The sequence below is a fragment of the Clostridium mediterraneense genome (genome assembly GCF_900091705.1).
Taxonomy (GTDB): domain Bacteria; phylum Bacillota; class Clostridia; order Clostridiales; family Clostridiaceae; genus Sarcina; species Sarcina mediterraneense.
The window spans coordinates 57,672-115,342 of the sequence record NZ_LT594783.1 but is presented as its reverse complement, the minus strand read 5'-3'; the positions used below and the strand labels follow the sequence as shown (position 1 = coordinate 115,342).

Annotated in this window: 52 protein-coding genes and 1 pseudogene (2 of these 53 cut by a window edge); 22 read left to right on the top strand and 31 right to left on the bottom strand. The window is 24.9% G+C overall.

Features of this window, described 5'->3' with window-relative positions:
- From BN8917_RS01110 to BN8917_RS01070, 9 genes are all read right to left on the bottom strand, one after another.
- Nucleotides 1-526, bottom strand: the 5' end (the start) of a protein-coding gene (locus tag BN8917_RS01110; RefSeq protein ID WP_066869403.1) for a CRISPR-associated helicase/endonuclease Cas3. It extends 1,949 nt beyond the left edge of the window; the window shows 526 of its 2,475 coding nt (coding positions 1-526); it begins with the start codon at nt 524-526; its stop codon lies beyond the left edge, outside the window.
- A gap of 66 nt (nt 527-592) precedes the next feature.
- Nucleotides 593-1,324, bottom strand: a complete 732-nt coding sequence (cas5, locus tag BN8917_RS01105; RefSeq protein ID WP_066869400.1) for a CRISPR-associated protein Cas5 — start codon at nt 1,322-1,324, stop codon at nt 593-595.
- A 3-nt stretch (nt 1,325-1,327) separates the two neighbouring features.
- Complete coding sequence (locus BN8917_RS01100) at nt 1,328-2,275, bottom strand: type I CRISPR-associated protein Cas7 (RefSeq protein ID WP_066869398.1); 948 nt, start codon at nt 2,273-2,275, stop codon at nt 1,328-1,330.
- A gap of 28 nt (nt 2,276-2,303) precedes the next feature.
- Complete coding sequence (locus BN8917_RS01095) at nt 2,304-3,977, bottom strand: hypothetical protein (RefSeq protein ID WP_207644753.1); 1,674 nt, start codon at nt 3,975-3,977, stop codon at nt 2,304-2,306.
- The gene (locus tag BN8917_RS01090; protein ID WP_066869393.1) at nt 3,978-4,706 is read right to left on the bottom strand and encodes a CRISPR-associated endoribonuclease Cas6; all 729 of its coding nucleotides are present in this window, start codon (nt 4,704-4,706) and stop codon (nt 3,978-3,980) included.
- A gap of 218 nt (nt 4,707-4,924) precedes the next feature.
- Nucleotides 4,925-5,860 (bottom strand): HD domain-containing protein, encoded by a 936-nt coding sequence (locus tag BN8917_RS01085; protein WP_066869390.1) that lies wholly within the window; start codon nt 5,858-5,860, stop codon nt 4,925-4,927.
- Nucleotides 5,861-6,029: 169 nt separating this feature from the next.
- Nucleotides 6,030-6,503, bottom strand: coding sequence for a peptide-methionine (S)-S-oxide reductase MsrA (gene msrA / locus BN8917_RS01080; protein ID WP_066869387.1), 474 nt, complete (start codon nt 6,501-6,503; stop codon nt 6,030-6,032).
- Between the two features lie 394 nt (nt 6,504-6,897).
- Nucleotides 6,898-8,322 carry a cation:proton antiporter gene (locus BN8917_RS01075; RefSeq protein ID WP_066869384.1) on the bottom strand — a complete coding sequence of 475 codons (1,425 nt, stop codon included), beginning with the start codon at nt 8,320-8,322 and terminating at the stop codon, nt 6,898-6,900.
- Nucleotides 8,323-8,706: 384 nt separating this feature from the next.
- A complete protein-coding gene (locus BN8917_RS01070; RefSeq protein ID WP_066869381.1) occupies nt 8,707-10,422 on the bottom strand; it encodes a transglutaminase domain-containing protein in 1,716 nt (571 codons plus the stop codon).
- Nucleotides 10,423-11,041: 619 nt separating this feature from the next.
- Here BN8917_RS01070 and BN8917_RS01065 point away from each other — a divergent pair.
- Nucleotides 11,042-12,919 carry an SH3 domain-containing protein gene (locus BN8917_RS01065; RefSeq protein ID WP_066869378.1) on the top strand — a complete coding sequence of 626 codons (1,878 nt, stop codon included), beginning with the start codon at nt 11,042-11,044 and terminating at the stop codon, nt 12,917-12,919.
- A gap of 175 nt (nt 12,920-13,094) precedes the next feature.
- Nucleotides 13,095-13,964: a hypothetical protein gene (locus BN8917_RS01060; protein WP_066869375.1), complete on the top strand. Its 870-nt coding sequence runs from the start codon at nt 13,095-13,097 to the stop codon at nt 13,962-13,964.
- A 152-nt stretch (nt 13,965-14,116) separates the two neighbouring features.
- Here BN8917_RS01060 and BN8917_RS01055 read toward each other — a convergent pair whose 3' ends face one another.
- Nucleotides 14,117-14,413 carry a hypothetical protein gene (locus BN8917_RS01055; RefSeq protein ID WP_066869372.1) on the bottom strand — a complete coding sequence of 99 codons (297 nt, stop codon included), beginning with the start codon at nt 14,411-14,413 and terminating at the stop codon, nt 14,117-14,119.
- A gap of 194 nt (nt 14,414-14,607) precedes the next feature.
- Between BN8917_RS01055 and BN8917_RS01050 the strand changes: the two genes are divergently transcribed.
- Nucleotides 14,608-15,132: a hypothetical protein gene (locus tag BN8917_RS01050; protein ID WP_066869369.1), complete on the top strand. Its 525-nt coding sequence runs from the start codon at nt 14,608-14,610 to the stop codon at nt 15,130-15,132.
- Between the two features lie 68 nt (nt 15,133-15,200).
- On the opposite strand, the gene BN8917_RS01045 is transcribed toward BN8917_RS01050, so the two are convergent.
- From BN8917_RS01045 to BN8917_RS01020, 7 genes are all read right to left on the bottom strand, one after another.
- Entirely contained in the window at nt 15,201-15,533 is a 333-nt protein-coding gene (locus BN8917_RS01045; protein WP_066869366.1) for a hypothetical protein, read from the bottom strand.
- Nucleotides 15,534-15,774: 241 nt separating this feature from the next.
- Entirely contained in the window at nt 15,775-16,152 is a 378-nt protein-coding gene (locus tag BN8917_RS01040; RefSeq protein ID WP_066869363.1) for a hypothetical protein, read from the bottom strand.
- Nucleotides 16,153-16,444: 292 nt separating this feature from the next.
- A complete protein-coding gene (locus tag BN8917_RS14265) occupies nt 16,445-16,600 on the bottom strand; it encodes a hypothetical protein (RefSeq protein WP_159426714.1) in 156 nt (51 codons plus the stop codon).
- A 125-nt stretch (nt 16,601-16,725) separates the two neighbouring features.
- On the bottom strand, nt 16,726-17,700 hold the full coding sequence (locus BN8917_RS01035; protein WP_066869361.1) for an ROK family protein: 975 nt from the start codon (nt 17,698-17,700) through the stop codon (nt 16,726-16,728).
- 35 nt (nt 17,701-17,735) lie between these two features.
- Nucleotides 17,736-18,932: an MFS transporter gene (locus BN8917_RS01030; RefSeq protein ID WP_066869358.1), complete on the bottom strand. Its 1,197-nt coding sequence runs from the start codon at nt 18,930-18,932 to the stop codon at nt 17,736-17,738.
- A gap of 364 nt (nt 18,933-19,296) precedes the next feature.
- A complete protein-coding gene (locus tag BN8917_RS01025; RefSeq protein WP_066869355.1) occupies nt 19,297-20,124 on the bottom strand; it encodes a CPBP family intramembrane glutamic endopeptidase in 828 nt (275 codons plus the stop codon).
- Nucleotides 20,125-20,263: 139 nt separating this feature from the next.
- The gene (locus tag BN8917_RS01020) at nt 20,264-21,508 is read right to left on the bottom strand and encodes a glycosyltransferase family 2 protein (RefSeq protein WP_066869353.1); all 1,245 of its coding nucleotides are present in this window, start codon (nt 21,506-21,508) and stop codon (nt 20,264-20,266) included.
- A 472-nt stretch (nt 21,509-21,980) separates the two neighbouring features.
- On the opposite strand from BN8917_RS01020, the gene BN8917_RS01015 reads away from it, so the two are divergent.
- Both BN8917_RS01015 and BN8917_RS01010 read left to right on the top strand, forming a co-directional pair.
- On the top strand, nt 21,981-22,400 hold the full coding sequence (locus BN8917_RS01015; protein WP_066869350.1) for a hypothetical protein: 420 nt from the start codon (nt 21,981-21,983) through the stop codon (nt 22,398-22,400).
- A gap of 349 nt (nt 22,401-22,749) precedes the next feature.
- Nucleotides 22,750-23,664, top strand: coding sequence for a metallophosphoesterase (locus BN8917_RS01010; RefSeq protein WP_207644752.1), 915 nt, complete (start codon nt 22,750-22,752; stop codon nt 23,662-23,664).
- 40 nt (nt 23,665-23,704) lie between these two features.
- Here BN8917_RS01010 and BN8917_RS01005 read toward each other — a convergent pair whose 3' ends face one another.
- The 3 genes from BN8917_RS01005 to BN8917_RS00995 form a co-directional block, all read right to left on the bottom strand.
- Nucleotides 23,705-23,935 (bottom strand): TIGR04540 family protein, encoded by a 231-nt coding sequence (locus BN8917_RS01005; RefSeq protein WP_066869347.1) that lies wholly within the window; start codon nt 23,933-23,935, stop codon nt 23,705-23,707.
- A gap of 366 nt (nt 23,936-24,301) precedes the next feature.
- Nucleotides 24,302-24,928, bottom strand: a complete 627-nt coding sequence (locus BN8917_RS01000) for an HD domain-containing protein (protein WP_066869344.1) — start codon at nt 24,926-24,928, stop codon at nt 24,302-24,304.
- A gap of 60 nt (nt 24,929-24,988) precedes the next feature.
- Entirely contained in the window at nt 24,989-25,813 is an 825-nt protein-coding gene (locus BN8917_RS00995) for a L,D-transpeptidase (RefSeq protein ID WP_084748417.1), read from the bottom strand.
- Nucleotides 25,814-26,022: 209 nt separating this feature from the next.
- On the opposite strand from BN8917_RS00995, the gene BN8917_RS00990 reads away from it, so the two are divergent.
- Nucleotides 26,023-26,883, top strand: coding sequence for a hypothetical protein (locus tag BN8917_RS00990; protein WP_066869338.1), 861 nt, complete (start codon nt 26,023-26,025; stop codon nt 26,881-26,883).
- A gap of 51 nt (nt 26,884-26,934) precedes the next feature.
- Here BN8917_RS00990 and BN8917_RS00985 read toward each other — a convergent pair whose 3' ends face one another.
- A complete protein-coding gene (locus BN8917_RS00985; protein ID WP_066869335.1) occupies nt 26,935-27,537 on the bottom strand; it encodes a GGDEF domain-containing protein in 603 nt (200 codons plus the stop codon).
- Between the two features lie 172 nt (nt 27,538-27,709).
- Nucleotides 27,710-29,494: a M3 family oligoendopeptidase gene (locus BN8917_RS00980; RefSeq protein ID WP_066869332.1), complete on the bottom strand. Its 1,785-nt coding sequence runs from the start codon at nt 29,492-29,494 to the stop codon at nt 27,710-27,712.
- A 360-nt stretch (nt 29,495-29,854) separates the two neighbouring features.
- On the opposite strand from BN8917_RS00980, the gene BN8917_RS00975 reads away from it, so the two are divergent.
- The 3 genes from BN8917_RS00975 (at nt 29,855) to BN8917_RS00965 (ending at nt 32,377) form a co-directional block, all read left to right on the top strand.
- Nucleotides 29,855-30,805 carry a type II toxin-antitoxin system HicA family toxin gene (locus BN8917_RS00975; protein ID WP_066869329.1) on the top strand — a complete coding sequence of 317 codons (951 nt, stop codon included), beginning with the start codon at nt 29,855-29,857 and terminating at the stop codon, nt 30,803-30,805.
- A gap of 96 nt (nt 30,806-30,901) precedes the next feature.
- Nucleotides 30,902-31,219, top strand: coding sequence for a (2Fe-2S)-binding protein (locus BN8917_RS00970; RefSeq protein ID WP_066869326.1), 318 nt, complete (start codon nt 30,902-30,904; stop codon nt 31,217-31,219).
- 237 nt (nt 31,220-31,456) lie between these two features.
- The gene (locus BN8917_RS00965; RefSeq protein WP_066869323.1) at nt 31,457-32,377 is read left to right on the top strand and encodes a kinetochore Spc7 family protein; all 921 of its coding nucleotides are present in this window, start codon (nt 31,457-31,459) and stop codon (nt 32,375-32,377) included.
- Nucleotides 32,378-32,485: 108 nt separating this feature from the next.
- Here the strand turns inward: BN8917_RS00965 and BN8917_RS00960 are convergent, their stop codons facing one another.
- Together BN8917_RS00960 and BN8917_RS00955 are read right to left on the bottom strand one after the other, a co-directional pair.
- Nucleotides 32,486-33,811 (bottom strand): hypothetical protein, encoded by a 1,326-nt coding sequence (locus tag BN8917_RS00960; protein ID WP_066869320.1) that lies wholly within the window; start codon nt 33,809-33,811, stop codon nt 32,486-32,488.
- Between the two features lie 330 nt (nt 33,812-34,141).
- Nucleotides 34,142-34,444: a DUF3784 domain-containing protein gene (locus BN8917_RS00955; RefSeq protein WP_066869317.1), complete on the bottom strand. Its 303-nt coding sequence runs from the start codon at nt 34,442-34,444 to the stop codon at nt 34,142-34,144.
- A 346-nt stretch (nt 34,445-34,790) separates the two neighbouring features.
- Between BN8917_RS00955 and BN8917_RS00950 the strand changes: the two genes are divergently transcribed.
- Entirely contained in the window at nt 34,791-35,363 is a 573-nt protein-coding gene (locus tag BN8917_RS00950) for an NUDIX hydrolase (RefSeq protein WP_066869314.1), read from the top strand.
- A 21-nt stretch (nt 35,364-35,384) separates the two neighbouring features.
- Here BN8917_RS00950 and BN8917_RS00945 read toward each other — a convergent pair whose 3' ends face one another.
- Nucleotides 35,385-36,749: a hypothetical protein gene (locus BN8917_RS00945; protein ID WP_066869311.1), complete on the bottom strand. Its 1,365-nt coding sequence runs from the start codon at nt 36,747-36,749 to the stop codon at nt 35,385-35,387.
- A 179-nt stretch (nt 36,750-36,928) separates the two neighbouring features.
- On the opposite strand from BN8917_RS00945, the gene BN8917_RS00940 reads away from it, so the two are divergent.
- A complete protein-coding gene (locus BN8917_RS00940; RefSeq protein ID WP_066869308.1) occupies nt 36,929-37,387 on the top strand; it encodes a GNAT family N-acetyltransferase in 459 nt (152 codons plus the stop codon).
- A 229-nt stretch (nt 37,388-37,616) separates the two neighbouring features.
- On the opposite strand, the gene BN8917_RS00935 is transcribed toward BN8917_RS00940, so the two are convergent.
- The 5 genes from BN8917_RS00935 to BN8917_RS00920 form a co-directional block, all read right to left on the bottom strand.
- The gene (locus BN8917_RS00935; RefSeq protein WP_066869306.1) at nt 37,617-40,076 is read right to left on the bottom strand and encodes an SH3 domain-containing protein; all 2,460 of its coding nucleotides are present in this window, start codon (nt 40,074-40,076) and stop codon (nt 37,617-37,619) included.
- A gap of 566 nt (nt 40,077-40,642) precedes the next feature.
- Complete coding sequence (locus BN8917_RS00930) at nt 40,643-41,272, bottom strand: SH3 domain-containing protein (RefSeq protein WP_066869304.1); 630 nt, start codon at nt 41,270-41,272, stop codon at nt 40,643-40,645.
- 760 nt (nt 41,273-42,032) lie between these two features.
- Complete coding sequence (locus BN8917_RS14260) at nt 42,033-42,200, bottom strand: hypothetical protein (protein WP_159426713.1); 168 nt, start codon at nt 42,198-42,200, stop codon at nt 42,033-42,035.
- Nucleotides 42,201-42,213: 13 nt separating this feature from the next.
- The gene (gene trfA / locus BN8917_RS00925) at nt 42,214-43,920 is read right to left on the bottom strand and encodes a plasmid replication initiator TrfA (protein ID WP_066869303.1); all 1,707 of its coding nucleotides are present in this window, start codon (nt 43,918-43,920) and stop codon (nt 42,214-42,216) included.
- Between the two features lie 532 nt (nt 43,921-44,452).
- Nucleotides 44,453-45,154, bottom strand: a complete 702-nt coding sequence (locus BN8917_RS00920; protein ID WP_066869301.1) for a hypothetical protein — start codon at nt 45,152-45,154, stop codon at nt 44,453-44,455.
- Between the two features lie 215 nt (nt 45,155-45,369).
- On the opposite strand from BN8917_RS00920, the gene BN8917_RS00915 reads away from it, so the two are divergent.
- The 4 genes and pseudogenes from BN8917_RS00915 to recA form a co-directional block, all read left to right on the top strand.
- Nucleotides 45,370-46,185: a mechanosensitive ion channel family protein gene (locus BN8917_RS00915; protein WP_066869515.1), complete on the top strand. Its 816-nt coding sequence runs from the start codon at nt 45,370-45,372 to the stop codon at nt 46,183-46,185.
- 175 nt (nt 46,186-46,360) lie between these two features.
- A complete protein-coding gene (locus BN8917_RS00910; protein ID WP_341472948.1) occupies nt 46,361-47,197 on the top strand; it encodes a mechanosensitive ion channel family protein in 837 nt (278 codons plus the stop codon).
- 791 nt (nt 47,198-47,988) lie between these two features.
- A complete protein-coding gene (locus BN8917_RS00905; RefSeq protein ID WP_066869299.1) occupies nt 47,989-48,576 on the top strand; it encodes a hypothetical protein in 588 nt (195 codons plus the stop codon).
- 197 nt (nt 48,577-48,773) lie between these two features.
- Nucleotides 48,774-49,751 (top strand): annotated as a pseudogene (recA, locus tag BN8917_RS00900) (recombinase RecA); the annotation flags it as partial.
- Between the two features lie 59 nt (nt 49,752-49,810).
- Here recA and BN8917_RS00895 read toward each other — a convergent pair.
- Nucleotides 49,811-50,353 carry a flavodoxin domain-containing protein gene (locus BN8917_RS00895; RefSeq protein WP_066869293.1) on the bottom strand — a complete coding sequence of 181 codons (543 nt, stop codon included), beginning with the start codon at nt 50,351-50,353 and terminating at the stop codon, nt 49,811-49,813.
- A 413-nt stretch (nt 50,354-50,766) separates the two neighbouring features.
- Between BN8917_RS00895 and sufC the strand changes: the two genes are divergently transcribed.
- From sufC to BN8917_RS00860, 7 genes are all read left to right on the top strand, one after another.
- Nucleotides 50,767-51,504: a Fe-S cluster assembly ATPase SufC gene (gene sufC / locus BN8917_RS00890; protein ID WP_066869290.1), complete on the top strand. Its 738-nt coding sequence runs from the start codon at nt 50,767-50,769 to the stop codon at nt 51,502-51,504.
- Nucleotides 51,505-51,533: 29 nt separating this feature from the next.
- Nucleotides 51,534-52,943 carry a Fe-S cluster assembly protein SufB gene (sufB, locus tag BN8917_RS00885; RefSeq protein ID WP_066869287.1) on the top strand — a complete coding sequence of 470 codons (1,410 nt, stop codon included), beginning with the start codon at nt 51,534-51,536 and terminating at the stop codon, nt 52,941-52,943.
- Nucleotides 52,943-54,043, top strand: coding sequence for a Fe-S cluster assembly protein SufD (sufD, locus tag BN8917_RS00880; protein ID WP_066869284.1), 1,101 nt, complete (start codon nt 52,943-52,945; stop codon nt 54,041-54,043). The genes sufB and sufD overlap by 1 nt, the downstream gene beginning before the upstream one ends.
- Nucleotides 54,033-55,262: a cysteine desulfurase gene (locus tag BN8917_RS00875; protein WP_066869281.1), complete on the top strand. Its 1,230-nt coding sequence runs from the start codon at nt 54,033-54,035 to the stop codon at nt 55,260-55,262. The genes sufD and BN8917_RS00875 overlap by 11 nt, the downstream gene beginning before the upstream one ends.
- A 10-nt stretch (nt 55,263-55,272) precedes the next feature.
- Entirely contained in the window at nt 55,273-55,698 is a 426-nt protein-coding gene (gene sufU / locus BN8917_RS00870) for a Fe-S cluster assembly sulfur transfer protein SufU (protein ID WP_066869509.1), read from the top strand.
- A gap of 172 nt (nt 55,699-55,870) precedes the next feature.
- On the top strand, nt 55,871-56,839 hold the full coding sequence (locus tag BN8917_RS00865; protein WP_066869278.1) for an alpha/beta fold hydrolase: 969 nt from the start codon (nt 55,871-55,873) through the stop codon (nt 56,837-56,839).
- Between the two features lie 311 nt (nt 56,840-57,150).
- On the top strand, nt 57,151-57,671 hold the beginning of the coding sequence (locus BN8917_RS00860; protein WP_066869275.1) for a DUF1002 domain-containing protein. 775 nt of this gene lie beyond the right edge of the window; only the first 521 of its 1,296 coding nucleotides appear in the window; its start codon is at nt 57,151-57,153; the stop codon falls past the right edge of the window.

Genomic DNA, 57,671 nt, shown 5'->3' with positions numbered 1-57,671 from the left:
TAAATCCTAAATAAAAAGCTTTTTCATATTCTATATTAAGATTTTCAATTTTTTCAAATAACTCTTTAACATTACATTTATCAATAGCTCCATGATGTTTAGCTATAATAAATGAAGATATACAAATTAATTTTTTATATGCTGCTCTTATTTCTCTTTTATTTTTATTTAATGTTTTTTTGAAATGTTCATCAATTAAAGCTTTATATTTTTCTAAAAAATAATAGGCTGATATAATTGAATGTTGTTCATTCACTTTATTATAATCATAACTTTTAAATTCCTCATTTCCTAAGTAAGCTTGAAAATAAGGATTTCTTTTTCCATAATCATGCATAGATATAATATCTTCTATTAAATTCTGCACTATACTATAATATTCTTGCATTTTATTTTCTTCTAAAATCCTATTTAATAAGTTTTTTAGTATAGTTTTACTTTCTTTTTTAGATTCTAAAATAGAAAAATTTTTTATTACTCTATTTTCATGATCCTCTAATTTTTCACCTGGTCTACTTAAATACATTTACTATATCTCCTTTATATTTATCTATAAATTAAATATCATATATTAATTATTGACACTAAAACTCTATATAAAGCTTATAATTAAATCTTTGTATCTGCAAAAGATACCATTATTCACTGAAATATAGCAATTTGTTAATACAAACTTTTCTATCTTATACATACTTAATTCATTTAAAGCAATAGGCATATAATCTATTCTTTTAAAAATCCTATCTTTAGCTTCATCATATTTCTCATTTTCAACTTCATATATATCAGAGTACTTAAGTATACTCTCACAATGCTCTATTTCTTCATAGTTATCTATCATATCAATATCTATAAACTCTACATTTTCTATGATAGCTCTATGTGATGTTTGCCCTAAATATATAGGATATTCACTAGTATACTCTTTTAAATTTGAAACTAATTTATCCCATAATTCTTTTTTAATATTTTGTGACTGTATAAAAATAGTCCATTTAGGGTTCTCTAAATATTGTCTTGTTATTATTTGATTCATACCATCCTTATTTGCAAATCCTGTAGCATTAGTACTTTTATCAATAAACTTTCTAAATTTAGATTGAAAAGGTACTATTGCAACTTTTACATCTTTTAGCTCTTTCCACCACTCTATATATCCAAGCTCTCTTTCTTGCATTCTTCCTTTTAATCCTATAATCGCTCCAAGTATCCCTAAAATTGTTGTCTTAGGAATATGTTCATAAGTGACTTCTAAAGCTATATTAAGCTCTGGATTTTTAAAAAATGCATTTTGTCCTCCAATATCAAATTTTAATACTTTCATATTTTATAATTCCTTTTTAGTTATTATATTAAATAGCTTAACATCTTCTATATTATGTTTCAGCTCTACAATATAAGGGTTATAATAAAGCTCTACACTCTTAATACTTTCTTTAAGATCATTTACTATTGCAGATAAATCTCCAATATCATATATTATTTTTTCTTCCTTATATACCTTTACATATCTATCTAGAGCATTTAAATTAATTTTATTTTTTATATCATCTTTAGTTTCTATATATAAGGCAAATGAATTTTGACAACCAGTTTTAGATTTTGAATTATAATTTGAAACTGCAATCATTGAAGCATCTTTAAACGCTTTATAATCTTCTTGCGTATATCCCTCAAAGCCATCAATAACACCAACATATTGTTCATATTCATATGGATTTATAACAATACTGTGAAAATAATGTGCTTCATCTACTAAAACTTGTTCTCCTAAAGTATTATTTTTTAGTTTTTCATCATCTTCGTTAGATTTTTCTTTTTTCTTATTATTATCTGCTGAAAAAGGAGCTAAAAGTTCACTTATTATTTCTTCTGTCTCTGCATATTTATTATGACCAAAGCCTATTTGATTTGCTCCCATTATTCCAAAGTTTGGCGATAAGGCAAAAGTACATCCAAATTGTCTTATATCCATAAATTCTTTAAATAATATTGATTTAACTTCATTTTCTGTTATTTTATTTTTTAATTCTTGTCCTGTCTTAGATTCAAATGATTCTTTTAAATTTCTAACTCCTTCTTCTCCAACACTTCTCTTATATAATATTTTATATCCATCTTTTTCAAGTTGATGTTTTATAGCAAAACCTAAAGATTGAGGTGATGCATATATTTCACCTAGTGAATTTTGCTTTGGCGATTTATCAAAAGATGCATTGTAATTTCCATTCTTAACACTTATTCCTATAAGCCCATAAACCATATTTTTTTTCATTTATAATTTCTCCTTTACCCTTTAAATCTTATTTATTATTTTCTTTTAGTTTTATATAAAATATATTTTTATCATATAAACCAATTAAGAAATACTTTTTATCTTCATTTGTAAGCATACCTGAAGACTTCATATTTAATAATAACTGTGCAAAAATTATATTTTCTCTTCCATTAAGATTAATATCATACCCATACTTATCCATAGAATTTTTAAGTAAAGTTATTATTCTCTCATAACTATTAGCCTTATGGTAAGCTCCTATAAGCTTATTAGTTTTTGTTGTAGCCTTACTTTTACTAACTAAGTAATTTGCAAGTTGTCCTGCTAAATACATAATTTCATTATTATTTTCAAACTCTAATCCATCTTTATAATTTTTAATCTTTTCTTTGATTACTTTTTGTATATTTTTCACCCTTTCTCTCCCTCCATCATTATAAAAATAATCTTCTATACATATTTTAAAGTTTATAATTTTTTTCATCTTAAAAAATGCATATTCATCATTTGATTTTTCTAAGCTGTTATAATCAATAATACTATCTATAATTTTGTCTAAATTATATTTAAAAGCCTCTTTATCTACTATATAAAACTTTGGCTTTTTCTCTATTTCGTCAAATATAGATTCTTTAATTACTTTATTAAATCTATAATATATAAGCTTCTTTTTTGTATTATTTTTATCTAATACAGTTAAACTAAAATCTACGTAAGCATTTATACTTTCTATTAACTTTGAATAATTAGTAAGTTGCTCTGCTTTTATTCCACTAGATAAAATATCCTCTATTAATATATATCTATTTAAATTAATCTCGTCTTTTAAATTATAATTTTCACTATCAAATCTATAAGGATCTTGTTCATAATTAAGTACTTCCTTATCTTTAGGGTTAAACTCTAGAAAGATATTATTATATTTATTTTTTGTTTTTGCAGCAATTTGAAGATATCTTTTTAAATTAAAAATATTTATAACATCTTCTTTTGTATATAGATCTATTTCCTTAACTCTTCCACCTATATTATTAAGCAATGGCTTATCATCATTTACAGTAGTAAAGCCACTATATCTTCCAACTAAACCTTTAAAAGTCTCATCTATTATTTTTTTTGCTGGTTTATCTCTTATATCATCAAATAATCTTTTTTCTAAATATTTTTCATATTCTATTTTATATTCTTCTACACTCTTATCTAAAAAAATAATAATTTTCTTCTTCTTGCAATCGTATTTAGAAAGAACATCTAAAATAGAATCTATATTTTTATTTAAATATTCATTCTCAGCCTCTAATTTTTGCATATAATCTAAAACTGAAAGTTTTAAGATTTCATTTATACTTAATTCATCAAGACCTTTCTTTTTTCTATCATCTATCTTTTTAATAAATGCATCATAATTAAAAATTATAGAATATTTAGATACACTTGTTATTCCTCTTGCTCCTATCCCTCTAGGACAAATAGCTTTATTTTTATCTATCCATTCCACATATGCTAATCTTCTTTTAACCCAATCTATTAATTCTAAATTTTTAATTGTTTCTTTTTTATCTACTTGTAAAACATCTATTTCACCTTTTTCTGATACTTTTAAACAGATGCTATTTTTTATAACCATCTCCTCTTCTATAGTTTTATTGATGATATCTATTCCTATATTATCTATAAGTTCTCTTAACAACAGCTTCACCTACCTTATATAATTTGCTTTAACAAATCCTGCTCCTAAACTACTCCCCTTTTCTAAAATACCTAAAACACTAGCAAAGTTCCCAATATCTTGAGCTAATACATTATCTTTTATACCTACCTCAAATTTATATCCAAGCAGTTTAATCCCCTTGTAATTAATAATCATAGCCACATCATTCTTTCTTTTTATATAAGAAATAACATCATTTTTTTCTATATTTGAATCAAGATTATTAAAATACTTATACTTCTTAATTAAATTATTCCATATAGCATCATTTATAATATCATCACTATAATTATTTGCACTCCAGCTTATAGATTTATTATTTTTATCTCTTATAGTTGCTACTGCTGGGGTTATATTAAATAATTTATCTATTTTTCTATGTGTATATATTTTTATATCAATTCCTACTACAGCAAATTCTTCAGTTTCTGTTTTAATTAGAGCTACTTTAAATGTATCTACCATTTTTTTATCATATGTTCTAATCATTATTCTGTAAATATCATTTTGTTTATAAATTCCATCTTGCTCAATAGGGTATAAATGTGAAAAACTGTATCCTTTAAAGGAATTCTTCCTTATATGAATTTCTTTTAAATATTTATCTTTTTCCATTGAAAAATTTATAAGTTTACTTAATTTTTCTCCACAATCAGTTCTATGGATATCTTCCTTAACAAATAAATTTACAATTAATTCATAATACTTTTTTTGCAATATATTTCCTCCTAAAAAATTAAACTAGCATAGTTTCAATACATTAACATCTTCTTAATTTTAACATAATATGTAATAATAGTATATCGTTAGATTATTAATTATTTCTTTAGACACAATAATTAATTTACAAATAAAAAAATCTTATATTATAATCAAAATTTTACTTTTAATCATAATATAAGATAATTAATACTTTCTAAACCATATACCTATATCTATTTTGCCTTCGTATCAGCACTATATAATAATTCTAATTTTCTAAATCTATCTATCCCTATATTTTTAATTAACTTCTCTTTACCTTTTTCACTACCTCTTAAATTAAGCATTCTCATATGCAATTGAACTAAAGTAGCTATATCTAAAATTCTTTCTTTTTCAAAGTTTAAATCCATTAAATAATTAATTACTAATTGAGCAGATACATTTTCATGTCCTATATATCTAGCATATTTACCATTGAATTCCTTACAATAAGGCTTTCCTGTATCATGGAACATAGCAGCTATAATTAAATCTTCATCATCCGCAATTTCACTTACATATTTATATACATAATACATATGTGTTCCAACATCATGGCTATGATAAGGATTATCCTGATTAAAGCCTATTGCTTTTGAAAAACTTTCATTTTTCTTTAATTCATTTATATAATCATCATAGGTTAAGTTACTAGTTTTAATTTCTTTATTTTCTCTTTCTTTAATATCTCTTATAATTTTTATTTCATCCCAGCCTTCATGGTACATTGGTATTTGTAGATTTTTAAAAATTTTGCTCATAGAATCTCTTGAAAACTTCTTTTCACTATTACTATTAAAAGCTAAACTATCATCTATATCACATGCAAAATAAATACATATCTTTTCTACATCATTAAAATCACTTAAAAACTTTTGTCTTTTCTTAGAATTTATATCTCCATACTCATATAATACATCCATGCCATCTTCTAGATATAATTTAGATTTCTTTGCCATCTCCTCAATTATTTTTTCTCTATCTATTTTTCTTTTTTCATCACCATATAATTCTTTCTTTATATTATTAAATGATATTAAAACACTTTTATCTGAATTTTCTTTTATATAATCATCTTTCTCTTTACATGGTAATCCAACTAAATAATATATCCTACTTTTTTTCATAATATCACCCCTTATAATATTGAAAACACAGCTTAGTAAATCACTATATTTATATCTTTACTACATTTCTTATTATTTCGCCAGTTGTTTTTATTATTCTTTTAATTATTTTAAAAAACTTAACTAAGTTTTAAAAAATAAGAGGTAAAATAAATTTACCTCTTACAAACTAATCTAATTTTATATGACAATAACCTTTAGGATTTTTCTTTAAATATTTTTGATGATATTCCTCAGCTTTATAATATTTTTCAAGTAATTTTACCTCTGTTACAACAGGTCTATCATATTGTTTTTGAATCTCTTCTTTACTTTTATTTATAATAATTAAATCTAATGGATCTAAATAATAAATTCCTGTTCTATATTGACTTCCAACATCATTCCCCTGTTTATTTAATGATGTTGGATTTATTACTGACCAAAATTTATTTAATATTTCTTCAAGAGAAATTATATTTTCATCATATTTAATAAGACAAGCTTCTGCATAGTTTGTATTTCCATAACATATCTCTTCATAAGTAGGATTTTCAGTTCTTCCATTAACATAAGCAACTTCTGTATCAACCACTCCATTTATTCTTGAAAAAAATTCTTCAATACCCCAAAAACATCCACCTGCAAGAACTATTTCTTTCATAAAAAATCACCTCTTTCACTTTTAAATTTATATCCTATAAGCTTATATATTCTAATAATTAAATATTTTATAAATGTATTTTTTATATTTTATCATACAATTATTCATACTATCAAAATCTTAAATAGCTCTAAAAATAAAAAACTATATCAAATTAATTCAAATATTAAATCTGTTATAACTTCTTTTTATCTTTTTCAAAAAATATATTATTTATAATATATTACTAGACTAGCTCTATTATTAATTATAATTTTTTATATACTTATCCTATATAAAAAAGCAGACTCACATAAGTGAATCTGCTTTTTACAAATTATTAAACATTATTTTGATATCTTCTTTTTAATAAATCTATTTAAAATTTATATCCATAGTATTTTCATAAAATATTTTAATCTACACTCTTCAATAAATTCATGGTACTATAGACTTCTTCTCTAACTCCAGCTAATATTACTAAATCATTTAATTCTAAAATACTATTAGCTGTAGGCATTATTTCAACATCATTTCTTACAATAGTAAATAATCTACAACCACTTGGGAAATTACAATCCTTAAGTGCTTTGCCAGAATAAGACTCATTTAAAAGAACTACTTCTCTTACTATAATTTTATCCTCATGCTCAACTGATTGTTCCACTTGACTAGAATCTATTATTTTTTCAAATAATATAGGGAAAATTATACAAGATAGTACAGTTGTTAAAATAAATGCTGAATAACCAGCCTGTTCTATATACCCTAGTTCAAGAGCTATTTGTGCTGCAACAACAACAAGACTAAGTTGAGCTGTTAATAACATTGAACCTGATAAACTATTTCTTAAGCCAAACTCTTTCTTTAATAATAAAGAAGGAATTATCTTTACAATAAAGAATATTACTAAAAATATTGGTATCTCAATTAGTGCTTTAGGACTTTGTAATACTGATTTTATATCAACATTAACACCTATCATAATAAAGAATATAGGAATTAAAAAACCATATCCTATACCATCTAATTGATGAGAAATCTCCTCTTTTGCTTTTCCAACAAGTAATGAGAAAATTGTACCTGCTAAGAAAGCACCTAATACTATTTCAGAATGAAGTTTTTCTGCAACTACAACTAATATTAAAATTAAGGCAAAGGCAGCCCTAACAGTTAAATTTAAATTTTTAAAAGCCGCAGCTGAAAAATCATTTATTTTAAGGAAACGTTTAGCAAGTAAATATAATATAAATGCTGCTATAAATATTAAAATAAATTCAAAACTCTTAAAGCTAATACCATTAGTAGCTATTGCTGAAATCACAGTAACTCCAATTAATGTTGTAAGCTCACATACTATACTAAAAATTAAAATAATTTGTCCAAAGCTACTTTTGATCATATTCTTACTTTTTAATATAGGTACTACTAAGCCAGGAGCAGATGCCATAAATATTAAAGCGAAGAATAAAAATCCTTTATTAATCCCAATAGCTTTTAATGAAAAACTAAGTAATATAGCCACCACAAAGGATATAACTATCATTTTTATTGATACCCATAAAGGAGATGTTTTTTTATCTGATGATTTTAAATCATTAAAATCAATTTCAAGACCACTAAGGAACATCAAATAAGAAAGTCCTAGATTAGATAAAAATAATACAGTAACATCTGGGCTAACTATATTTAAACAACTTTTTCCTACAATAATCCCTACAAATATTTCTCCAACTTGATAGGGAACTTTTATTTTCTTTAGTTTTGATACTAAAAAGGGTGTTATAAAGGCAACAACCGCAAGTATAAATAAAGAATCATAGTTTAATACCTCATTCAATTTATACACCAACTTTCTATATGTTCTTAAAAGTAATAATATAGTAGATTTAAAATAATTTCAATTAAATTAAAAAAATATAAGAAAATTTAACAACTTTATAATAAAATTTGTAAAAACAGAATTTATCTTCTATATGAGTAAGATTATGATATAAATTATATTTACTTATATATATTTTATTTAAAACTGATAATTTAATAAAATAAATATGATTAAAAAACTTAGAAAAATACTATTATTAATATGATTTACAAAAGATATATCAATTATTAATAAAAAATAAAAACCTGAAAATATATACTTAAATTTTATATTAAGTATATATTTTCAGGTTTATAAATTTATATATTTATTAAAAGTATCTTACACCTAAAAAAATTACTATTTACTACTTACTATTTTATTAAAAGTATCTTTAATCTTTTTTACAATTATTTTAGGCTTTGATATATTGATAGTTTCACTATTTGGTGTAACTGCTGCAAATCCTTGTGTTTGAATTGTCCCACCTCTATGTGTTGCATTAAAATGTTCTGGATTATCAAAGTAATCTAAATTACCCCAAGTTTTATCAGTAGTTTCAGTATAAGGTTGTCCATCTATATAAACTGTTTTAGAACCTAATTGAATTTCTGTTATTGTATTTGGATTAAATATATAACTTAAATTACTCTTAGGCATTCCAGCTCCACCTTCACTTACAGGTGTATATGCGTCTGAGGCTAAAGTACAGTCAACATTTATCCAACCACCTAATGATGGAAGATATACTTGATTCCATGCATGGCCACCCCATTTATCACTATTTAATCCACCATTTGTATATCCTGTAATAGTTCTTACTTCAAGCCCTACAGCTCTACACATATCATTATATAATGCACTAAATCCTTCACATATACCTGTTCTATTATTAAATGTGTAAACTGCTGTAGATTCTTCTGCAAATTGACTTTGGCTTAGTTGTCCTGCTTTTTGCTCGTTTTCTAAATTATTATCATAAGTTATATTTTGAGCAATCCATTGATATATTGCCTTAGCTTTTTCTACATTAGTAGTTTTATCTTTACAAATTTCATGAGCCATATTAGCTATAGCTGGTGAAGTTTCTTCTTCTTGTGCTACTGTCTGTCCATTTACAGGTGTATTAGTATTGTATGTTACTTGTCCTTCAAAGTCTTTTCCAACTGAATACACTTCTTGTTCTTGAGATTGTGGAGCCCCACCAACTTTATAATTAATTTGATATGATGTTGGTTTTTTAATAACTTGTGATAAATATTCACTATTAACATATCCAATTATACCGTTGTAATAAACTTTATAATAATTATCTGACATACCTATTACTTTAAGAGTTGTTCCTGCTTTTACTTGATCTACAATATTTGCATTTGATTCTTCAGGAGTAGATCTTATATATACTTGATTACAGTTAACTACATTTGCTTCATATAAAGTAATTGGCTCGCCTGGGAAATTAGTTTCTGTAATATTTTGTGATACTTCCCATCCTATTTGTCCATTTGCTGTTTCAAATTCAAGGAAACCTTGATCTTCACCAATTATTTTAACCTTTGTTCCTGTTGGCATTCCATATGAAATCTCCCAATTATCAAGGGCTTGAACTGATTTACCATACATCCCCCCATTATTCATATATCCATATCCAGGATTTGTCTCACTTGGTTTTTGCATTGCATTTATTCCCATTCCATATGATGGATCAGTTATAATCATCATATTCTTAGGAATCCAACCTATTTGCCCATTAATTGTAAGAACTCTATAAAAATTATTTGCTTCTCCTATTATTGTTAGATTTGTAGTTGAATCACTAAATTCAAATCCTGGAGCACTATTTAAAAATGGTTCACTATATGCATGAGTAAGATCATGAGAAGTATATCCATCTACTCCTCCTTGCCAAGGATATATTATTGATGGAGCACTAAGTTCTGGTCCACTATATGTAACTCTAAATCCTGTTTCTGACATTTGATCATATAGTTCTTTTCCTGATGTAGCTTGGTTACATGAGCTATATATAGCTGCTTCTTTATAATTTGCTGGATTAATATTATGAGTATTTATCATCTGTTTTATCTCCTAACTATTTAGTTTATATTTTTTAGGTAACTTAATTTTCTATATTAAAATTGGTAATTATAATTCTCACTAAAAAATCCGAACTAATATGTAACTAAACTAATAAACTATATTAAATATTGTCACTTAAATTATTTAATATAATTTACTATTTAATTAATAAGCTTATAATTACTATAATATAGAAATTAGTTTTCCTGTTATTTACTATATGATTATTTTCTATTTTTTTCAATATATATAATTTGTTAAATTTATGTATTTTTATTTAAAATTATTATTTTTTTTTAAATAAAGTTAAATAAACATATTAATAACGCTATTATTTTTGTATATTAATTCAAATATATAAAAAAACATATATGTATCATAATTTTTTACCTATATGAAAATATAATTCAAAATAGACAATATATTTATTGTTTTTACAAAACAAAAACAATTTATTTAAAATTATTTTACACTTTTATTGCTTTTGTTACTTTTATTTTATATTTTAGCAATTAAATTTACCAATTTATTTCTTTTAAAAATTTGTCCATGTAAATAATTGGTGATATATTAAATTTAATAATTATGTTATTTACGGTAAACAAAGGAGAAAACTATGAAAAATGTTAGAATTTTAGTAATGGCTGCTATCGCTACAGTTGCTTTAACAGCAGGAAGTATTATGCTTAACTCACATAAAGCATATGCTGATACACTGTCTGATTTAAATGGACAATCAAGTTCACAAATTACATCTAAAGATACTAGTAGAATTACAAAGCCAGCAAATTTTGCTGCAACTAATAATTTTGCTTCTACAAATAATATTAGTGAAAATTACTACGTTTATAATATACCTGGGATTCAAAGAGTTAGATATGGGACAAGCGGTGAAGGAAGACCTCTTTATTATTATAAAATAGGAAATGGAAGCAAAACTATTATTGATAACTTTGCTATACACGGTTTTGAAGATTCATGGGATCAAGATGGTTATCAATTAACTAAAATGGCACATAGTTTAATTAACAAACTTAAAGCTCAATATGATGTTTATGGTTTAAATGATTGGTCAATTATTATTATTCCTGCTGCAAATCCTGATGGAGTTTTAGATGGTTGGACAAATAACGGACCTGGAAGATGTCAGATTACAGATAAAATTGACTTAAATAGAGATTTTCCAACTTTCTTTAAACCTGAATATAACTCAAGAAATTATACAGGCTCAACACCTTTGGAAGCTCCAGAAGCTAAAGCTCTTGCAAATCTTGTTTCAAAGATAAGTAGAGAAAGTAAAGATACTGTTCTTATAGATACTCATGGTTGGCTTAATATGACAATTGGTGATTATTCTGTTGGTAGATATTTTGATAAATATTTTGGATTTAATGAAAACAGAGGATATATTCCTACTGGTCATGGATACCTTATAAGTTATGGACATGCACAAGGTGCTGAAGTATCACTTGTAGAACTACCAGATACATATTCTACATCTCAAATTACTTCAAGAAATTATATAGGTAAAATGTATGATTCAATATTAGATTTAGTTGTTCATGGAACAAATCTTCAATTTATGAATAAGAAAGGTATAGTTGTTAATACATCAATACCTTTAAATATAAGAAGTGGAGCTGCAGCTTATACTTATAAACTTGGAACTTATGAACCAGGTTCTACAGTACACATAGTAGGTAAAATAGGAAATTGGTATAAAGTTTATAAAGAAGGCATTGGTTATGCTTATGTTTCAGCTGATTATATAAATATAATAGGAAATTGGACAGGTTCAGCTACTCCAACTCCAGATAAGCCTCAAACTCCATCAATAACTGCACCTAGTCAATATACTACCGGAACAGTTGTAAATACTGATATACCTCTTCATATAAGACAAGCTGCTTCTACTAATTCCGCTATTCTTGGAACTTATGAACCTGGTTCATCAGTTAAAATAGTTGCTAAAGAAGGTAATTGGTATAAAATTTATAAAGATGGTATAGGCTATGCTTATGTTTATGGCTATTATATAAATGAAAGTCCTACAAATAACAATAGTAATAATTCAAACGCTCCTGAAAAATACACTACTGGAACAGTTATAAATACTGATATACCTCTTCATATAAGACAAGCTACTTCTACTAATTCTGCTATCCTTGGAACTTATGCTCCAGGTTCATCAGTTAAAATAGTTGCTAAAGAAGGAGATTGGTATAAAGTTTATAAAGATGGTGTAGGTTATGCTTATGTTTATGCTTATTATATAAATGAAAATTCTTCAAACTCACAATATCAACAAGGAAGAGTTGTAAATACTAATATTCCACTTCACATAAGACAAGCTGCTACTACTAACTCAGCTATAGTTGGAACTTATTCTCCAGGATCAACTGTAAATTTAGTATCATATTCAAATGGATGGTATAAAGTTTATAGACAAGATATCGGATATGCTTATGTTTATGGATACTATATAAGTAAATAATAAATATATAAAAAATAAGGAATCTAAAATTCTAGATTCCTTATTTTAAATTAATATTAAACATAATATAAAATTTATTATTATATTTCTAAAAATCATAAAAAATAAATTTAAAATCATATTAAAACTTAAATATCAAAAAGTTATTTAATAAATATAAACAAAGGAAGAAGTTATGAAAAAAGTAATAGTAATACTTATATTAGGACTTTTAGTATTCTTTATTGGAAAAGCTTATGTCTCTTCTAATAATAAAAGTTCTATAGAAAATAATAATTCTAATCAAGTAAGTACTACAAGTGATAGTAATAAAAATAATAGTTCAAATAATAACACTACTAACTCAGCACTTACTCAAACACAAATAAATAAACTATCAACTAAAGCTATGCTTTATGAGTTTAATACTCTAGGTAAAAAATATATGACAAAAAATCAACTACCTAACAATTATTCTTATGGAATAGAAAATCATTTTGTAAGTGGATATCATCTTAATACATCAGGAGTTAAAGTTATAATTAGTAATCAGCAAAATATAAGTGGGAAAACCTATTATAAGGTAAAGCTTATGTATATTCCTTATGAAAAATATGGACAAAATTTTGCTACTTTAGATATATTCTATATAGATTTAGATGGAAATGTTATACCTGATAATAATGCTAATACAATTTTAAATTCAAATCCTAATAGTGATGTAACTGCTGCCATAGAAAAACCCCTAATAACTCCATTAATGTATCAAAAATTAATGACTGGAGCAATGAAAATTCAAACACTGTCTACATCTAAAGATTTTGTATTTAATCAAAGTAAAAGTAATATTTATGGTAAATTTACAAGTATAGTAATTTTAAATGGAACTGCTTATTATCGTATGACATTAATAGATTCATCCCTGCAAGGAGCAGTCGATCCTGATATTAGTATAGTCTCAGCTAATCAGTTTGTATATATAACTGGTAATGATATACCTTTAAATATACAAAATGAATTAACATATATACTAAATAAAGCACTAGATAGTAAAGTATCTAAGTAAATCTATAAAAAAATATTTTATTTTAAAATCAAATATTATATAGTTTAATATAGTTTTCTAATAAAAAATAATAATTATATTCTCAAAGATAAAGCTAGTAAAATTAGAATTAATTTTACTAGCTTTATTTTTTAATTTTCTTTTTTAATAAATTAAAATATTGTAGATATTATTGTTAATATAGCACAAATAGCTAAAAATATTATTCCTAGCTTTAGACCTTGTTTTGCATAGAGATCATCTTTATATTTATAGCCTATAAAAATTGATAAAATAGCTAAGGAAATTGAAACTATTGTATATGGGAATAATATTCCTAATATATTTAATATATATTCCCCTATATATTTATCACCTATAGCTGAAAATTGAAATATTACTACAAATATAGATATTACTAACGATAGACTCCCTATTCCTAACTTTTTTAAAACTATCTTTTCTTCCATAAATTTCCCCTTAATTTTATTATATTCAATTATCCACATATTAATATTATATATCCTATACTTATATAAAATCTATAGCTATAACCATATAAGTACCTACTTATTACTAAATAAAAACTTTATATTTTTAAGCATATTATATTTTTTATTTTATAGAATTACTATGTAGTGATTTTTTTAATAAGGGGTAAAATATGAATTATAGAAAATTAACTGCAAGCATCTTAATAGCTATATGTTTAGTTGGAACTCTTAGTGCTTGTGGAAAAGAAGAGGCAAAAACAGATAAAGCTAATGAAATAACAAAAACAGAAAGTAGTGAAGATATTACAGATTCTAAAGATAAGAAAGATGAAAAAAAAGATAAAGTAAATGTTACTATAGATGAAATAGAATTATTAGATTTTAAAGTAAAAGAGCCTGATTCTATAGGTACTGTTTATATGGAATGTAAGTTTAAAAATAATTCTAAATACACTATCACATATATTGATTATGAATATAAAGTTGATGATGAAAAAACATATTTATCATCTAGCGATACCTTACTTCCTGGAGAAGTAAGCTCTTTAACAGAAACATTTGGCCCTAAAAGTGGAGAAATTAAAGATGCCCAATTGCTTAAGACATCTATAACCTTTTTAGATGAAGATAAAAATGAATATTATACAGATTATGATGTTAAATTAGATTCATACGAAACATTTAAAGCTGAATAAAATATAGAAAAATAAACCTAAAAAGTTTAAATAAACTTTTTAGGTTTATTTTTTATTATAGCTATATATTATTTAACTAAATCTCCAGTAATTAATTCTTTCATTTCACTCCATAAGCCTAAAAACTTTCCTATATGAACATTTTCCTTTAAATATTTAAAGCCCTCCATAGTTAAACCTTCACAAGAAAATCCTATTAATATATCATCTTCCCACTCAGCCTTATAATTTATTACAAGATCCTCATACTCTATAAATCTACAATCTCTTTCTAATTCATTTTGAGTAATTTTACAAATTCTAATAAGTTCTTCATTACTTACATATTTCAATAAATTTTCATTTATATGAGCTAATATCTTAAATACATCCTTTTCAGTATTAAAAAAGTCCTTTGACATCTATATCACTTCCTTAAAGTTAATTCCATATAAATTAAATCTTTTTCTATAATTAATGATATAGATATTAAAATTTATTTCAAATTTATAAATTTATTATATTCCTAAAAACATAGAAAATACCAAAAAAGATATTATTATTTAAAATAATATCTTTAATAGATTATTATAAATTAGGATATTTTTCTCTATTACCATAAAATATATTTTAATCTTTACTTTTATCTATTAGCCGAACAAATTATTCTTCTTTTAAAGTATAAAATCTATCCCGTTTTTTAAAAGTATAAATAAATGCGCCTAATGAATAGAAAGTATTAACTATATATGGTTGTATATTATATCTAGTCATTTGAATTAAACTTATACTAAAAAATAAAGCAGAGTATATCATCATAGTCCAATACCCCCACTTGGTTTGTTTTAAATATCCATATGCCATTATCAATGAAAATATCATAATAAAAACTCTTACTATTATTTCTGGTATACCTGGAACTCCAAACCTCATATTAAAAGGTACTGCTTGCTCTGTATTTAAAGATATTAATAATACAATTGCTCCAGCAATATAATTATAACCTATATATGATATTCCAAGAGGTCTACTCCTTTCCATTTTATTTCCTCCTTCAACTAAATTATTCTTATTTTTATATTATTATTATATCCTATAACTTCCAATTAAAAAAAGGAAAGTAAACTACTTTCCTTTAACAATTTATTATATCCTTTATTTTAACTTCTTCTTACTAAAAAAATAACTTAAATATAACTCTGTTTAAATTACTTATAATAAAAAATTTATTTAACTTTCCTACATATTATATATATTTATTTAAAGACAAATCCCATCTTGTTTATTACATATATCATAGTAAAAATAATTTTTAAGTATTAATTTTCTTACTCTAAATAAGTAAAACCACTTTTTTTAAAATCTCTATACTATTTATTTTCTCTAATTCATCCTTATAATAATTTTTCTCTATAAAAGAACTATTATCTAAAATATTAAGTTCTTTTTTTATTTCTGTACTAAAACCTTTAAAGATAATCCCCTCCATGTTATTTTTAACTCTTTTATATAGTATTTAATACCCCTTAATTTTATTATATCATATTTTTTTAAATAAAAAAAGACTATATTAAAATAGAATATTCTCTATTTTAATATAGTCAAAATTTTATATTATGCTTCTAATTCTTCATCTCTTTTTTTACTTTCTAATAAAGCTAATGAAACTGCTCCTAGAACACCTGCATCTCCACCAAGTTTTGCACGAACTATTTCACATTCTTCATGAATAGTTTTAAATGTTCTTCTCTTTACAATTTCTCTTACTTTATTAAATAGGACATCTCCTACATTTGTAACTCCTCCACCTATGATTACCATTGATGGATTAAATGCTACCATAATGTTTCCTATTCCTATTCCAAGATAAGTCATTGCCTTATCTACTATTTCATTTGCAACTGCATCACCATTTGCAGCTTCTTTAAATACTTCATATGAAGTTATAGTTTCATAATTTTTTAAGCTAGTTTCAACTTTACTTAAAACAGCTTCTCTTGCTCTTTTAGCAATAGCGGTTCCTGATGAAATAGCTTCTAAACAACCAAAATTACCACAACCACATATTGGACCATTTGGATCAAGTGTCATATGTCCTATTTCTAATGCATTAGAATTTATTCCTCTATAAACTTGTCCATTAAGGATTGCTCCTCCACCTACTCCAGTACTTACTGTAACGTAAACTATATTATCTTTACCTTTACCTGCTCCTAGGACATATTCTCCTATTGTAGCAATATTAGCATCATTATCTAAATAAATATCTACATCTTCAAATTTCTTCTTTAAATTTTTAATTAATTCAAAGTTTTCAAATGGTAAGTTAGGACTTGTTATAATAATTCCTTCATCTAAGTCTAAAACTCCAGGTGATCCAATACCTATGGCTTTAACTTCATCTAAAGTAGATCTACCTTCTACCATAACTTTTTCTATAACGTTTATTATATTATCTAAAACTCTTTTTTCACCTAGTTCTGCTTCAGTTGGAATAACAAATAAACTTTCTACCTTACCTTCTAAATTTGCTAAAGCACAGCTTATTTTTGTTCCTCCAAGATCTATTCCTATTACATGTTTTTTCATAACCAAACACCATCCATAATCAAAATTTTTTAAATTTATGCGATTTTTCTATTTTGTAATTTTAATTTTCCAGCTCCAATTATAATACAAGCTATTATAAGAGAAGCAATTGCTATTGGGAAAACAAATCCTGTATTTCCACTACTAATTAAATGTCCACCAACTTGATTTCCTATAATTTGAGGAACACATAAGAATACATTGTTTATTCCCATATATTCACCTAATTTTTCTTTTGGTGCAACTTCAGGAATTAAAGCGTAAAATACAACTTGAAGTATTATAAATCCTATTCCTGATAAAATTGTAAATGCCCATAACATTGGTATATTAAATACAAATACCCCAACTACAAAGCTTATTCCATATATAAGACAAGCTATAAATAAAATAACTTGTTTATTTCCTCTATCACACCACATTCCAACAAATACTGAAAGTATTAAACCTACAAAAGTAAATCCTGTTAAAGCTAAACTTACATCTGAACTTGAGAATCCATTTACTTTATGGAAGTATGTAACCATATAAGGCATTATAAGTCCATATCCTAAATAAAAGAAGAATGCTGTCATAAATACTCTCATTGCAGCACTATTTTTTAAGAAATCTAAACTTAATTTTGCTGGTTTTTGGAATTTTTTAGGATCTTCCTTTATTACAAACATAGCTATTAATGTTGGAACAAGTAATAATGTTAACACTAATATAAATGGATACATATGATTCTTATTATATAAATAAACCCCACAGAAGAAGAATATAACTCCACCTAAAGATAATAAGAATTTACCCCATCCATTAACTAAACCTACCTGCTCTGGTTCAACAGATTCAGGCATTAATGAGAAATAAGGTCCTTGGTAGAAGTTTACAACTGCATATAGTAATGTTGCAAAAATAAACATTTCTATATAAGTATTTGATACTCCTATCATAAATAAAAATATTGCTGCGAGTATGGTTCCTAAAATAACCCACGGCTTTCTTTTTCCTATTCTTGTATTAGTTCTATCACTTATTATACCTGCAATGTATGGCATAAATATTCCAGTTATTGGAGCCATCATTACTATATTAGCTATTCCATTTGCTGAAGTTGTAGTTGTTCCTATAAGCATAGGAATTACTGTACTATTCATATTCCATATAATACCTATCCCCATACTTGGTAACGCTATCAATATAGGGATCCACATGCTAGCTTTTCTTCTGTTAGCACTTTGTTCCATAGCTATAATTTCCTCCTTTGTTTTTCCTTAACTTTTCACTGTAAACGGCAAACGTTTACACACATCTTTTATACACTTATAATAATATACATTTTATAAAAAAAATCAACTTTCTATAAATTTTTTTAAAAAACAAATAATAATTTTTTTTATTTTTTTAGTATTAATTAATATTTTTTATATTTATTAATATTAATTATCATTAAAATATGCTTTATTTTTTTATAAATAAATAAATTTTTATATCTATTCTATATACATTTTTTTAATTAAATACATATAAAAATAAGAGCCTATACTTTTAAAGTATAAACCCTTGTTAAATTATTAATTATATTTACTTTTTAATATTAAAAGTATAATTCTATTTATTCTCTATATTATTAATATTTGGTCTTTGTTTTTTTATATCTAAATAATATAAATAAGCTCCAAAACTAAGAACTACAATTCCTATAATTATATAAATATAAGGATTAAAGAAAAATACTTGGAGTACTGGCATTATTATAAGTCCAAATAGATTAAATACCATATGAGCATATATATCTCCAATCATACTTCCTGCATAATCTGATATAAGAACTAAAATAATTCCAAGAAAGAAAGTATAACCACTTTGAACTAAATTCCCATGCATTACAGCAAAAACTATACCTTGAATTATTATAGCTATGTAAATATTTAAGTTATTCTTAAGTACACTAAATATAGCTCCCCTAAATAAGATTTCCTCAAGAATTGGAACTAATATCACTGTTCCTATTATTTCAATTCGTGATTGCCACGCAAGATGCATAGCTTGTTCTGTTGATGAATAACTTGTTGTAATATCTTGCATAAAGTATATAAATGTTATTGATAAAAAACTAAAACCTATCATTATAAGTGTTATAACTCCTAATTTTTTAGGTTTTACTTTTCTAAATTTACATCTTTTTATAAGCCCTTCCTTTGTAAAGAGAAATATTATTAATAATATTAATACTGCTAAAAACTCTCCAACTACACTTCCTATGTAAACATTAGACATTAAGATATTATCTATTTGATTTTGAGTTAAAGTATCAAAATCTATATGATTTATATATAAATATATATAAAATACACATTTATTAGCTAAAGTCAGCATTTGATAAATTAAAATAGGAATACCTATCGCAGCTAATAATACACTTATTACTTTTTTCATTTATTTTCCTTCCTTTTTTCATTTGTTAATTTATTATTTTTTATAATTATATCTTTTTTTTATAATTTTTACTATAAGATTATATTTTAAAAATAAAAAGGTTGTCCATTTTTATTGAACAACCTTTTTATGTATTATTTTAAAACCTTTCAGTCTTATACCACTTAACTTCTCTTTTTCCTACTATATCTATAACAAATTCAACAAAGCTCTTTATTGATACAAGAACCCATAACTGACAATAAGTAAAATATGAAATTGGTACTAAAATAATATTAAGTAAACCAAACTCACCTTTTTCTCTAAATACAGGTACATATATTTGTATTATAAATGATACATATAATAATATCCATATAAGCGTTGAATGAGCTAAAGCATTAATTTTAATAATTTTAAATAAGCTTAATATAAATACTGAATCTGATATAACTAATGATAATAAGAATAAGAAGTATATACTAGAGAAATAAAAAATATCAAATAATACTATACTAGGTTTATATTTAAATATATTTTTTATAAACTTAGCCATAACATACATATTACCTTTACACCATCTAGTTCTTTGTTTAAACCATACTTTAAGAGTTTCTGGTTCTTGTTGCCAAGTGACTGCCTTTGGCATAAAGGCTATTTTATATCCTAAATGATATATTCTAAAACTTATTTCAGTATCTTCACAAATAGCTTTAGGATCCCATCCTCCTATTTTTTCTACTACTTCTTTTTTAACTATAAAATTAGTTCCTGGAATTGAACATAATCCAAATGTTTGCCATCTTCCTGCTTGAGCAACCCATTGATAGCTTAAAGTTTCTAGATTAATAAATCTTGTTAATAAATTACTGTTTCTATTTCTTGTTCTGAATTTTCCTATAACAGCTCCATATTTTTTATTACTCATAGCTTTTGTTGCTAAATATCTTAAAGCATCTGGCTCTGCAGTATTATCAGCATCATAAACAGCAATATATTCACCTTTTGCTCTTGCATAAGCTAAATTTAAAGCATTTGACTTACCTTTTCCGCCTGTAATTTTATCTGTATTTATAATAATAAGATTATTAGCATTGCAATCTTTTTTAGCTCTTTCAAGCTCCTCCTTAGTATTATCTGAAGAATTATCATTTATAACTATAACTTCAAACTTATCCTTTGGATAATTAAATTGTAATAATGCCTTTACTGTATTATAAATTACCTTTTCTTCATTATGTGCAGGTACTAATACAGATATAACTGGACAGTCTTCATCTTTTAAGGGTTCTTGTTTATTTCTTTTCATTCTTATAGAATATATTAAGCCCCCTGTAGCTAGAATTACACTAACACCAAATAATAAAAAAATATACAACTGTGCTATTTGGTATAAACCTTGCATAATTCGACATTCCTCCTACCTTTATTAGTGTGATATTTAATCCTACTAGATTATACATTATTTTTATCCCTATAAAAAAACTTATTATTACATAAATTACAATATAATTCTTTTTTAAGTATATTTTTTAAAAATTTATTTGAAATTTTCTTATTATTTATAAATTATTAATCTATAAATATTATTAATAAAAACATACTATTTTTTATAATAAGTAATAATTTTTATTTTTTTTAATTAATTTTTTATCATTATCATTTTTTATAAGCTCTTCTAATTTATACTTTTTATTTATTTAATGTATATTTTTTGATTTAATGGAGAATTTATAAACACTTTGTTTATATAATTTTACAAATTAAAATTAATAAAAGATTCTAATTTATAAAAAGCTTGAATTTATAAGTCTTTAAATAGATAATATATATTGAAGTTAAAAGGATTTAAAATAAAGTTATTAGGGAGATTATTTATGAATATAGAACAAAAAATAATTGCTATAGAAGAATTTTTAGCTAGTGAAGTAATTAAAAGAGGGAAACTTTTAAAAGATGGAGCTGATCTTAATGCTGCAAGAATTATTATAGATAAAATGTGTATGAATTGCTGCGGAGGAAAATGGGAATTTGGAACTTATTTCTTTATCGATGAAACTATAAGAGTTTATTTTAAATTTATAGATGAAGATAATAATATAAGAGATTTCTCAAAACATATTTTTTCTAAATCAGAAGTAGAAAATTTTGTTTATACTTATATGGAAAATGGAGATTTAGATTTTTCAAAACTTAGCGAAAATACTAAAGCTAAAGACGAAGTAAAAAAAGAGGTTATAAAGAAAACTAAAAAGAAAAAAGAAGAAAATTTAAATGAACAAATAAGTCTTTTCTAAATTAAAATATAAATTTGAAATATTATCCTAAAAATTAATATCACATAGTATTAATAAATTTTAACAGGATAAAATGTATATATAAGGTATTTATTCTGTGAATGAAGGGAGTTTTAAAGTGAAAAAAGTCTTTTTTCCTATGCTTATAATCGGCATTTTATATATTTTATCAACTTACTATATTGGACATATTATATTTGAAGTTATTAGTCAATTTTTATCTATTAATTTAGTTCTTTATTGGCTAATTATCGGTCTGATATCTTATTCCTACATAATTTTCTTTTTCTTTAATAATAAGTTTTCAAAAAGACTAAATACTATTCTAAATTACTCAGGTTCTTATTGGATGTTTTTTTATGGTTGTATGCTTATCATATTTCCAATAACAGATTTAATTTTATTATTTGTAAAAGGTGTGAAAAATACGGCAAATATTCAACTATCTGTAGGTATACTTATCTTTTTAGTATTAGTTTTTATCGGAAATTATAATGCTAAAAATTCAATAGTTAATAAATATAATATTTATGATGATGGAGAGCTAACTGAAAATTTAAATATAGCTTTAGTTTCTGATTTACATCTAGGAGTTGTTGTAAATAGAAAAAGATTAAAAAAACTTGTAGATGAACTTAATAATTTAAATCCCGATATAATTCTTATTGCAGGGGATTTAGTTGATACGGAAGTTGATCCATTTTTAAAAAGTAATATGGCTGAGGAATTTAAGAATTTAAAACCTAAATACGGAACTTTTGCTGCTCTTGGAAATCATGATCTTATGAAAAAAAGAGAAGATGATATAATAAAAGTATTAACTAAAAATAATGTAAATATCTTAAGGGATGAAGCTATTCTTGTAAATAATAGCTTTTATATAATTGGAAGAGATGATTTTATTATTAATAGAAGAGGAACTGAAAGAAAAACTTTAGCTGATATAAGTAAAGATATTGATAAGTCTAAATATAAAATTGTTATAGATCATACCCCTATCTCTATGAAAGAGAGTAATAATGAAGGATTTAACCTTCATGTTTCAGGTCATACACATAAGGGACAAATATCTCCTGGAAGCTTGATAACAAGAAAAATGTTTGAAATAGATCATGGATATCTATTAAAAGATACACTTAATATATTTGTTTCACAAGGCTATGGTACTTGGGGACCTCCTTTAAGACTAGGTAGTAGAAGTGAAATTATGAATATATTAATAACTCCTAAATCAGACATAGTTAATAAAGAAATAATAATATAAAATTAAAGAGCTACTAAATTTAGTAGCTCTTTTATCTATATTATTTTTCTGCTAGTATTCCGTTTATTATCTCTATTCTTTCTGGTTCTAAAATATCAGCAATTTTTGTTGCGATTTTACCATTTTTATAGAATATTTCTTTACTTGCTTCAACTATTTTTGTAACTTTTTCTTCTAAATGGTCAAACTCCATAAGATTATCTTGGTATAAATCTACTAAATCCTTTAAAGAGATTCCTAAATCTTTTGGGTTTTTATATTTTGCTCTCATTCCTGACTCCTTTACTTGTGACTAATTGCTTATTTAATATTTAATCACTATTATAATAATTTATTATGTAATTATATTTTATCTTAAATCTAATAATTCTCAACAGTAAAATTAATAAAACCTTAGAAAAAATTCAAAAACATTTTACATATCATAATTATACCTTAATATTTTTAAAATTTCTATTTTCCCAAAAGTTAATAACATATAATTACTTTATAATTATATTTAATATCAATATAATTACTTATAAATATTAATATATTATTATAAGTTTTGTAGCTTAAATAAAAAATACTAAAATTTTAAAATAAAAAAGCACCTCTATATGAGATACTTTTTTATAATAATTTATAACTTTAAATATTATAAAAGCTTTGTTTCTTCTTTATATAATGCTATTGCAATATCAACTAATGCTTTAGATGTATCATGTCTTAAAAAGTTTGAGTCTACATCCCAAACTCGTACTCTATCAAGTCCATCTGAATCCTTAAAATAAAATAGCATCCTTTTTGCATATTCTTTATCTAAGATATTACTATTTTTCAAATTTTCTAGTCCATCTTTATCATCTATAACATGATTCTCTATTATAAAATCTAAAATTTTTATTTCTTCATCATCAAATTCATTTTTTATAACGTTTTCAAAAACTTCTAAATCTTTTAATTTTAAAACACTTCTTTTTCCATGTTCTATATCAGTCCCATCATTTACTCGTCCAATATCATGATAAACAGAAGCATATCCTAAAAATTTCATATCTTTATCAGAAAGCTTTGAAATCATAGAATTTATCATAGATATCATAAGAACTCTAGTACTATGCAAAACTCCATGTATACTATCTGGTCTTCTATAATTTTTTCTATCTATAAATTGTTTATAATATAAGTATTTTTCATATTCATTACTTTTAGAAAAACTATTTAATAATTTCAAAACATCATATTGATTATTTTTATCATATATCATTTTTCCCCAAGGCATAAAATACCCTCCATAATCTATTTATATATTAAATTATATGCAATTAAAATTTTAAAAATATCAATATATTATAACCTTAGTTCCATATGGTATATTTTCATATATCCATTTTGCATCCTCTGTCTCGGTTCTTACACATCCATGAGACATAGGTCTATCAAGATTTTTTTCCCATACTCTAAATCTATCAGTGTAATAAGGTACTGAATGAATTAAAAACTCTCCATCAAACTGAGTATAATATTTAGCTCCCTTATTAAATTTTGCACTATGAAACCAAGTTCCTCTAGCTCCCGTTTTAAATATTCCTATAGGAGTTTCTGTTCCTTCTTCTCCTGAAGCACATTTAAATTCCTTTTCCCTCTCCCAAATATTATTATTATTTTTATAAACATAGATTTTTTGATCCTCTATACTAATGAATAAAAGATAAGGTGTATTACTTTTTATTGATAAAGTATTTATTTTCTCATTAGTTATATTATTATAATACATCTTTAAATCATCATTTTTAGCAACTTCTTCTTTACTATACTCTCTTAATCTTTCTTTTACTAAAATTTTTAGATTTTCTATCTCCTCCATTAGTTCTGCATCATTTTCTACATTATTTTTATTTTCTTCAATAAATCTTATAGCTTTTGAATATTCCCCATTCTTTTTATATTTCGAAACTATAGATAAAACTTCTTCTATCGATATTTCTTTCTCAAAAAAACTAGCACTATAAACTTTATTTGTACTTACTTCCATAACTCCATATCCTCGACTCTTCTCTACATTTACTGTTGAACAGTTTAAAGTAGCTAAAGTCAAAGTTAAAATAATAATTTTCTTTAGCATACCCTCACCAACACTTCTATAAAATTTTTTCTTTAGTTTCATTTATTATTATGTGTATATAGTTTTTTTTAATTATATATTTTCCGAAAAAAAATCTATATATTTAATGTTAATTTGGAAAAAGGGTGAAGCTATCTTAAATTTATCTATATTAAATATTTTTTACAATAACTTTTTATATTAAATATCTTGTTTTTTTATATTTTTTATGTATAAACTATATTAGAGTATATTTTAAGAGAGGAAAGCAAATGAAAAAATTAATAATTACAGCTACAATTATAATTGTTGGTCTAATAGCTGCAGGTTTTACTTATTGGCTTTCAGAGTCATATAAAAGTTATGCTCCAGATAAGCTATCACCAACAACTGATATAGTAAGTAAAGAAATTAAAGATATTATAAATCCACCTAAGCTTAAAGATGGAGTAATTTCATCTAGTAATAAAGCAGATAATAATAATAATAATAATAATAATAATAATGCAGTTAATAAAAATGATAATTCTGATGATGCAACTACTTCATTTTCAGATGAAGAATCAGCTACATATTATAAACTTGCACAAATAGCAGGTGATTATGGTCTTCCTGCTAAATCCCTAGTTGTAAATTTAAGCTATCCTAAAAAAATAAATGGTATCAACTATTATAAAGCTTATAGCTATTCTACTAGGTCTAATTATGGGAAAGATAAAACAACTCCTATTAATAATAATTATTCACATTTTGATAATGTAAAAATTATTTCTTTAGATGGTAAATCAATATCAACTTCTCAGTTTGGAGAAATGGATTTTTCTAAATTAACTTCTAAAGAAAAATATAACGAAGTTTACAAACTAGCTGCTCAATATGTTCAAGGTTATACTGCAAATTATCCTGATTTATCAGTATCATCAAATGATAACTATGAAGGTAATTTAAATAATGTTCCTGATTTAAAAATTAATCTTAATAATACAAAAATAGTTAATGGACAAACACTTTATCAAGTTATAGTATCTACAAATAATTATGAAACACCAATATATGTAGGTCTTGATGGATTTATATTTGTAAATAGTGAAACTAACTTTAATCAATTATTTTTCCCAAACAAACTTAAATAATTAATTTAATATCAAAATAAGGAGTTATCCAAATAGGATATCTCCTTTATTTTAGTTATCAATTAATATATTATCTTTTCCATTCCTTTTAACTTTATATAAAAGCTCATCAACTTTTAATAAAATCTCAGTTATATCTTCATTATAACAAATCTTAGCTCCCCCACTTAAGGTTATATTAATATCTTTAGATAATTCTAAATCTTTCACACTATCTTTTATCTTTAAAATTACAGTATCTATATCATAATTAGTTTTATCTATAATAACTAAAAATTCTTCTCCCCCAAATCTTCCTATTATTCCAATTTCTTTTATAATCTCATTTATTGCTGATGATACCTTTATAAGTACTTCATCTCCAAAATTATGTCCATAAGTATCATTTATAAATTTAAAATTATCTAGATCAAACATTATTACATAAAATTTTTTCTTACTATATTTTAAATATTTTAATTTTTCATATATATATTTCTTTGAATAAACTTTAGTTAAATAATCGTAATCTATTAATTTTGTTAATTCCATTTCTTTTTTTCTGCCTTTTTGCAATTCTACTTTTAGTTTTATTAGAATCATAGATAACAACATAATAATTATTATTAAAGAACTGACTATTAAAAAAGCTATATTTTCTATATTAAGATTCATATCTATATCTCCCATTAATTAAATAGACAAATTTTATAACAATAACATTTTACAATATTACAATAAATATCATATAAACTGATTGTAAATATTTAACTAACACTCTAGGATTAAATATGCTTCCTTGTAATAAAAATAGCTATCTATATAAATAGATAGCTATTTTTATTATTTACTTATATATTTCTTTACTTATTTCAATAAACTTTTCTATATCTTCTTCTATTGTCTTTAAAGAATTTTTCCAGAATTCTTTTGATTCTATGTCTATATTCATAAGCTTTGTTACATCTATAAGCTTATTCTTACCTGTAACTGATAAAAGTTCATCATAAGCTTTTACAAATTCATTCCCTCTTTTTAAATACTCAGCATAAAGTCCTTTAGCAAATAAAAGTCCAAATGCATAAGGGAAGTTATAGAAATTTTCACTTGCATAGTAATAATGTGGTTTACATGCCCACATATATGGATGCATATAATTACTATCAAGCCCCTCTCCATAAGTAGCTTTTTGAGCATTTATCATTATTTCCTTAAGTTCATCTGCTGAAAGAGCTCCTTCTTTTCTTTTTTCAAATACTTCTGATTCAAATAAAAATCTACTTAATATATCAACTATAATTTGAGCACAATCTGAAAGCTCTGCTTCAATTATTGAAAAGGCTTCAAGCTTTGTTCCATTTTTTATAGCTGCCTTTTTAACTATTGTTTCGCAGAATGTTGATGCAGTTTCTGCTATTGGCATTGGATAATCTGCATTTATAGCTGATTCTTGCATTAAGCAATCGCCATGATATCCATGACCAAGTTCATGAGCAAGAGTTATTATATCAGTTAAATTTCCACCGAAGTTTAACATTATTCTACTTTCACCTATCATATGAAGGTTTTCACAAAATGCCCCCCCAACTTTTCCTTCTCTTGGATAAACATCAACCCAATTATTATCGAAAGCTCTTTTTGCAAAAGCTGAAAGCTTATCTGAGAAAGTTGCAAAATTATCTAATATAAATTGTTTTGCTTCTTCAAAGCTATAAGTTTTATCTCCACCTTTTAAAGGAGCAAATAAATCATAGAATGGAAGTCCATTTTTATGTCCTAATATTTCTGCTTTTCTTTTATGATATTTTTCGAAAGCTGGAAGACTTTCCTTCATAGCTTCTATCATTACATTTAATGATTTTTCACTCATTCTTGAATAAAGTAGAGTTTCAGCTAAAGGAGACTTATATCCCTTCATATCACAAACTGTAATAACTTCCCCCTTTATTCCACTTAAAGATGCAGCAACAGAATTTTCTATTTTTTTATAAGATTTAATTTCTGCTTCATAAGCTGTTTTTCTAACATTTGCATCTGAATCAAAAGCTAAATTTCTAACCATACTTAAAGGTAATTGTTTCTTCTCTCCATCAAGCTCAATATCAACAAGAAGAGATGATGTTTCTAAATCAGTAAGTTTACTCCAAGCTGCTGATCCTGTATTTCTCATTTTAGCTATTATAAGTTCTTCCTTATCTGATAAAACATATTTACTCATCTCAGTAACTTCACTAAAGTAAAATCTATGTTCTTTTAATAACTCTGATTTTTCTATAATATTATCTAAATCTTCAATTCCAACTATCCACTTACATAATTTAGCATCAGTATCAGCTGTTTTTGAAAGAAGGGTTTCTATTATTCCTATATTTTTAAGTGCTATAGTATTCTTAGTGTCAACACTTACAATAAGATTTGTATACATAAGAAGTCTATTTGAAAGTTCTTTAAATTCATTTAAATAATTTATATGTTCTTCAAGAGCCTTTACTACATCATCTTGTGAGTCTATTAATGATTTTGCAAAGTTTGAAAAATTATTTATTTTTATTTCTAATTTTTTTAAATCTTCCTTATATTCTTTACTATCAAATCCAGAATATAATTCTTTTAATGACCATTTTCCATCCATTTTAATATCACCTCAACATTATTTTCCTCTAAAACACTAAACATCTATATAATATACCTTTTAATATTATAACACTATATTTACCTAATAATACATCTATATCTTATTACTATATATAATATGAAATGCATAAATCTTATCTATATTAAATTATATTTCTATAAAAAATAATAATATCAAAAATTATCATAAGTTTATTAAAATTCTATCTTATTAAAATAATATACTATTTATAAGAAAAAACTATAATATATCTATTAAAAAAAAGCCCTTATTTTAAAATTTAGTAAAAAGTTATTTTCTTTATTAAACTTTAAAATATGTATAATTATAATATCTATTTCAACAGGAGATTATTTTATGGTAGCAAAAAATAAAGTTAGAAAAAGAATTCCTAAAGATTATAAAAATATAAATAAACATTTAGCTGATCCTCAAGTAAGAATGCAAGTAAATGAAGCAATTAGATTATCTAAAGAATGCAAAAATACATCAAGTTCATTAATCTCAGAAAAATTTATAGACTTTATGACTCCTATACAAGATTTAATAAAAGATTTATTTAATGATTTAGCTTTAGAACTTGATAGAAGATGTAATGAAGTCTTAATTTCTAAATCCTTAAAGGAATTTAGTGAAAGAATTACTTTAATTTCTAAAGAAGCAATAAATGAATTATTTAAAGAGCTTGAAGAAACTATACTTGAGAACGGAAAAATAATATTAGAAAATTCTAATACCTTAGATCAAATATCTGATGTATATATAGAATATTTACGAAAACTTGAAATTATAGCTTATGATCTTGCAAGTTATAAATCAATGTCTGTAATTAAGCACCTAGAACTCATACAAATAGATACTAAAAATTATCTAGCTACTTTAATTGAATCTATAGGAATTGAATCTTTCGATTTATATAAAGATGAAATGGATAAATACAAATTAAATTTAGAAAGTCTTATAAGTAATAATTATTCTAAAATAATACATTTTATAAACTATGAATCTAAATTAACTTTAGGTGAAAACCTAAATACTATGGATGATATAATTAGTTTAGTAAATAGATGTATAAACGAAGAAAAAGATAAAGATAAAATTAAACCTACTGATAAACAGGTGTTTACTCAATACAAATATACAGAATTAAATAAAATTGCTAAAGATAATGGATATCATCTAAATAGAGTAACAGGTGGGCATGGTATATTTATAAATAAAGATGGTAAAGTCGTCATAATTCCTCAAGGTAGAGATATAGGTAAAGGTCTCCAAATAAAAATTTTAAAAAATATAGGTATTAGATAGAAATTTAATAATATTTGTAATATTTTTGTATAATAACAAATAACTAATATGATATAATAATTAATATTGATTAATTTCAAAGGAGATTTTTTAGGAATGGCAGATAGAATTGTTTGTAGATGTAAAAATGTTAGTTATGTAGAGATAAGAAAGGCTATGATACAAGGAGCTCGTACAGTTGAAGATATTCAAAAAATGACAGGAGCAGGCACAGGCTGTGGTGGATGTATCAGTGAAATAGAAAAAATATTAAATATAGCTTGCTCATGTAACCAAGTTCCAATGGGTACAGTTCTTGAATCAATTAATAATGGTGCAGATACAGTAGAAAAAGTTGGAGAATTAACTAAAGCTGGTACAACTTGTGGAAGATGTAAAGCACTAATCCAAAATATGATAGATAATAAAAGATAATAAAATTCAAAGGCTTAAGTCTATAATAGACAGGCCTTTTTTTATTTTAAATAAGTAATTAAATTAAGATAAATTACAAATAATATTCTTAATTTAATTAGCTATAAAAACCATAATATGATAATATATATCTATAAAAAATTTATTAATTAATTATATTTTGGTACTTAATTAATTTATATTTTAAAACTAAGTTTAATCAACAGATGATAAATGATTCAACAAAGGAGAAACTATATGATAAGAAAAAAAATATTTCTAGTAATTATATTATTAATTGTACTAGGTGGTTCACTTACAGGTCTTATGATGTTTAAAAATTATTCTGATAGGACTACTGTAGATTATATAACAAATAAAATAGCTCAAATTAAAACAGAAATTAATAATAATCAAATTGATCTTGCTACTGGAGAACTTAATACTTTAATAAGTAAAGCTAAGACAATAAATAATCCAAGTATAAATAAACAATTAAAGGATTTAAAAGCACAATTACAAACAAAATCAGATGAAGTTAATGAAGAAAATCTTCTTAATAAAATTAATACATTAATAAAACAAGGCTCTTTCTCAGAAGCAGCTTTTGAAATAAATAGATTATCAAAAAGAGATTTATCTGTAGAAGTTAGAAATCAACTTAATAATGAAAAAGCTCTACTTGATAGCTCTGCTGCAAAAGAAAAATTAAGTGTTACAGAAAAAAATAATATGAATACTATAGATAATTTAATGAATAATGGTCAATATCAAAAAGCTAAGAATGTAATTGAGAATATTGATACAACAGGATATAGTAAAGCTAATCTAGATAAGATTGCACAATATAATAAACAAATCCAAGCTCAAGAAAATAAATTTAATCTATCTAGTTATTCTTTAAGTGATTCAGCAATAGTAAACTTATATAAAGAAGCTAATCCAGCTGCTACTGGAACTATAACTTCAAACGGAAGTCTTCCTACATACTTTATTGGAAATACTCCTATTTATAGTGTAAATGTTAGTGGTACAATAAATGGAACATTTTATGTTTCTCCAGATGGTAAACAAATAACAGCAGCAGATATGAATTCAGCATTAGCAGAGAAAAATTTATATACTGTAGATGGAAATAATAGAGTTCCTGCAACTTCTATTCCTAGTGATATTAAATAAATTTAAAATAAAAACCTCTATATAGTAAATACTTATTTAAAGAATTTACATATATAGAGGCTTTTTTATTTATAATAAATAAACTAAAAACTCAGATTATCCTTACTTTTAAACTTCTTCTTTTATCTGATATTCTTTCCAACCATTTTTTGTAAATACATATAATGCTGCTATATTTATAGTAAATGCTATAAATATAAGTAAGTTTACAAGATTAAATATAATACTAAAGCCAAATACAGCAAAAGTACCTGTAATACTTAAAAGAATTATATAAGTAATAATTTTTTTATTTTCAGAACATTTAAGCATTATATTTAAATAATAATATCTTCCAAGAAGTGCACAAAAACCTGTTAATATTGAAAATGCTGCAACTGCTATTAAACCAAAATTTCCTGCAACATTAATAGATGTCTTATAAAAATCTGATAAAACCACAGAACTATCTCCAGATAAATTAATTATACTATGTTCTACTCCATATGAAGTAATATAAGTTGTTGCTAATATACCAACTATAAACAATAGTCCAATTACTATTGCAGATGCTAAGGCTGCTTCTCTTTCATGAACTTTATTTTCTTTTGAAACCATTCCATAAACTCCAATTCCTACATCTGCTGTTTGCATTATCTTTTGAAGTCCTATCATAAGTCCAAGTGGTATTCCAAGCATCATACTAACAGGATTTCTTATAGAATCTGTCATTCTATAGAAAAATATTGGCCAATAACTACTTGTTTTAAAAAAGAAAACAAAGAAAAATATTATATAAAGACTAACTGATATAGTAGTTAAAGTTGCAAGTGATTTTATTATTAATCCTTGTTTCTTTAAAAGAACTATTATTGATAAAACCACCATTAAAGGAACAACTACCATAAAGAAACTTTCAAATGTTGAAATTTGCCCTTTACCTATATTTATAGATACTATATTTGTTGCTGCATTTATAGCACTAAATTGGAATCCCCCAAAACCAAAAACGAATATAATTATAAATACTGCTTTAAATAAATTTGAAGTTCCATTTCCTAAAAACTTTTTTATATAATCACTAGTTGCTAGCTTTACTATTCTTCCCATTAAAGTTTCACTATAAGCAAATGGAGATAGAAATATTAATCCTATAAGTCCCCATATACAAATACCTTCTATATAGCATTGCCCCTCTTTATACATGTTACTAAGTGATCCAAGAACTCCGACAAGAGCTCCTGTTCCTATAATAGTTGCCATAGTAACTATACTATTTTTAGTAATTCTTAAAATATTAATTCTATGATAATAAGTTGTTTTATTTTTAACTTTAAAAATCATCCTTAATGAAATAACTATAGTTATAATTGCTATTAAAGGCATAGCTATTGCCCAAATTGTATTTGATAGATATTCTATATAAATTCCTATATTTTTTAAAATATTATCCATATTAAAAAGCTCCCTTATATTTTATTTGAGAGCTAAAACACCATTATTAAATTATAATTGCAATATTAATTTACCTTGAATAAATTCCTTCATAAATCAAATTATTTATATAATACTCTACCGCTATATAAATAACAATAGAAAAATAAATATTTATTATATTGATAAAAGCTTGTAGTTTTTAAATTTAAATTATCAATTCAAAGTAAAAAATAATAATTTATTTCAAATCTAATAAATTAAATAAAGCTAATAGATATTCAAAAATAAAGATATAATATTTATCTTTGAATATCTATTAGCTATTTTAGAAACTTCTTATATCTTATACTATTTTTCTTCGTAGATACTACACCCAACCCCAACTAATAATGCCAAAATACATATACAAACTCCAAATACAATAGCACTATTTATAAAATCATAAGTTCTTGTTAAAATTGAGGTTACACTTATAACTACTCCTGTTAAAGTAAATGATATAGTAATCCATTTTAATAATTTTTTTTCATTATACTCTTTTAAATCTTCATAAGCCTCAAAAATATTTAATGATTTAGTTTTATAAATAACTAAGCCAATTACAATTAAAATAATCCCAATTATAAAGAATAATACATTAGCTATATTCATATGCTTTTCCTCTTATAATAGTTCTTTACTATCATATTATTCAAACTTTATATATTTGCTTATAAAATTTTATGTTATTTTCAACTTTCCTCAAGTAAATAAATATGTAAACATTTATGTAGATGTAAACGCAAACATTTATATAAGTAATTACACAATTATTAATATATGTAATTAATATAGCTAAACTTTAAATTCTCACACTTAAATAAGGATATTAATTTTATTTAAATAGGATTATAAACTAGAAAACTAAATTTTAATTTAAAATATTTATATAGATAAAAAAAGTACATCTTAATTAAAACATGGTATAATTATAAGAACTAATACTTAGGAGGATTTTATGAATTATATTAAAAGTATAGAAAATTATAATCCTATAAATGAACAAGAAAAAACAGATAAAAGATTAATCTTATCTTATATAGATAAATTTAAAGATATACTATTTAGAGAAAATGAATTTGCACATATAACAAGTTCAGCTTTTGTTATAAACAAGGATAAAACTAAAACACTTATGATTTATCATAATATATATAATTCATGGTCTTTCACAGGTGGCCATGCTGATGGAGATTCTGATTTATCCAAAGTAGCATTAAAAGAATTAGCAGAAGAAACAGGAGTTAAGAATGCTAAATTTTTAGATACAAATATAGCATCAATAGATATACTTCCTGTTATGGCTCATATTAAAAAGGGTAAATATGTAGCTCCACATCTTCATCTTTCAATAACATATCTTGTAGAGGCAGATGAAAATGAAGATCTAAGAATAAAATCTGATGAAAATAGTAATGTTGCATGGATAAATATTTCTGAAATAAATAATTATACAAAGGCTGAACCTCATATGCAAGTTGTATATAATAAAATAATTTCAAAATATATAAATAAAAACTCTGTATCTTAATTAATGATACAGAGTTTTTATCTATACTCTAGATATTATTTCTATGGATTCAGCATACGGAATTATTAACTCCTCTTTATTTCCACTAAAATCTAATTTATAAATATTATAAACTCCCATAAACTTCATACTAACTATAAGCTTATCCCCTAAAGAATTAAAACAAATTGATTGAATCTCTAAATCTTTTTCCTTAGTTTTTATTAAATTAAATTTTTTATTATTTATATCCCATAAAAATATTTCATCTATTTCTTTATAATTCATTACAATAACCATCTTATCTCCTTTAGCTGAGATTGATGAGAGCTTTAAATTTTCATAATTTCCAATTGGATAATCTATATTAATTTCTTTATTATTTTCTATATTATAAAACATTATTTTATCTAGATTAAACGAAACTATAAATGGAAATTCACTTTGAGTAAAAAATTCTTGTTTTTCTATTTTAATAAGCTCATTAAATGAACTTAAATCACTATTTATAGAACAAAGCTTATAATTATTATTTTCTTCTTTTATAAAAAAGATTAAATCTAAATCATCTCTATAATAAGGATTACTTAAATTTATCTCTTTTATATTAGGTATCATTTTTTTTAACTTATCTTTATTTATATCATAAATATAAAAATTTCTTTGCTCTTCATCCTCAATAGTACAATCAAGCAAAATTTTATTACTAGAAATATGCTCATATGAATAAATTTCTCTTGCTCTGGCCATATATTTTTGTTCCTCATTAAGACTTATACTAGAAATATAAATTATATCCCTATTGTCCTCTTTCTTTATATATGTTATGGAATTTTTAAAAGCTAACCATTTTATTTGACTAAACTCTTCATTAATTTCAAATGTTATTTGTCTTATATCTCTACCATCCTCATAACAAATATAAATATTCTTTTCAAATTCAGAAGTTCTCATAAGTAGTGCTAATGAATAAGTTCTAATATACCTAATAGCTACAACTAAATATATATTAAAACAAAGATCCCTCTTTAATATTTTTCTTGGAATTATTTCAAATGATTTTATCTCTTCTTTTAGCCTATTACTTCTATAAATATCTTTTAAGAAAATACCCTCTATTTTATTTCTTAATTCTATTTCTCTATATAGAATAAAATTTTCTTCAATTATATGAATACTTTCCTCATTTTCAGATAAATATACAAGTTTTAATTTCAACTTTATATATAAACATAATTTATTTTCTATAAGTTCTTTATGTTCAATACTAGGTATTATCATAACAGAGACTATTTCTAGGATACTTGGCATATTCTCAGGGATAGTTATAAACTTTTCTTGTTTAATTAAAGTAAAAAAATCTAAATCTGTATTATTTAAATTTGATATTCCTATTTTATTTATCATCTATTTACTTCTTCCCCCTTTTATAAGCCTTATATAAAATAATCTATATATTTTATGTAAAGTAAAATATCTTTATTACCTATAATTAAATTTATAAATCTTTTAACTATAAAAAAATTGCTTTAATTTGTAAAAATTTATATAATTTAAATATTAAGATATACTATCAGGAGGTTTTTATGATTACATATGAGCAAATCCTAGCAAAAGATTTAGGTATAGAATTATTTAAAATTGCTGACCCCTCAATTGAACAGATAAATAAATATAAAAATAAAAGCATAGCTATAGTAGCTAAAAATAAAGAAAATAATATAATAGCCTTTATATCAATACATCGTTCTTTTGTAACTGGCTTTGAAATCAATAATCTTTTAGTTTTTGATAAATATCAAGGACAAGATATAGCAAAAGAACTAATAAAAAGAGCTGAAAAAATAGTTAGAAAACAAAATGCTAAATATTTAGAAGTATGTACTGGAAATTCATCATTATCAGCACTTGCTGTATATCAAAAATGTGGGCTTAGAATAGTTGGAGTTCATAGAGATTATTTTAAAACAAGATATACTGAAAAAATCTTTGAAAATGGTATAGAATGTTTAGATCTTATACGACTTAGAAAAGAATTATTATAAAATAAAAAGACACTCTCTTAAGATGGGAAATAGAGAGTGTCTTATATATAAAGAAAGGAATGTGTGTATGAAAAAAGCATGATTTATATATTATATAATTTAATATATGTTCCACACATTCCTGATGTTCCTATATAATAAATTAATTTTTTATTAGAAGTTTAATATACTTTACTAACATATTATACTAATCCATCTTAATTTTTAACTACAGCTATTTATATCACTATTAATTTAGTGATGAACCTTGATTTGCGATTCCAGCTGTTACATAAGCTCCATCAATCCAACCTGTCATTCCATTGTATGAAACTTTGTACCATCCATTTTGTACTGCACTTACCTTAACATTTGTCATATATGGTATTGCTGTAATAATTCCAGTTCCTGCTGCTGGTCCATTATTCATATATAAACCTACTGGTGACATTACTGTTACTACACCATTTGCTGATTGAACTGAACCTGATGGATTTGAGGCTGCTGCTCCTGTATTGATATATGCTGAATAAACATAACCTATTAATCCATCATATTCAATGTTATACCATCCACCATTATTTGATAAGATATTAACTCTTGTTCCTGCTGGTAAATCTTTAATTATTGCTGTATATGGATCTCCACCAGCTCTCATGTGAAGATATGGCGCCCCTCCAAGATTTGCTACAACCCCTGTTGTAATTCCAGTTGTTTGAGTAAGATATGCTCCTGATACATATCCTATTGTTCCATTAATATCAACTTTATACCAACCATTTGATTGACCTAAAATAATTACATGGCTTCCTTCTGTAAGTGATTTTATTATCTTAGATTGTGTATTTGGTTGAGTTCTTAAGTGTAAATAGTATCCTGATGGTACATTTACTACTGTTCCAATTGAAGTTGTAGTTGTTTGGCTTGTTGATGAACCTGAATTATTTGTTGATGAACTTGAACTACTTGATGTTGAATTTGAACTTGAATTTGAATTATTCATTGTTGTATATTCTTTATAACACCAACCTGTTATTCCATTATATTGAACTTTTATCCATGATCCATTAGCACTTGTTCCTAAAACTTTAAGTGATGCTCCATTTGGCATAACTTCTATTTTTTGACCTTGCATTGAAGGTGATTGTAATAGCCATAATCCTATTGGTGAAGTAACACTTGCAGAAGTTTGTGAACTTGTTGAGCTTGTACTATTTGTTGTATTACTTGATGTAGAATTATTTGTTGCTGCTGATGTATATTGTGTATAACACCAACCTGTTACTCCATTATATTCTACTTTAGTCCATAAACCATTAGAACTTGTTCCTAAAACTTTAAGTACTGCATTATTAGGCATAGCTTCTATTTTATTTCCTTGCATTGAAGGTGATTGTAATAGCCATAATCCTATTGGTGAATTTACTTTAATAGTACTTTGTGTACTTGTTGAACTTGTACTATTTGTTGTATTACTTGATGTAGAATTATTTGCTGCTACTGATGATGTATATTGTGTATAACACCAACCTACTACTCCATTATATTCTACTTTAGTCCATAAACCATTAGAACTTGTTCCTAAAACTTTAAGTGATGCTCCATTTGGCATAACTTCTATTTTTTGACCTTGCATTGAAGGTGATTGTAATAACCATAATCCTACTGGTGAATTTACTTTAATAGTACTTGTTGAACTTGTACTATTTGTTGTATTACTTGATGTAGAATTACTTGTTGAAACTGCTGATGTATATTCTGAATAACACCAACCTACTACTCCATTGTATTCTACTTTAGTCCAATTTCCATTAGAGCTTGTTCCTAAAACTTTAAGTACTGCATTATTAGGCATAGCTTCTATTTTATTTCCTTGCATTGAAGGTGATTGTAAAAGCCATAATCCTATTGGTGAATTTACCTTAACATATTTTTGTGTTGAATTAGTTGTACTTGAAGGTTTTGAGCTACTTGTACTATTACTTGTTGAGCTTGAAGGCTTTGAACTACTTGTACTATTACTTGTTGAGCTTGAAGGCTTTGAACTACTTGTACTATTACTTGATGTACTTGATGAATTTGCAGCTCCAACTTGTAAGTAACCTGAGTAAACCCAACCTGTTACTCCATTATATTCTATTTGATACCATCCACCATTTTCATTTAAAACTTTAACATGTGTTCCTTCTGGTAAAGTTGTAACTATTGGTGCATTTGTTGTTCCATTTGATCTTACATTAAGTGATTCATTTGATCCTAAATTAACTACTGTACCAACTTTTCCTTTAAACTTTGCTGATTGTTTAACTGTTGATTGTCCTGGAACTTTTCCATTAACTGATAATAGATTTGAATAAATCCATCCTGTTGTTCCATTATACTCTATTTTATACCAGCCACCATCTTCTGCTAATACTTTAACTTTAGTACCAGCCTTTAATTTCATAATTACAGGTGAATTCATACCACCTTGTTTTCTAACATTTGCTGTTTTAGCACCTTGTAGATTAGTAACAGTACCTATTACATTTTGTGCTGCTAAATTTATTACTGAATTTGAACTTTCTACTTGGTGTGATTGTGTAACTACATATTTTACTTGTGTATTGCTTTGTGCTCTATTTACATTCTGTGCTTGAATGTGATGTGCTCCAGCCCCTGCGACAACTCCAGCTATTGCAAGAGTTGTTATTATTTTCTTTTGATTCATAATATATCACTCCTGTTAACTCAAATTAAATTGTATTTTTGTAAAATGTTTGATTTTATTATAAGACTATTAATTTTAAAATTAGATCTCTTATCCTTAAATTTTTATAACATAATAGCAACAAATTGTTAAAAAACCAATATAATCCTGATATAGAATTTACTAATACTTTTAATTTGAATACAACTTTATGATTATTATTAATAAAAAAAATATAAACCTAATTTCTGTATATAAGTATTTATCACTATTAATACATAATATTATCCAGTATTATGTATTACTTTTTAGACTATGTTACTTTTGTCTTTTATTTTTAACTATTAGGCTCAAATAGAAAAATATTAAAAATAAAATTATCATAAATCAATAAAACAACTTGTAAATTATCTCCATAATTTCATTTAAACACTTATTTTTTTTTAAAAAATTTAAAAAGTTAATATTTTTTAACTATTTAAATACATACAAGGGTAAATTTTTTAAAATTTTGCTAGTTATTAATTTCTATTTATGTATCAAAAAGAAGGAAGCTATTAAAATAGCTTCCTTCTCTTTTAAAGATCTTAAACAAAATTAAAATCATTTATATTTATATATCCAATTATCCCATTTTCACATTTGACAAGACACCAACCATCTTCCTTTTCATCAATGACTTGTACCTTATTACCCGTAGTTATAAATCCAATATCTCCAGCCTCATCTGAAGCATCAGACTTTATGTATAAATTTTCTTTATCCAGGTTTCTAATCTCAGCATTCTTAAATGTATATTGCTCTATAGATTCTTTAACAAATGCACTTTCTACAAATCCTATTTCACTATTATATTCAACTTCATACCATTTAGGATTTGATTTATCTATTATAATGAATCTTTCTCCCTCAGGAATATTAATAACTGTAGTATATTCATACCCTGGTGCAGCTTTCACCTCTAAATATTTCTTTTCCACTAAATTTATAGCAGTTCCATAAGTTATAACAATATTATTATTAGAAACTTCACCTGCTGGTACTACAACAAGATTTGCTAAATCCTCTAAACTATTTTTTTTACGCTTTTCTGCTGATTCAACTACATAACCCGCTTCCAAATTATTTACTATTATATTCCCATTTGCTTCTGTAGCATTATATCCTGCAATCCCACTTACTAATACTAAACTAGCTAATATCTTCTTATGTTTCATAAAAAGTAACTCCCTCATTTGTAATTTATATTCCATCACATTTTATCATATTTCACACTAAATTTAATTAAAAATTAAGAAATAATCTCTTAATTTCATAGAAATCTTGAAATATCAGTAAAGTATATTCCATATCTAAGAATTATAAACATTTATATATTCATCAACATATTTGTAAACATCTTTATTTACACATATACAAATATTTATATTAATAAAATATAATAATATCCTTATCAATATCCATGTAAACATTTTTGTTTATGTAAATGTTTTTGTATAAGTATATGTTTTTGATTGTGAAAATGTATATGTTTAAATAAACATTTTTATTTATGAATATATAAATATTTATATATTTTTATTATAGATACTTTCTATAATAAAATATTATAAAAGTAATATTGTACTTATAATTATATCTTTATTAATATTTATGTAAACATTTTTGTTTGTGTAAACATTGATGTCTGTGTATGTGTTTTTGATTTCAGAAGTGTATATATTTTAATAATTGTTTTGGTTTACAAATATGTTAATATTCTTTAAATTAAATAATAAACTTTTTTATTTAAAGTAAACATCTATGTAAACATTTTTGTTTGTGTTTACAATTACGATTAAGTAATTGTAATTGTAATTTTTTTATAAAAATCTCTTTATATTCTTTATATTTGTAAAAAGGTACAATCTATAACTAAGTAATATAGCCAAAAAAAGCATATTGAAATAATATATCAATACGCCTTTTAATAATTCATCATTTTATTTTTTTAATTAAATAAGCTATACCTGCAACTAAAACTAATATTATTAAAAGTTTAATTGCAAACCCCATAACTATATTTATAAGAGAGAGTAGTATAGTTAAAACATAGTAACCTACAATAACTCCTATTGTAATTTTTGCAATTTTCATAAGATTCATTAATTAATTCCCCCTATTTATTTTTTTCTAAGTATTCTATTTTATAATCACTAAAATCTTTAAGCCCTCTATATAATTTAATCTTTTTAACAAATAACTCTATAAATATTTCTGACTTATCTTTCTCTACAGAGAACTTTTCCCATTTCTCTATAACCTTAAGAAGTTTATCTTTTTCTGCTTCTGTTGTAGCCATATTATATAATTGTCTTTGTGATTTAATTCTTTTCTTTTGAACTTTTTCTATATCATCCATAATACTTTCTTTAGTTGCAACATATGCAAATTCATCTTCTTCTTCAAATAATTTAAGTTCTTGTTCAATATATTTTCTATATTCACTCTTTATAAGATTTTCATCTATATCTTTTTTTCCTTCAATTTCTCGTTTAATTCTATCTATAAATTCAGTTATTTCAGGATGAGTTTTATTAACTTTAACCATTTCATCTGTTATTGCAAAAACAAATAATCCAGCTGGATCTTTAACTTTACCTCTTCTAATCCCATCTTTTATCCATAAAATATATTCTGCTATTTTCCACTTTGTATGCTTTTGTAAAATCTCAGTAATCTTCTTAGAATTAATTCCAAGTGAGCTAAGTTCCTCTTTAATATTTTCTGGAAATTTTAAAGAATAATCTTCTTCTAAATCTTTCTTTTTCTCAACTTTAATATCTTTAGGTTTTTCTGTTAAAGAATCTATAAGTTGCTTTCTAGTTCCCTTAAAAATTATATAAATACAATTTTCACTAACTCCATTTATAAGAATATCATCACCAAAAAAGTAATCTTTTAATATTCCGCTTTCTATTAAGTTTTCTAATGGTTTTTTTAATCTTCGTTTAAGTTCTGATTTATATTCAAAATCAATAGGGATTTTATGTTTTAAAACATCAAAGCTTCTTTTTATGTATTGCTTATTGAAATTATTTCCTTCTATATAACTATATAATCTTCTTGTAAGTCCTGATTTAAGCTGAAAATAAACATTATTACTTAAAAATTTAATAAAGCTATATCTCATATTTTCTATAACAAGATCACCAAAAGTAACAGTACATCTTTCTTCCTTGCTTCTATTTTTTCCTTTTCCAATTATATCGTAATTATCAATTAAAGATATACTTTTTTCTCTTGAACTTTCATATCTCTCCATTTTCTTATTATAGAAAATACCATTTGCTAGACTATAATACTTTACAGCATTTAATTCTCTTATTGCATCTTTTATCTTTTGATAGTTGCCCCCACCAACTGATAATCCCATAAATTCGCAAAGTTCATATAAAGTAAAATCAACCTTGTTAGAAGGTAAATCATATGTTTTATCTTCATCACTATATATAAGTGGACTATGCTGCTTTATATAAACTCCTATTAATGCATAGAAAACATCCATAGCAAATGCATTTGGTAATCTAAACATTGACATCGCTAGTATTTCTCTCTCAAGCCCTTTACTATCTGTCCATGAAAGAAATTCTACTTGTGAACTTTTTGATTCCTCTGGAACTCTACTTAGAACATATCTCATTTCTTTACTAATTGTTTCGTCATTTTCAAGCTTAGCTATTGTTTGAACGGTCCTTTTATTTTTAAAACGAAATAGAGGAGCTTCTATTACATTTATATCCATGATAAAACTTTTTTCTCTTATCGTCCTATCTTTTTCCTTAGATTTTGTCTCTCCAATTTCTACGCTTTTCTTATTACTCATTTCTTTTCCCTTCATAACTTATATTTTTATATATTTTATTATATATTATATTGTACTTTTTTACAAAGATATATTGTACTTTTTTTCAAATTTAATAAAGAAATATTAGATTTACATTGCACCTTTTTACAAAAATACTATTTTTAAATTGCACTTTTTTCATAATAATAAATTGTACCTTTTTACAAAATATATTGCACTCTTTTACAAAAATAATATTGAACTATTTTACAAAATATACTGCAGTTCTTTACAAAATATATTGCAGTTGTTTACAAAAAAAAATCTTGAATCGTAGTTGTAGAGCCAAGTCTAAAAATTTTACTATATTATACAACAACATACTACCAAATGTATTATATACTATATATATACTATAAAAAGATATTTAAATATATAATTAAAAATTCTATTTTTCTAAATTATAAAATATTTTAATAATCAATTTTTTATATAATCACTACTAAAAATATTTAACTAATAAAAAAAACTGTTTTAGAAATTCTAATTTATTTCTAAAACAGTTTTAAAATTATAAAGCAGTTATTGGACCATTACCTGATTGACCAGCATCATATAAATTTCCAGCATCTGAAACTAGAAACCATGCTACTGATTCAGGATTACCATTAAATGTTTCATATACATGAACTAAATAACCCGTATAATTTCCTATTGTTTGATTAGGGAATACATCCATAGCCCAATCTGTAGCATTTACATTATATCCCCTACTATTATAATAATTAAGTACTCTAAGAACTGCTTGTTCTTTACTATCAATATTTACAGGTCCATTATAATTAACTTGAGATTGAGCTGTAATATTTGTTCCTTGCATTGATCCTGGAACTAACATTATATGACCATTATTTTCTTCAAATGAAGCATTTATTCTTTTTGTTAAATATTGACCATTAGATTCTCTTACTCCAAGTAAAACAACATTTAATTGACTACCTACAACTTCTTTTGAAAAGACTGATTTAAAAGTATAATCAATATTACTCATACTTGCATTTGCTAAATTTAATATTTGTGTATTTGATAAATTACTTAGTGATATTTGATTTTGTTTTAATTGTTGTTCTTGTTTTTGTTGTTCAGTCTGATATTTATTAGAGTTATTTTGTGAAGCATTATTTTTTTCTAAAGCTTTATTTAATTTGAAAAGACCAAACCCAATTCCACATATAACAACTATTAATATAATAATAATAGTTAGTTTTTTCACAGTTACTTCCTCCTTTGTTTAACTAAAAACTAAAAACTAATATTTATTAATTGTAGCATTATGAATAAAGTTTGTAAATTGTTAAAAATATTTAAACATATATGTTTAAACTGAAAATTTATCTTAAAAATAAATATTTATTTTACTTATAAAATTTAAATTATATACGCAAAATAAGTAAATATTTTAAAGCAGAGTTGGAGGTTTTAATTTTGGTGGCTAATATAGAAGTAATATTAGATAAGATAGTTTTATGGATTACTACAAAAGGAATAAAGATTGTTATAGGAATGATAATGATATGGTTTGGTTTTAAAATTGTAAGTACAGTTTTAAAGAAAACTATGAGAGTTATAAAAACAAAACCATTTGATCCATCATTAATATCATTTTTAGAAGGATTTTTAGATATTTCCTTAAAACTTTTAATTATAATTTTAGTTCTTGAATATATAGGAGTTAATTCTAGTAGTCTTACTGCATTAGTAGCTTCTGCTGGAGTATCTATTGGTTTTGCACTTAAAGGAACTCTTTCAAATTTTGCTGGTGGTGTAATTATTTTATTTTTAAGACCATTTGAAGTAGGAGACAGCATTACTTGTAAAGGCGTTACAGGAACAGTAGAAAAAATTCAGATTTTCCATACATATATGGTTAGTAGTGATAATAAACAGATTTTAATTCCAAATGGTAAATTAATAGATGATACGGTAATTAATAGCTCTGTTAAGCCTATAAGACGAGTTGACTTAATATTTAGTATTGGGTATGAAGATGATATTTTAAAGGCTAAAAAAGCCTTGTGGGAGCTTATAAGAGAAAATAAGCTTATATTGTCTGAACCTGAAGCTCTTGTAGCTATAGGGGAGCAAGGAGAGAATTCGGTAAATATATTTGTAAGAGTCTGGTGTAACAAAGATGATTATTGGACTGTCTATTATGATATGATGGAAAATGTTAAATTAAAATTTGATAGTGAATCAATTAATATACCTTATCCTCAGATGGATGTACATTTTAAAAAAGAATAATAAAAAATACTAAACTAATTATAAATTGGTTTAGTATTTTTTTATTTTATATTAGGAATAAAATATTTTTTATAAAAATTTATTTTTTATATTGATATGATATATATTACTCCTTATAATATTATAGAATTAATTCAAATATAAACAACAAAAGATAAATATGGGAGGAAGTATTATGACATCTATAAAAAGTATGAATATAGAAAGTCTATATAATGAATTAATAAAATGGGTAACTACAAGTGGTTTTAAACTTTTAATAGCATTAGTTTTATTATACTTTGGGTGGAAGATAATAAATAAAGTTGTTAAACAATCAATGAATATACTAAAGAATAAAAGTTTTGATGCTACTGTAGCTTCATTTTTAGAAGCATTTTTAGATATAGGACTAAAAATTGTTTTAATTATTACATTATTAGGATACATAGGATTTAATTTAGCTGGTCTTGCAGCACTTTTAGCTTCAGCTGGTTTAGCTGTTGGACTTGCCCTACAAGGAAGTTTATCAAACTTTGCAGGAGGAGTTATTATTTTAGTGCTTAGACCATTTAAAGTTGGAGATTATATAGATGCTTCTGGTAAAGCTGGAACAGTATCAAAAATAGAAATATTCTATACTCATTTATTAACTGGTGATAATAAAGAAATTATGATACCAAACGGTAAACTTGCAAATGAAAGTGTTATAAACTACTCTTCACAGGATACTAGAAGAGTTGATTTAACTTTTGGTGTTGGATATGATGATGATTTATTAAAAGTTAGAAGAGTTCTTGAAGATATTATTAGTAAACAAGAAGGTATAATTGATGAACCTGCTAAACCATTTATAGCAGTAAGTGAACAAGCAGCAAGTTCAATTAATTTTGTTGTTAGAGTTTGGTGTAAAAGAGAAGACTATTGGAAAATACACTTTGATCTTTTAGAAAAAGTTAAGATAAGATTTGATGAAGAAGGAATAAGTATTCCTTATAATCAATTAGATGTAAATATAAAAAAAGATGCTTAAAATCTTGATAAGATAAAAGTATATTTTATTGATGTTTATAGGGCTAAGTATTAAATAGAAAGTTATAAAAGTCTTAAGACTTTTATAGCTTTTTATTTTTTTAGAAAAACGTCAGATAAATATTTTTGATAAATTATAAAAAAGTTAAACTAAAAAACAATAAGCTACTTTTACTTATTTAGTATTATAAAAATCACTTAGTTTATAATAAATATTTTTATAATACTTTAGTTAAATAAGTCATAGCAATACTTTTATAGAATTATAGATATTATTTTACAAACTATAAATTCTGAAATAAGTGCAATATAGATTGTACCTTTTTACAAATATAATAGATTTACTACACCATTTATATATTAAGAACTATTTTTATAAATATTTATGAAAACAAAAACAATTACAAAAACTTAAACAAATACATAAACAAAATTATAAACAAAAACTTAAATGTAATAATAAATGTAAGCACAAACAAATACACATTCTTAATCGTAATCACAGACAAAAACATTTACATCTACGTTTACACAAACATAATTGTTTACAGAAATGTTTTTAAAAACATAAGTTTTATTTAAAACAATACCCCTAATTACTATAAAAATGAATGGAATATAAATGCAATTAATTGGATATTAACTTTATTCATTGTTTGATAAAAAATATATAAAATGTAAAAAAAAGTTAATTAAAAAGCTATATCTTTTTAAAATTAAGTTTACATATGTTTTTTATTTAAATGTTATGATTTTAAATATAAATTTATAAATATTTTAGGGGGATTTTTTATGTTACAAACAAAAAGTATTTCTTTTAAAGGAAATGAGAGTATCGAAATATGTTCTAAAATAATAAATAAAGTTAGTAGAGAATACGATGAATTTACAGGTTATCATATAAATAATACATTAGAAGGATTATTACTTGATTTTAATGTTAATAATAATTATAAAGACTTTAATTTAACTTTTATAGAGGAAGAAGTAAATGATTTTGAAGCTAATAAAAGTTTAGAGTTTAAAGTTAGTTATTTTGATAATCAAAAAGATACTAAATTAAAAATAACTATAGAAAAAGAAGGAGATTATCTTTTTAAAATTGATAGTAAAAAAGAAGGAAAAATTATAGATAGTATAAATATATCTAAAAGAGTTGAACTGAATCCAACTAGATATGATATTTATGTTTTAGATAGAGAATTAAATAAAATAAATAATATAAATTTAATAAGTTCTGAAAAAACACTTAACATAAGCAATTTAGCTAATTATATATTAGAAAACTTAGGAATTAAAATAGGTTATTTATTTACTAAATCATCTAAACAAATTTTAAAGAAAGAATTAGAAAGGTATTTTTTAAGGGAAAATAAGTAATAAAAAAATACGAATGTTTGTTCTTTTTTTACTACTTATTATATAAAATATATGTTATAATAAATTAAAAGTAAGTTATATAAAATGTAATTTAAGAAAAGATAGAATTTTCTTTAAGACTTATAAAAGAATTTACATAATATAAGAAAATAAATTTTTTTAACAGCAAGTTAGTTCTATAACGAAAGGAGCCTAAAATGGAATTAGAAGAAGGAAAATTAAAGGCATTACAGAACACTTTAAGCCAAATTGAAAAGCAATTCGGTAAAGGTGCAGTATTTAATTTAGGTGATGAAGGAACAGATGTTGATACTATAAGTACTGGATCATTACAATTAGATGAAGCTTTAGGAGTTGGAGGATATCCAAAAGGAAGAGTTATTGAAATATTTGGACCAGAAAGTTCAGGTAAAACAACACTTGCACTTCATGCAATAGCAGAAGCACAAAAAAATGGTGAACAATGTGCATTTATAGATGTTGAGCATGCTTTAGATCCTGTATATGCAAAAAATCTTGGAGTAGATATAGATAATTTAATAGTTTCTCAACCAGATAGTGGAGAACAAGCGCTTGAAATTGCAGAAGCTTTAATCTCAAGTGGAGCAATTGGCGTAATAATTGTAGACTCAGTTGCAGCTCTTACACCAAGGGCGGAAATTGAAGGGGAAATGGGGCAATCACATGTTGGTCTTCAAGCAAGACTTATGTCACAAGCTTTAAGAAAACTTACAGGTACAATTAAGAAAACAGAGTGTATAGCTATTTTCATAAACCAATTAAGAGAAAAAGTTGGAGTTATGTTTGGAAATCCAGAAACAACACCTGGGGGAAGAGCCTTAAAATTCTATGCTTCAGTTAGAATGGATATAAGAAGAGTTGAAACTCTTAAAAAGGGTGAACAAATGATTGGTAATAGAGTAAGAGTTAAGGTTGTTAAAAACAAGGTAGCTCCTCCATTCAAACAAGCTGAATTTGAAATAATGTTTGGAACAGGTATTGATAGACTTGGTGAAATAGTTGATCTTGGAGTTAAGTTCGATATTATCAAGAAGAGCGGTTCATGGTTCTCATATGGGGAAACAAGACTTGGTCAAGGTAAAGAAAATGTTAAAGCATTACTTTCAGAAAATGAAGAAATGTATAAAGAAATTGAAAATGCAATTTTAGATCAACTTTAATATTTAAAAAAGTACTTCTTAATTAGAAGTACTTTTTTTTATTTGTAGAAATTCTATAAAGAATTAACATAGTTTATTAATTCATTTATTGAGTTTTTATTTATGAATGAAATAGGTTTATCATAACATTCTAATAGATTTTTCTCATCTTCTGATAGTTCTCTTTTTTTAGCTGTAGATAAGACTTTTTTCTTTAACAAGGACATAAGGATTTTATCTATAGGTTTTAGATGCTTATAATTAAAAGCTCCTCTAAAATAAAAGGAATTTATTTTGTGCTTAGGAAAATCATTTAAATTAAGTTCTTTTACTTTGTTAAGTTCATTTTCAGTCCCACTTGCAAGTCCTACAGTAAATATAATTAAATTTTTATCTTCTAGTTTATATAAATATTTTTTTAACTTATCTAATCCTTTAATATAACCAGTATGTAGCCAACCACCAATGATAATTGTTTGATATAAATCAAAATCCAAATTATTAATATTTTTTATTTGTTTTAAATCTGCATTTAATTCTGTTGATATAAATTCTGCATATTTTTTAGTACTACCATATCTAGATTCATAAAGAACTAAAAATTTATTATTATTCATAAAAACTCCTTTTTATCATGATATTATTAAATATAATACCATATAAGGAAAAAAATAATATAAATAAAAATATTTTATAGGTAAATAATAGTTTTTTATAAATATAATTTATATAGTAGATAAATTTTTAATTATTAAATAATGAATTTGATAATTATAAAAAAGATAATTAAAAAAATATTATTAACTATATTAATTTTATGTAATTTTATGTATAATGAATAATATAAATAAATAAAAAAACTGGTATACATTATAGATATTATAGTATAATAATATATTAGGTATTGAAATAAGAATTTTAAATGTGTAATTTATACACTTAATATAAAAATAAAATGAGCAATTCTAAAAGTCTGTTTTTAATTCAGAGTATTTCGCTAGGGATTTTTAGGATAGTAGGAGGAATTTAAATGAGTAAATTATTAGAAGTAAAAGGTCTTATGACAAAAGCAGATGACAAAGAGATATTAAAGGGATTAGATTTATCAATAAATAAAGGTGAAGTTCACGTAATCATGGGACCTAATGGAGCAGGGAAATCAACACTTGCTAATACATTAATGAATCACCCAAGATATACTAAGACAGCAGGAGAAATTATTTTTGAAGGAGAAGATATATCAGATCTTAGAACAGATGAAAGAGCTAAGAAAGGATTATTTTTATCATTCCAAACACCAGAAGAAATACCAGGAATCACAGTAGAAAATTTCTTAAAGACAGCTAAAAATGCAGTTAGTGAAGAACCAGTAAGATATTTAAAGTTTAGTCAAGAGTTAAAGAAAATAAGTGCAAACTTAAAGATTAATCCAGGATATTTAAGAAGATATCTAAATGTTGGGTTCTCAGGTGGAGAAAAGAAAAAAAATGAAGTACTACAACTTTTAGCTTTAGATCCAAAACTAGCTATTTTAGATGAAACAGATTCAGGGCTTGATGTTGATGCTGTAAAAATAGTTTCAGAAGGAATAAAAATGTTTGCTAATGAAAATAATGCAGTTTTAATAATCACTCATAATAATAAGATTTTAGATAGCTTAAAAGTAGACTATGTTCACATTTTAGTTGATGGAAAAATAGTTAAGACAGGAGATGCTAGTCTTGCTAATGAAATACAAGAAAATGGATATGAAAGTTTCAGAAAATAATATAGAAAACTAAAATTGGAGGTAGCAATATGGCAGAAAAGAAAAAAACCTATGTCGAAGATATGGACAGAGGAATTTATGATATAAAAAATGAAGATGAATTTAGTTATAAAACAGAAAGAGGTTTAACAAGAGAAATTGTTGAACAAATATCAAATGAAAAAAATGATCCTCAATGGATGAGAGAATTTAGATTAAAGGCACTAGAAACTTACAATAGAATAGATATGCCAACATGGGGACCAGATTTAAGTGAGCTTAATATGGATGATATAGTAGCTTATGTTAGACCAAAAGGAAAGCTTGCTGAAACTTGGGAAGAAGTACCAGAGGATATAAGAAATACTTTTGATCTTCTTAAAATTCCAGAAGCAGAAAAGAAATCTCTTGCAGGTGTTGGAGCTCAATATGATTCAGAAGTTGTTTATCATAGTATAAAAGAAGAACTTGTTGAACAAGGAGTTATTTATACAGATATGGAAACAGCACTTATAGAACATGAAGATATAGTTAAAAAGTATTTCATGAAATGTGTTCCAGTAAATGATCATAAATTTGCAGCTCTTCATGGGGCTGTGTGGTCAGGTGGTTCATTTGTTTATGTACCAGAAGGTGTTCATGTAGACATGCCACTTCAATCATACTTTAGATTAAATTCACCTGGGGCAGGTCAATTTGAGCATACATTAATAATAGTTGAAAAAGGAGCAAGTCTTCACTTTATAGAAGGATGTTCAGCTCCAAAATACAATCTTACAAATTTACATGCTGGATGTGTTGAATTGTTTGTAAAAGAAGGAGCAAAACTTAGATATTCAACAATAGAAAACTGGTCTAAGAACATGTTAAACCTTAATACAAAGAAAGCTTTAGTTGATAAAGATGGATTAATAGAATGGGTTTCAGGTTCATTTGGTTCAAAAATTTCAATGTTATATCCAACAAGCTTCTTAAGAGGAGAAAATGCTAAGTCAGAATTCACAGGAGTTTCATTCGCAGGACATGGACAAAACTTAGATACAGGAGCAAAAGTTATTCATGCAGCTAAGAATACTTCTTCAACAATAAATTCTAAGTCAATTTCAAAAAATGGAGGAATAGCAACATACAGAGGACTTGTTCAAGTAATGCCACATGCTGAAGGTTCAAAATCAACAGTTTCTTGTGAATCATTAATGCTTGACCAAGAATCAAAATCAGATACTATTCCAGTTATCGATTTAGCAACAGATGCTGTTGAAATAAGTCATGAAGCTAAAATTGGTAAGATAAGTGATGATGCTATCTTCTATCTAATGTCTAGAGGTATTAGTGAAGAAGAAGCAAAAGCTATGATAGTTAGAGGATTTGTTGAACCTATATCAAAGGAATTACCTTTAGAATATGCAGTTGAAATGAATAATTTAATTACTCTTGAACTTGAAGGGAGTATCGGATAATGGATAGTATAAAATTTAAAGATTTAAATAAAATACCTGTAAGAACAGGAAAGAAAACAAAAGTAAATGAAATAAGTATTAAGTATGAAACACCAAGAATAAAAGATTTTAAAACAATGGTAATAAAGGGATATGATCAAGAAGGATTATCAGTTGAATATCTTCACAGAGAAAGATTTGAAAATTTAAAAGAATTTAGATATGGTGTAGGAAAAGAACTTATTGAAGAAGCAGAAGAAAAATATAATAATGGTACTTTAATAAGAGTAGCAGAAGGCGTAAAATTAGAAGAACCTATAATAATAGACTTCGAAATGGATGAAATGAACAAAACTCTTATTGATAATATCTTAGTTGAAGCAGAAAAGGACTCTAAAATAAGTGTTATAGTAAGATATAAATCAGTAGATGATTCAGAAGGATATCATAATGGAGTAGCTAGAGTTTTTGCAAAAGAAAATGCAGAGGTTAAGCTAACAAAAGTAAATTTATTTAATAATAAGGTAAAAACTTTTGATTCTAATCAATCAGATATAAAGGAAAATGCAAATGTTCACTTTGTAGCTATTGAACTTGGTGGAGAAACAACTATTTCAAACTATGAAGGAGATTTAGTTGGAGAAAGTTCAAAGGGGGAACTTTCAGCTGTTTATATAGGAGCAGATAAAGAAACTATAGATTTAAACTATGTTATGACTGCTAGAGCTAAAAAGACAGAAAATGAAATGAATATTAAAGGTGCTTTAAAAGATCATGCTGTAAAGAACTTTAAAGGAACAATTGATTTTAAGAGAGGTGCTACTAGAAGTACTGGAGCAGAAGAAGAATATTGCTTATTACTTTCAGATAGAGCAAGATCAAGATCAGTTCCACTTTTACTTTGTGAAGAAGATGATGTTTCTGGAGAACACGCAGCAGCCTCAGGAAGACTTGATGAAAATAAATTATTCTATTTAATGAGTAGAGGACTTTCATATGATGAAGCCAAGATTCTTATAATTAAGGCTGAATTTAATCCTATTATTGATGAAATAGAAAACGAAGCTATAAAAGAAGAAGTTTTAGCTTACATTGAGGAGAGATTGGTAAATGGAAAATAGAGATTTTTATAAAGATTTTCCTACTCTTGCTTTAAATGAAGATGGGAAGAGAGTTGTTTATTTAGATAGTGGGGCTACAACACAAAAACCACTTAGCGTTATGGAAGCTGTTGATAATTATTATAAGACAGAAAATGCTAATCCTCATAGAGGTGCTTATGCTCTTAGCATAGCATCTACAAAAGCTTATGAGGATGCTAGAGAAAAAGTAAAAGACTTTATAGGTGCTAAAAGAACAGAAGAAATTATCTTTACTAAGAATTCAACAGAAGCATTTAATCTTTTAGCTATGTGCTATGGAATGGAATTTATAAATGAAGGTGATGAAATTGTTATTTCAATAGCAGAGCATCACTCAAATCTTATTCCTTGGCAAAATGTAGCTAGAGTTAAGAAAGCTACTTTAAAATACATGTATGTAGATGAGAATGGTGAACTTACAGATGAAGAAATAAATAGTAAGATTACTGAAAAAACAAAGCTTGTGAGTGTTACAGGTGTATCAAATGTTTTAGGAGTTAAGAATCCTATATATAAATTAGTATCTAAGGCTCATGAAGTTGGAGCAAAGATTATTATTGATGGTGCACAACTTATACCACATCAAAAAATAAATGTTCAAGAATTAGATGCTGATTTCTTAGTATTTTCAGGACATAAAATGCTTGCTCCTATGGGCATAGGTGTTTTATATGGAAAGAAGGAACTTTTAGAAGCAATGCCTCCATTTATGTATGGTGGAGATATGGTTGAATATGTTTATGAAGATAGTGCTACATTTGATGTACTTCCATATAAATTTGAAGGAGGTACTCAAAATGTTGGTGGAGCTGTAGGACTTTCAGCAGCTATTGATTATCTTGAAGAACTTGGAATGGATGAAGTTGAAAGAATTGAAAAAGAACTTGTAGCTTATGCTTTAGAAAGATTTGAAAAACTTCCTTATGTAACTGTTTATGGAACAAAAGATATTGAAAAGAAAGAGGGAGTAATTTCATTTGAAATAGAAGGAGTTCATTCACATGATGTTACAAGTATACTTGATACTCATGGAATTGCCATAAGAGCAGGAAACCATTGCGCTCAACCATTACTTAGATATATGGGAGTTAATTCAACATGTAGAGCAAGTTTTTACTTCTATAATACAAAAGAAGATGTTGATAAGCTTATAGAGGCTATAGAAGATATTTATAATATGTTTAAAAGGTGGATTTAAGATGGATAGAATGAATTTAAACGAAATTTATACAGAGCTTATAATGGAGCATAATATGTCAAAAAGAAATAGAAGGAAATTAGAGAATTCTGATATTTCTGAAAAAGGACATAATCCAAGCTGTGGGGATGAAATAGAAATAGAAGTTAAGTTTGATGGAGATATAATTGCTGATATAGCATTTACAGGATCAGGTTGTGCTATTTCTCAAGCTTCAACATCAATGATGATTGACCTTATAAAAGGAAAAACAAAAGCAGAAGCAGCAGAGCTTATTGAAAAGTTTATAGGAATGATTAAAAGAGATATAAAAGATGATGAAGAACTAGAAGTATTAGAAGATGCTATGGTTTTAAAGAATATTTCAAATATGCCAGCTAGAGTTAAATGTGCAGTTCTTGCATGGCATACATTAGATGAAATAATGAAAAAATAATATATCTTAAAAAAACTGCCTTTAAATTAGGTAGTTTTTTTTATTTAATAATATAATCTTACTAGTATAGATATGATGATTTTGGCTCTTATGTAATATTTACTAACTTGAATTTATTAGAATATAATAATAAAATTATGTATACAAAAATAGATTGGGGGAGGTGTAAGGTATGATAAAAGTAAGTGATAAAAGTGTTTATCTTGAAGAATATATAGAAATTAATGGAATCGAGCAATACTTATTTCATTCTAGTAAAAATATAGATAATCCTGTAATGTTATTTTTACATGGAGGACCAGGGAGTGTTGAGTCAATATATGCTTATATTGTTCAAGATAAATGGGAAGAAAATTATACAGTTGTTCACTGGGATCAACGAGGTTCAGGAAAAACTCTTATTAAGAATCCTAGTAAAAAGAATTATCCAATTATGGAACAACTAATGTTAGATCTGTTGGAAATAGTTAAATATCTTAAGAAAATTTATAATAAAAGAAAGATAGTAATAATGGGATATTCATGGGGAAGTGTTTTAGGAACTGACTTTGTAAAAAAATATCCTGAGGAAGTTGAATATTATATAGGTGTTGGTCAAGTAGTTGATATGTTTGAAAATGAAAAACTTGCTTATGAGAAAGTTAAAGAAGAGGTCAAAAAATCAAAGAATAAAAGGTATTTAAAAATTATAAAATCATTTGGAGAATATCCTGAAAAATCATATACAAAATCTATGAAAGCAAAGCTTGTTAAATTAAACTTAATACAACAGAAGTATAAATTAGCAGTAGTTATAAACTTTTCTATGATAAAAAACTTTCTTAGAAGTCCTATATTTAGATTTTCAGATATTAGAGCTATGATAAAAGGTTTAAAAGCAAATGAAAAACTTATGGAGTATTTAATAAAATTTAATTTAAATAAGCAAAGTTATGAATATAAAGTTCCAGTATATTATATTCTAGGAGAAAATGATTGGCAGGTACCAACTATATTAGCTAAGAGATATTTTGATAAAATAATAGCACCACATAAGAAAATATATATTATAAAAAATTCAGGGCATAGACCTATGTTAGAAGAAAAAAAATTATTTGAAGATGCGTTACTTGATATATTTAATATTAATAATAATAGTTAATTTGAGTGCTTGTAACTTTAATAATAAATAAAATAGATAGATAACTCATTTAAAATAGTTTAAATGAGTTATTTTTTATAGACAAACACAAATGTAAACAAAAATGTAAACACAAACAAAAGTGTTTACATTTTTGTTTGTTATAATATATAATAGAAAATTATTTTTCAAAATATGGATAAATATAAAAATATATGTGAATAAAATATTTTATTTATTTCTAATAAATTACTTTTTTATGTAATTAAATCATATAGTAATAATATGTGTTAGAATAAAGAAAATAGATTTTTTATGGGGGAAATTAAAAAATGGGTATTAAAAAAAATTTAACTGTGTTAGCTTTGTGTGGAAGTTTAATTATCGGTGGAATAAGTCCAGCATTTGCTGATGGTGCAAATGTTGTAACTTTAGGGAAAGATTTAAGTGCAGAGCAAAAACAGGTTGTTTTAGATTATTTTGGTGTTAAGAAAAATGAAGTTGCTATATTAGAAGTAAATAATCAGGAGGAAAGAAAATATTTAGAGGGTATAGCTCCAGAAGCTCAAATTGGTCATAGAACTTATTCATGTGCTTATGTTCAACCAACAGAGCCAGGAAGTGGTGTTAAAGTTAAAACAGTTAACTTAACATATGTAACATCATCTATGATAGCAAGTACTTTAGCTACATCAGGAGTTGAAGATGCCAATGTTATTGCGATGACTCCTCTTGCAGGTGGGGTTAGTGGTACAGGAGCTTTAACAGGAGTTATGAAAGCTTTTGAAGATGCTACTGGAGAAAAGCTTGATGAAACAAAGAAGGAATTAGCTTCTGAAGAATTAGTAATAAC

Excerpts from the sequence above, each read along its gene's own strand:
- BN8917_RS00945 (WP_066869311.1), bottom strand. The coding sequence starts at position 36,749 with ATGATAAATAAAATAGGAATATCAAATTTAAATAATACAGATTTAGAT.
- BN8917_RS00905 (WP_066869299.1), top strand. The coding sequence starts at position 47,989 with ATGTTACAAACAAAAAGTATTTCTTTTAAAGGAAATGAGAGTATCGAA.
- BN8917_RS01005 (WP_066869347.1), bottom strand. The coding sequence starts at position 23,935 with ATGAGAGCAAAATATAAAAACCCAAAAGATTTAGGAATCTCTTTAAAG.
- BN8917_RS00955 (WP_066869317.1), bottom strand. The coding sequence starts at position 34,444 with ATGAATATAGCTAATGTATTATTCTTTATAATTGGGATTATTTTAATT.
- BN8917_RS01015 (WP_066869350.1), top strand. The coding sequence starts at position 21,981 with ATGAATATAGAACAAAAAATAATTGCTATAGAAGAATTTTTAGCTAGT.
- BN8917_RS01040 (WP_066869363.1), bottom strand. The coding sequence starts at position 16,152 with ATGGAAAGGAGTAGACCTCTTGGAATATCATATATAGGTTATAATTAT.
- BN8917_RS00975 (WP_066869329.1), top strand. The coding sequence starts at position 29,855 with ATGGTAGCAAAAAATAAAGTTAGAAAAAGAATTCCTAAAGATTATAAA.
- BN8917_RS01070 (WP_066869381.1), bottom strand. The coding sequence starts at position 10,422 with ATGATAAATACTCATAATATTAATCCAGCAAATTATAAAGAAGCAGCT.
- sufU (WP_066869509.1), top strand. The coding sequence starts at position 55,273 with ATGAATTTAAACGAAATTTATACAGAGCTTATAATGGAGCATAATATG.
- BN8917_RS01035 (WP_066869361.1), bottom strand. The coding sequence starts at position 17,700 with ATGAAAAAACATGTAATAGGAATAGATCTTGGAGGAACAAAAATAAGC.
- BN8917_RS01100 (WP_066869398.1), bottom strand. The coding sequence starts at position 2,275 with ATGAAAAAAAATATGGTTTATGGGCTTATAGGAATAAGTGTTAAGAAT.
- BN8917_RS00930 (WP_066869304.1), bottom strand. The coding sequence starts at position 41,272 with ATGAAACATAAGAAGATATTAGCTAGTTTAGTATTAGTAAGTGGGATT.
- BN8917_RS14265 (WP_159426714.1), bottom strand. The coding sequence starts at position 16,600 with ATGGAGGGGATTATCTTTAAAGGTTTTAGTACAGAAATAAAAAAAGAA.
- BN8917_RS01055 (WP_066869372.1), bottom strand. The coding sequence starts at position 14,413 with ATGGAAGAAAAGATAGTTTTAAAAAAGTTAGGAATAGGGAGTCTATCG.
- BN8917_RS00875 (WP_066869281.1), top strand. The coding sequence starts at position 54,033 with ATGGAAAATAGAGATTTTTATAAAGATTTTCCTACTCTTGCTTTAAAT.
- BN8917_RS00865 (WP_066869278.1), top strand. The coding sequence starts at position 55,871 with ATGATAAAAGTAAGTGATAAAAGTGTTTATCTTGAAGAATATATAGAA.
- BN8917_RS01045 (WP_066869366.1), bottom strand. The coding sequence starts at position 15,533 with ATGTCAAAGGACTTTTTTAATACTGAAAAGGATGTATTTAAGATATTA.
- BN8917_RS01000 (WP_066869344.1), bottom strand. The coding sequence starts at position 24,928 with ATGCCTTGGGGAAAAATGATATATGATAAAAATAATCAATATGATGTT.
- BN8917_RS00910 (WP_341472948.1), top strand. The coding sequence starts at position 46,361 with ATGACATCTATAAAAAGTATGAATATAGAAAGTCTATATAATGAATTA.
- BN8917_RS00895 (WP_066869293.1), bottom strand. The coding sequence starts at position 50,353 with ATGAATAATAATAAATTTTTAGTTCTTTATGAATCTAGATATGGTAGT.
- BN8917_RS00965 (WP_066869323.1), top strand. The coding sequence starts at position 31,457 with ATGATAAGAAAAAAAATATTTCTAGTAATTATATTATTAATTGTACTA.
- BN8917_RS00940 (WP_066869308.1), top strand. The coding sequence starts at position 36,929 with ATGATTACATATGAGCAAATCCTAGCAAAAGATTTAGGTATAGAATTA.
- BN8917_RS01030 (WP_066869358.1), bottom strand. The coding sequence starts at position 18,932 with ATGGAACAAAGTGCTAACAGAAGAAAAGCTAGCATGTGGATCCCTATA.
- BN8917_RS00950 (WP_066869314.1), top strand. The coding sequence starts at position 34,791 with ATGAATTATATTAAAAGTATAGAAAATTATAATCCTATAAATGAACAA.
- BN8917_RS00970 (WP_066869326.1), top strand. The coding sequence starts at position 30,902 with ATGGCAGATAGAATTGTTTGTAGATGTAAAAATGTTAGTTATGTAGAG.
- sufC (WP_066869290.1), top strand. The coding sequence starts at position 50,767 with ATGAGTAAATTATTAGAAGTAAAAGGTCTTATGACAAAAGCAGATGAC.
- BN8917_RS00960 (WP_066869320.1), bottom strand. The coding sequence starts at position 33,811 with ATGGATAATATTTTAAAAAATATAGGAATTTATATAGAATATCTATCA.
- msrA (WP_066869387.1), bottom strand. The coding sequence starts at position 6,503 with ATGAAAGAAATAGTTCTTGCAGGTGGATGTTTTTGGGGTATTGAAGAA.
- BN8917_RS01010 (WP_207644752.1), top strand. The coding sequence starts at position 22,750 with ATGTTTTTTTATGGTTGTATGCTTATCATATTTCCAATAACAGATTTA.
- BN8917_RS01065 (WP_066869378.1), top strand. The coding sequence starts at position 11,042 with ATGAAAAATGTTAGAATTTTAGTAATGGCTGCTATCGCTACAGTTGCT.
- BN8917_RS01025 (WP_066869355.1), bottom strand. The coding sequence starts at position 20,124 with ATGAAAAAAGTAATAAGTGTATTATTAGCTGCGATAGGTATTCCTATT.
- BN8917_RS00980 (WP_066869332.1), bottom strand. The coding sequence starts at position 29,494 with ATGGATGGAAAATGGTCATTAAAAGAATTATATTCTGGATTTGATAGT.
- BN8917_RS01020 (WP_066869353.1), bottom strand. The coding sequence starts at position 21,508 with ATGCAAGGTTTATACCAAATAGCACAGTTGTATATTTTTTTATTATTT.
- BN8917_RS01085 (WP_066869390.1), bottom strand. The coding sequence starts at position 5,860 with ATGAAAAAAAGTAGGATATATTATTTAGTTGGATTACCATGTAAAGAG.
- BN8917_RS00990 (WP_066869338.1), top strand. The coding sequence starts at position 26,023 with ATGAAAAAATTAATAATTACAGCTACAATTATAATTGTTGGTCTAATA.
- BN8917_RS01050 (WP_066869369.1), top strand. The coding sequence starts at position 14,608 with ATGAATTATAGAAAATTAACTGCAAGCATCTTAATAGCTATATGTTTA.
- BN8917_RS00985 (WP_066869335.1), bottom strand. The coding sequence starts at position 27,537 with ATGAATCTTAATATAGAAAATATAGCTTTTTTAATAGTCAGTTCTTTA.
- BN8917_RS01060 (WP_066869375.1), top strand. The coding sequence starts at position 13,095 with ATGAAAAAAGTAATAGTAATACTTATATTAGGACTTTTAGTATTCTTT.
- cas5 (WP_066869400.1), bottom strand. The coding sequence starts at position 1,324 with ATGAAAGTATTAAAATTTGATATTGGAGGACAAAATGCATTTTTTAAA.
- sufB (WP_066869287.1), top strand. The coding sequence starts at position 51,534 with ATGGCAGAAAAGAAAAAAACCTATGTCGAAGATATGGACAGAGGAATT.
- trfA (WP_066869303.1), bottom strand. The coding sequence starts at position 43,920 with ATGAGTAATAAGAAAAGCGTAGAAATTGGAGAGACAAAATCTAAGGAA.
- BN8917_RS00935 (WP_066869306.1), bottom strand. The coding sequence starts at position 40,076 with ATGAATCAAAAGAAAATAATAACAACTCTTGCAATAGCTGGAGTTGTC.
- sufD (WP_066869284.1), top strand. The coding sequence starts at position 52,943 with ATGGATAGTATAAAATTTAAAGATTTAAATAAAATACCTGTAAGAACA.
- BN8917_RS14260 (WP_159426713.1), bottom strand. The coding sequence starts at position 42,200 with ATGAATCTTATGAAAATTGCAAAAATTACAATAGGAGTTATTGTAGGT.
- BN8917_RS00995 (WP_084748417.1), bottom strand. The coding sequence starts at position 25,813 with ATGAAACTAAAGAAAAAATTTTATAGAAGTGTTGGTGAGGGTATGCTA.